Source organism: Prosthecobacter gellanilyticus (genome assembly GCF_007992435.1).
GTDB lineage: Bacteria > Verrucomicrobiota > Verrucomicrobiia > Verrucomicrobiales > Verrucomicrobiaceae > Prosthecobacter > Prosthecobacter gellanilyticus.
Genome location: NZ_BKAG01000003.1, coordinates 170,377 through 225,948, shown reverse-complemented (window position 1 = coordinate 225,948; position 55,572 = coordinate 170,377). Strand labels below are relative to the sequence as shown.

The following is a 55,572-nucleotide window of genomic DNA, read 5'->3' as shown; positions in this document are numbered from 1 at the left end:
GTCAGCGTCTGGGACGTGGTGATGATGGGCCGCTACGGCCACATGAACTTCCTCCGCATCGCCAGTGCTGAAGACAAGCGCATCGTGAATGAAAGCCTTGCCCGCGTGGGCATGACTGATTTCAGAGACCGCCAGATCGGCGAGCTTTCCGGCGGACAAAAGAAGCGCGTCTTCCTGGCCCGAGCCCTGGCCCAGAACGGCCAGATCATCCTGCTCGATGAACCCTTCACCGGCGTGGATGTGACCACGGAGGAAGCCATCATCGCCCTGCTGCGCTCCCTGCGTGATGAAGGCCGCATCATCCTCGTTTCCACACACAATCTCGGCAGCGTGCCGGAGTTCTGTGACCACGTGGTGCTCGTGAACCGCACCGTGCTGGCCGCAGGCCCGCTGGAGGAAGTCTTCACCGAGGACAATCTCAACCGTGCCTTCGGCGGTGTGCTGCGCCAGTTCCATTTCGAGCAGAGCACCATCCAGGATCACGATGGCAAGACCGTCAAACTCGTCACGGATGATGAGCGCCCGCTCGTCTTCGGCAAAGGTGGTCACCTCGAATACAAGGACCGTCAGGGCCGCGAAGATCTCGTCGAGAAGCGGCAGAAGGAGGCTGGGGAATGACCGACCTCCTCATCCCTTTCGAATACGCCTACATGGTGAAAGCCATCCTGGTGAGCGGCCTCATCGGCGGCGTCTGCGCCTTCCTCTCCTGCTTCATCACACTGAAAGGCTGGTCACTCATGGGAGATGCGCTTTCCCATGCCGTGGTGCCGGGTGTGTCACTGGCATGGCTGGTGGGACTGCCCTTCTCCGTCGGTGCTTTCATCGCGGGTGTCATGGCGGCGCTGACCATGGGCTGGTTGAAGAAGAAATCCGGCCTGCGTGAAGATGCCGTGATCGGCATTGTGTTCACCAGTTGGTTCGCGCTCGGGCTGCTGCTGCTCTCCCTCTATCCGAGCAATCTGAATCTCCGCACCATCATCTTCGGCAACATCCTCGCCATCAGTGATCCGGACATCCTGCAGGTGCTCATCATCTCCGGTGTGTCCATCCTGGTGCTGGTGATGAAGTGGCGTGACCTGCTCCTGTATTGCTTTGATGAGGTCCACGCGCGCAGCCTCGGTCTGAACACGGGCTTCCTGCATCTCCTGCTGCTCTCCCTGCTCGCCGCCACGGCCGTGGCTGCCCTGCAAACCGTCGGCGCCTGTCTCGTCGTGGCCATGCTCGTCACTCCCGGCGCCACCGCCTATCTGCTGACAGATCGCTTTGGCAAGATGCTCGTCATCGCCACCATCACCGGCGCGGCCTGCGGATTGATCGGCGCCTACATCAGCTACTACATCAATGGCAGCACGGGCGGCTGCATCGTGGTGCTGCAGACCTTCGTCTTCCTCGTCGCGCTTGTCTTTGCGCCAAAGCACGGCCTGCTCAACACGCGCCGTCAGCGCCGGCTCGCCGCTCTTCCCCAGACGTCATGAACTGGCTCGACCCCCTCCGCTATTCCTTCATGACTGAGGCGCTGATGGTCAGCGCCCTGGTGGGAACCGTGTGCGCGGTGTTCTCCTGCTACCTCGTGCTGAAAGGCTGGTCGCTCATGGGCGATGCCATCTCTCACGCGGTGCTGCCAGGCGTGGTCGTGGCCTATCTCGTCGGCATCCCGCTGCCTGTGGGGGCCTTCGCCGCAGGCCTGCTCTGCGCCACCGCCACCGGCTGGATCAAGGCCAGCACCCGCATCAAGGAGGACACCGTCATGGGCATCGTCTTCACCGGCATGTTCGCCTTTGGTCTCGTGCTTTTCACCAAGGTGGAAACGGATGCGCATCTCAGCCACATCCTCTTTGGAAACATCCTCGGCATCGAGCGTGATGACCTCATCCAGACCGTCATCGCAGCCGTCGTCACATTGGGCATCGTCCTCGCCATGCGGAAGGACCTGATGCTCTTCTGCTTCGATACCGCGCATGCCCGCGCCATCGGCCTGAACACGACCATGCTGCACTACGTGCTCCTGGCCCTGCTCAGCGGCACCATCGTCGCCTCCATGCAGGCCGTGGGCATCATCCTCGTCGTGGCCATGCTCGTCACCCCCGGCTGCACCGCCCGCCTGCTGACGGACCGTTTCGACCGCATGCTCATCCTCGCCACCGCCTCCTCCGTGATCGCGAGCTGCCTGGGCGTCTACGTCAGCTTTTTCGTCAATGGCGCCACTGGTGCCTGCATTGTCCTTGCCCAGGCCCTCCTCTTCGCCGCCGCCTTCCTCTGGCACCAGCGCAGGCGCAGCCGATTCTCGGTCTGAACATACAACCCCATTCCAATGGGGTTTCACCGCGATATCTCCCAGAATCCCCCCCTGCGAGCCAAGCTGATTCTGACATGAATCCGCCCTTGCCTCCGGCCCTTCTGCGGTCATAGCCTACGCCTCTCCCGGCTACCTGCCCATGCCCCCCGAACACGAAGCCTTGCTCATCATCACCCGCCGCCAGTTCCCTCAGTTGGAGGGCGTGGACTGCTGTGTGGAGGCCATTCTCAAAGGCGGCTCCGACCGCCACTATTACCGTTTCGAGTGGGCTGGTGAAAAGCACCCGCCGATGGTGCTCATGGTCTACACCCTGGCACGCCGGGACAATCCCAAGTTCGTCCCCGCCACCCGCCGCCTCGCCGCCCTTGGCGTGAATGTGCCGGCCATCTACGCTTTTGATGAGCAGCGCCTCTTCGTCTGGCTCCAGGATCTGGGGCGCGATGACCTGCATGCGCATCGTGATGATCCCTGGGACCAGCGCCGCCCGCTCTATGAAGCCACGCTGCGTGAAGCCGCCAAGATTCACGATGTCACGGCGGACAAGCTCAGCCTCGCTGACATCAACGGCATGGAGCCTGCCTTCAGTGAAGGCATGTACGAGTGGGAGCAGAACTACTTCATCGAGCATTTTGTGCGCGGTCACCTCAGCCGCGAGGTCGATGAAGACAGCGAGGCTACTGTTGCTCTCGCAAAGCTGCGCAAGCGTCTCTCCGAGCTGCCCCGCTGCCTTGTACATCGTGACTTCCAGAGTCAAAACGTCATCATGCGCAGTGGTGAAGCCTGGCTCGTGGACTACCAGGGTCTGCGTCCTGGACTTGCCGAGTATGACCTCGCTTCCCTTCTCTTTGATCCCTATGTGGTGCTCAGCCGCAGCGAGCGTCATGACCTGCTCAGCTTCTATGCTGAGCTGCGCGGCCTGAATCTTCCGGAACTGCGAGAAGTCTTCTTCCTCTGCGCCGCACAGCGTCTCATGCAGGCTCTCGGCGCTTATGCAAATCTGTATCGCAACCAGGGCAAGACGCACTTCGAGCAGCACATCCCCGCCGGTGTGCGTAATCTCACCACGGTCTGTGAAGAGGCCGAGGACCTCGCTCCGCTGCTGCCGCTTTTCACCTGAGCCTGATGATGCATGCCTTCCTGCCTGCTGAAGGTTGCGCGGACTACCTCGCGGACGAGCTGACACGCGCCGGTGCGCAGGTTTCACGGGATGGGCGTCACGCCTTCGTGCTCGCGGACATCCTGCCAGCACCACCGCTGCTCGCCTTCGCACGCCAGACCTTGCCTGAGGCTCATGAAGTCACCGCGGCCTCCATCAATGGTTGGGCAGATGCGTTGATCGAGGCCCTGCTGATCAACCTCGGCGATGATGATCCCTGGCATCTGCATCTCTGGCCGCAGTATGGCGAAGGCCGTGCCGGTTATCACCGTTGCGAGCTCATCCACACCGCCTTCACCGAGCGTCTGAAGAAGCGCCGTCGTGTGCGCTTGAAGCAGGAGCGCAGCTCTCTGGATGCCAGCACAGCCCTGCTGCAAGCCGCGCTCACCGCGCCTGATGCGGGCTTCGTCTCTCTCACGAAAGCAGACCAGCGCCACGAACTGCGTGCCATCGTCTCGGACTTCATCGCAGGCGAGATCCCTCATGCGGAGGATAAAGCCGCGCCTTCGCGTGCCTTTGCCAAGGTCATCGAGTCAGAACTTCGGTTAGGCCAGCGCATCGAGCGTGACCAGACCTGCGTGGATCTCGGCGCCGCTCCAGGAAGCTGGACCTATGTGGCCATCCAGCGCGGCGCTCATGCCATCGCCGTGGATCGCTCACCTTTGCGTGACGACCTCATGCGTCATCCGAAGCTGCACTTTCTTCAGGTTGATGCCTTCAAGTTCAAGCCTGAGCAGCCTGTCGACTGGCTCATTTGCGATATCATCGCCGCGCCTCAGCGCAGCATTGATCTGCTGCTCGAATGGTTGCGTGAGCGCCAGATGCGCCGTTTCATCGTCACCATCAAATTCAAGGGTGCGGATGAATACGCGCTGCTCGACCAGCTCAAGGGCGAGGTCCCGCCCCTCTGTTCCGACTTCCGCCTCACCCGCCTCTGCGCGAACAAAAACGAAGTCTGCGCTTTTGGTTCGGCATCTGCCTGAAAGGCGCAACGAAAGCGCGATTCTTCCATCAGCGATAGATTTTGCGCAGCGCGGGAGACAGCCTGTGCTGCTGCGGGTTTCGCAGATCCACGGTCACCGTGCCCGACCACTGATCATGCCAGCCGGAGTCACCGCTGCCTAAAAATGAAAAGGGCTCAAAGGGCACCAACCTCGACAGCGTGCGTCCCAGGATTGTCCCAAACCCAGGTTTCGAGCCGTCCGGCTTCACCACCTTGGTTCCGGTGATCCACTTGCCTGGAGTCCTGCCGAACAAAGTTTCAAAAAAGGGGTAGTAGATCAGCATCAGCACCGCGCTCAGGACCCAGTCAGTCAGTCGGTTGTCCTCAGCCAGCAGATCCACACCGGTGTTCCATCCCAGGCCTTCGAGGAAACCTATCACCGCGCCGACGCCCAACCCAAACACAATGACGCCCACGTGATCAATGAGGTAATTCAAGAACCGCTTTCCTTTGCCTGCCGGAGCAAAGAGCTCCATGTCCACCCGCGCCGCAACGGCCTCCCTCACCAAGGTCTTCGGTGGAGCATAGGGATTGGAATCTTCCGGCGGTGGAAGGCTGGTCTGGGACTCGTTTCCCATGGGCTTCAGCATGCCAGTCCTGTGGTCGACACCACAAGCTCAATCTTTCCGCTGCGGTCTCGTCACGATGATGCTCGTGCGCTCGGCATTCCCCAGATAGCCGAAACCAAAGTCCACCGGCTGCACGGGATACACTCCGCTCAGGTAGGCTCTCATCAGATCCGGCTGCTGCTGGGAGAAGATGCTGAGCGTGCCCCGGTAGTTCCCATAAAGGGAGATGCTCAGAGGCGCGCGGGCAAGCGCACGCCAGGGCACGCCGGAAGGATCCTGCACCAAACCGCTGGTGCGGTGGACGAGGTAGTCGCGGATCGTCGAGAAGCTGTCCTGATGCATGAGGTAGGAGGCGCTCTTCACCAAGGCTGGTGGATAACCATGCTTGGCCACAAAGGTCAGGAAGGGGCCGTTCGGCCGTGTGCCGCTATTGGAGAGATCCTGACGAAAGTAGAACAGCCTTTTCCAGCCGGTCAGGCCATTGTGGAAGCGGATCATCAGCCCGGGAGCGGAACCGCTGGAGGCACTGGACAGCACCACATTCCCGGTGCCGTCGATGCGCACAATGTCCACGCTGTCCACCGTGGCTCCCGTGCGGGCGAGAAAGGTCAGCAGCACCGGCAGCACCCCGCGAAAACGGCTCGCCTGCAGGTCACGGCGCATGTCTGTGGTGATGAAGTAACCCGTCTGCATGACACTGCTCAGCGCTGTGCGCAGGCTGTTCAGGCCGGAGGCGATCTCCCCTTGAGACAGGCTTTGCAGATCAGGCAGCGGCTCCGCCGGCTCAAGACCGCAGAGGATGTAGGTCTCCGCCTGCGGGAACAGCTCATGCGCGAACAAATAGTCTGGTCCGCTGAAGGGATAAAACAGCGCGCGATGCCCCTGAAGGTCCCCGATCTCGCGCGATGCCCAGGCCCGCACCCGCTGCCCGCGCGCGTAGTCGTGCCGGGACCACAGCGCCCCCATCTGCTGCTGATGGTAGGGCGATGCCGAATCATCCAAGCCCGCAAACATGCGCGCCACACCATTGATGGAGGAGGACTGCGAGGAGAGTCCCAGCTGCCAGGCACCTGCATAGAGACTGCCGCCATTCGTGGACTGCGCACGCAGCACCGTAGTGCCTCCAGCCCCCTGCGGCGCCATCTCGGGCGGCAATCGACAATTGGTTAGCCCGGCCGCCAGCATCAAAAGCGCGGTGATACGGAACCAGCAGAACGGGAGAGTCTTCATGGCGTGAACGAACACCCGCAGTACCGATGAAGCAGACGATGCGTCAACGGGTGCATTCCGGCCTAAATCACTTCATTCTCAAATTCGCCTATCACGAATGAAGCAGACAAGGCCCGGGAGATCTGGCATGAATGCATCATGCCAGGCCTCATTCCTCCCAGCCTTGTGGTGCTTTCCGGTGCCGGCCTTTCGGCGGAATCCGGCGTGGCCACCTTTCGTGGCGCGGATGGTTTGTGGGAAGGGCACCGCATCGAGGAGGTCGCCACCCCCGAAGCCTTCAAGCATCAGCCACAGCTGGTGCATCGCTTCTACAACCTGCGCCGTGCCGGCTTGAAAACGGTGCTTCCGAATGCGGCTCATGAAGCCCTGGTGAAGCTGGAGCGCGAATGGCCGGGCGCCTTTCTGCACGTCACTCAAAACGTGGATGACCTCAATGAGCGCGCCGGTGCCCAAAAACTCCTGCACATGCATGGCGAGCTGAAAAAGGTTCGGTGCCTCTGGTGCCGCGCCGTGCTTCCCTGGGAGGATAGTCTCGAGACCACCACCGCCTGCCCCGAATGCGCGAAGACAGGCAAACTCCGCCCTGACATCGTCTGGTTCACCGAGATGCCGTATTACATCGATGAGATCATGCGTGCTTTGCAGACGGTGAATGTCTTCCTTTGCATCGGCACCAGCGGTGTCGTGTATCCGGCCGCGGGTTTTGCCCGTCTCGCCGCCGACTACGGCTGCCAGCGCATGATTGAGGTGAATCTCGAGCCCACCAGCATCAGTGACAACTTCACCGAGCAGCGTCATGGCCCGGCCACGGTGGAGGTGCCAAAGCTCGTGGATGAACTGCTGGCCGAGCTTTCCTCAGGAAAAGTGTGAAACACCTTCCCGCTCGATGCGCATGACCAGGCAGCCATGAATGCACCCACCTGCCAGACTTGCGGCAAACCGCTGCCCGCCGAAGCCCCCGGAGGCATCTGCCCTTCCTGCCTGCTGCAAAACACCTTTCAAGATGCCTCGGCCACTCCTCCGGCGGCTCCGGAGCTCGAGCTTCAGCAACTGAGCGCAGCTTTTCCCCAGCTCGTGATTGAGGAGATGATCGGCCAGGGAGGCATGGGAAAGGTGTATCGCGCGCAGCAGCCTCATCTGAACCGCACCGTGGCTCTCAAAGTGCTGTCCGCCGAGCGCGCGGGAGATCCGGAATGGCTGGAGCGCTTCAGCCGCGAGGCACGCGCACTCGCGCGGCTCAGTCATCCGCACATCGTGCAGGTCTATGACTTCGGGGAAAAGCCCCAGCCCTATCTGCTCATGGAGCATGTGGAAGGCGTGAACCTTCGTCAGGCCATGCAGCAGGGCGGGCTTACTGCGCGTGAGGCACTGACCATCGTGCCCAAGCTTTGTGATGCGCTGCACTATGCTCATGAGCACGATGTGCTGCACCGCGATATCAAACCCGAAAACATCCTCATTGATACCGAGGGCCGCGTGAAGCTCGTCGACTTCGGTCTGGCCAAGCTGCGTGATGAAGGCGTGCTGCCCTTCAGCCTCACTCAGAGCGGCACCAAGCTCGGCACCCTGGCCTACATGGCGCCGGAGCAGGTCGAGAAGCCAGGAGACGTGGATCACCGCGCGGACATCTACAGCCTCGGCGTGGTGCTCTACGAGATGCTCACCGGCGAGCTGCCGCTCGGCCGCTTTCCCACACCAAGCGAGGCCAGCGGAGTGGATGCACGACTGGACGGCGTGGTCATGCGCACCCTGGAAAAGCACCGCGAGAAGCGCTTTCAAACAGCGCAGGAGATCAAGACCCATCTCGAGGCCGCCGAAAAGGGGCCGATGCCTAACAAACAACTTGCCTCCGTGCCCGTTCGCTGGGTCATCGCAGGTCTGGCGGCGCTCCTGTCGCTGGGTTTGGGCTTCGCGTGGTCCGTCCAGAAAAAATCGAGCAAGGCAAAGGCGGCTGAGGTGTCTGTCTTGACCCCGGCGGAAAAGCTGAAGGCAGCGACCCAGAAGAAGTATGCGGATGCCAAACCCATCCGCGACAAATGCTCCGCATGGATCGCCAGCGCCACCAAGGCTGATAGCAAGGCCGGCCAGGAAAAAGTGCTTCAAGAGATTCGCGAAGCGCTGCAGTCCAAGGATGAAGCCAACGTGCGCGCCGCCTGCTGGGCCTTGAGCGGCCTGCATCAGATTGATTTCGATCACGCACCTTTTCGCCCATTGCTGCGCGGGCTTCTGGAGTCCGAATCACCCGATGTCCGTCAGGCCGCCATCGATGCCCTGACCAGCTGCGGTCTCGAGGAGAGTGATCGCGCCCGGCTCGACAAGCTTGCCACGCTCTGCACGGATGAGGAGCTCAGCAGCCTCATGTTTGCCTACAAAGAGCTTTTCAAAAGTGACTTCACGGGAGCGAATGGCGCGCCTGCCCTGAAACTCATGGAACGCGGAATGGAGGCTGCCCAGCGGGACGGTGGCAGCATGTATGGCATCGACAGCCGTCGTGTCCTCGGCGCCATCTGGGGTTCCAAAGTCTCTCCTGAGATCGAGGCCCGGCTCGTCGAGTGGTCGCATCTGCATGAAGATGCCAATGGCGACATCTATGTGGGGAACTCATCCCTGGGTTACAACACCTTCTACCACGCGCTGAGCGTGGTGCAGAACAAGTCGCGCGGCGCGGTGAAGCGCCTGGTGCAACTGGCCTATCATCCAGATACCACGAATGTCGCAGGCCGCTGCTTCTGGGGCATGAACGGCACGGTGCCGGATCCTGAGGATCAGGCTTACCTCGCAGGCGAGGTGATCAAGCTTCTCGGCCTGCGCAGTGACGGCTACCTGTGGAAGGGCGGGCTGAACATCCTGCGTGGATATGCCACCAAGGATCACATCACCGCTTTGCAGGAACTGGCAAAGCGCGAGACCTTGTCCTCCGAGAACAAGGAAGCCCTCCAGCAGATTCTCCTCCGCCTTCAGCGCCCGTCATGAGTTCCGCCAGCAGTTTCAACACCCGCTGGAGCCTGGTGCAGGCCGCGAAGGGTGACACGCCCCAGGCCCGCGCCGCGCTCGCCGAGCTCTGCGAGATCTACTACCGGCCGATCGAAGCACAGATGCATCGCTGGTTGGGCAATGCCGAGGACGCTCGCGAGATTACCCAGGCCTTCTTTGCCCGCATCCTGCAAGGAAACCGCCTCTCGGGTGCAGCAGAGGGCTCGGGAAGATTTCGCAGCTATCTCTTCGCCGCTGCGCATCATTTCATGGCCAGCCATAAGCGCGCACAGAAGGCCGAGAAACGAGGCCAGGCTGTGACGGAGAGCGCGGAGGACAGACTGCTCGAACTCGTCGATGAAGAGCAACATCCTCCCGATATGGAGTTTGACCGTGCCTGGGCCTGCGCGCTGCTGAACAAAGGCCTGGAAACCCTTGAGGGCGAACTTCGGAACTCAGGCAAGAGCAAGGCCTGGGAAGTCCTGAAACCCTGGCTCGCAGGCACAGCCTCCCATGGCGATACGGCCCAAGCTGCCACAAGCCTCGGCGTCTCCGAAACCGCCATCCGTGTGCAGCTTTCCCGGCTACGGCAAAGGTTGCGAACCATTTTGGAACAGCAAATCGCCGATACCCTGGCCCCCGGAGCTGACTTCCAGGCCGAGGTGCGGCATTTGATGGCGATTTGGAACTAAAGAAGAGGTTTTGAATCTGAAGGGCCAACGGCCCGACACTCCTCAGCCCTGGGCAACGCCCAGGGTAGATAAAGCTGTCCTTTCATCAACGAACCAGAGCGCCGAAGGTGCGACACTCGACTCCCGAGGTTGATATGCCGCCTCCACCTGACTCATGCGGCATTGCTCACCATTCCCCACCAGGGCGTTGCCCTATCTGAGGTGTTACGCCTCTTTGAGGCTCCAAACATGATGGTTGAGACTTTGGTTCCAGAATGTCCTTGCCAAAACAAACTTTCAGAAGTATCTGAAAGTAAGATGAATGATGAAACTCCTCCTCCAAGCCCGAGCTGGGAGCTCTCGCGTGAGGAGTTCATCGCGCAGTGGGGCGCTCTTGGCAGCAATTGGGGCATCAACCGCACCATGGCGCAGATCCACGCGCTCCTCATGACCGCTCCTGAGCCGATGTATACGGACGAGATCATGGAGCGCCTCAGCATCAGCAGGGGCAATGCCAACACGAACATCCGCGAATTGGTCGGCTGGGGTCTTGTGCGGCTGGTGGTGAAGAAAGGTGAGCGCCGGGAGTACTTCGAAGCCGAGAAGGACGTCTGGAAGATGTTCATCACCATCGCCAAGGAGCGCAAACGCCGGGAGCTGGACCCTGCCCTGGCCGTGCTGCGTAAGTGCGCCGAGGAGACGAAGAGCGAGACTGGGATCGCTGGCCGGGACTTCCATCAGCAGATGAAGGAACTGCAGGAGTTCGTCGAGTTCGCCATGAAGGTTTCCGACACCGTCGCCAGCATGAAACACGCCTCCGCCCTCCAGTGGGCCATGAGATTGCTCAGCTAGTTCCCTTTTTTTGACCATGTATTTCATATTTTACTGAAAGTTCAGAACTTACGATTATGAAAACGGACACCCACCCTCGTCATGAACATCGGATGCAGGCCGTCGATCATCTGACCAGCCCTGTGGAGGGTGAGGTGGTGTGGAGTCCGGTGAAGTCGCTCTGGTTCACCACCCATCTCTTGATCGCCGTGGTCGGGGGCTGGTTGACCGTGGGAGTGGATGAACTGGTCGTGTTTGGAGCTCTGACGGTCTACACCCTCTGCGCCGGGCACACGGTGGGCCTGCATCGGCTGCTCATTCATCGCAGCCTTGTGGTGCCGCGCTGGCTGGAGTACGGGCTGGTGCATCTCGGCACGGTCGTGGGCATGGGCGGCCCGCTGGCCATGATCTACCAGCATGACATCCGTGACTGGGCACAGCGGCACCCGCGCAGTCATGACTTCTTCACCGACCAGGGCCCCCTCTGGCGGGACTGGCTCTGGCAGATGCATGCCCGCATGAACCTACGGTATCCACCACGCTTCACGGTGGAGCCCTGGGTGGTAAATGACCCGGTGTATGTGTGGATGCAGCGCACCTGGATGCTCCAGCAGCTCCCTTGGGCACTGGTGCTTTATTGGTTAGGTGGATGGAGCTGGATCGTCTGGGGCATCTCGGTGAGGATCGTCGCCTCGCTCACCGGTCACTGGTTCATCGGCTGGCTGGCACATCACAAGGGTCAGCGCGACTGGCATCTCGAAGGTCACGCGGTGCAGGGATACAATCTCCCTCATCTCGGCCTCCTGACCATGGGTGAGGGCTGGCATAACAACCACCACGCCTGGCCGGAGTCGGCACGCCTCGGTCTGCGCCACGAGCAGCATGATCCCGGCTGGTGGTTCATCCGCCTGCTTATGGCCTGCGGCCTCGCCCGAGAGGTGCAGACACCGGCCACCCTTCCGCAGGGGCGCGCTGAGCGCCATGCGCTGCCTCACACGCGCAAAGCCCGCGCCTCGGCCTGCTTCATGTTCTGAACACATTTCTTGTTAACCCAAACCCGCACACACACCCACGAAAGGAACCAACACCATGAATGAAACCGTCCTCACCTATGGCCTCTACCTGGCCCTCGCCGTCGGCATGACCATCTGGGTCGCCAGAACCCTGCATAAAAACGGCCGCATCTTCCTCGTCGAATGTTTCCACGGAAACACCGAGCTCGCCGATAGCGTGAACCACCTGCTCGTTGTCGGCTTCTACCTCATCAACATCGGCTTCGTCTCGCTCTACCTGAAAACCACGGACGATGTCCTCGGTGCCCGCGGCGTGTTTGAAGCCCTGAGTGGCAAGATGGGCATCGTGCTCCTGGTGCTCGGTGCCATGCACTTCTTCAACCTGCTTGTCTTCACCAAGATGCGCAAACGCGCCCACCTCGCCGCCATGCCTCCTCCCGTGCCGCCGATGCTGAAAGTCGAAGCCTGATTCCGCTTGTGAAGCCTGCGAGCACCCTCGCTCGCAGGCTCCTTGAATCAGGAATCCAGAATCGAAAATCAGAAATCAAAAAATGAACCCCATGCACACTCTCACTCTCTTCTACGATGCCCGCTGCGGTCTGTGCTCGCGGGTGCGGCAGTGGCTCAGCAGCCAGCCGAGTTATGTCAGGCTTCACTTCGTGCCGTATGATTCGCCGGAGGCTGAGAAGCGCCTGCCCGGCATCCGCCATCTGCGCGCTGACCAGGAGATCGTCGTCATGGCAGACTCGGGCGAGGTCTGGCAGGGCGCCGGAGCCTGGGTGATCTGCCTGTGGGCTTTGCGCGAGTATCGCGCCTGGTCGGCACGTCTGGCCGGACCAACGATGCAAAGCGCCGCGCGCAAGGTGGTGCACTGGATCTCGCAAAACCGCATCGGCCTCTCGCGTCTCATGCGCTTCACCAGCGATGCCGAGGTCACCGCCACGGCCGAACGCGAGATGCAGGAGCCCGTGTGCCAGATCCGGCCGCCCGCACTTCCGCGCCACGACCTTGATCTGATCGACTGACTGAAACGCACCATCCTTGGGGCGTATGGACAGCGGGGAAGGCTTGGTCAAATGTAAGCTTGTCACTGGATGCCCGGCGACTTAAAGGCCATCTCTCCTCCTCAACCCATGGCCGTTGTACCTCAAGAACCCGACGCACGCTGGATGCACCTCGCCCTCGACCAGGCGAAGCGCGGAGTCGGCTTGACCAGTCCAAACCCGCCGGTGGGTTCGGTCATCGTGAACCACGGGAAAATCATCGGCCAGGGCTACCATCACAAGGCAGGCTCGCCGCATGCGGAGATTGAAGCACTGCGGGATGCGCAGACCTACAATCCGAAGCTGCTGCCTGGCTCCACCATTTACGTGACTCTGGAGCCCTGCTGCACTCAGGGTCGCACCGGTCCCTGCACGGAAGCCATCAAGGCCGCCGGCATTAAAAGAGTCGTCTGGGGTGCGCTGGATCCGAATCCGCGCCATGCGGGCCGTGCGCAGGAGATCCTCACAAGCGCGGGCATCTCCGTCAGCACCGGCGTGCTGGATGCGGAGTGCCGTGAAATGATCCGCCCCTTCTCCAAATGGATCACCACCGGCCTGCCTTATGTCATCGCCAAGGTGGGCCAGAGCCTGGACGGCCGCATCACCCGTCCACCCGGTGAAGGCCAGTGGATCACCAGCGAGTCCGCACGCTCTCATGGCCGCAGGCTCCGCGCACGTGTGGATGCCATCATCGTCGGCGCCGGAACCATCCGCGCGGACAATCCACAACTGACTCTGCGCGACTCCAAGAGCACGCTCAAAGAGCAGCCTTACCGCGTCATCCTTTCCCGCAGCTGCAACATGCCGGAGACCTCCCATGTCTTCACGGACGAGCACAAAAACCGCACCTGGGTGCTGCGTGACCTCGCCTTTTTGGATGCTTTGAAAGAGCTCGGCCAGCGCGGCATCGTCAGCGTTTTGATCGAAGGTGGAGCGGATGTGCTCGGCCAGGCCTTCGCGGCGCAGGCGGTGGATGAGATCGTCTGGTACATCGCCCCGCGCATCAGCGGCAGCGCGGGTCTGAGCTCCATCGGCGGCGCGCCTCTGGCATCCTCCGTGGAGATCGCTGATGTCAAAGTCATGCCACTCGGAGACAATGTCTGCATCACCGGTCATCCCGTCTGGCCGAAACCCCAAACTCAGCCCGCCGCCGTCCAGCCATGAGCCGCCGAGCTGTGTTTTTTGATCGTGATGGCGTGGTGAACCTCTCGCCCGGCCCGGGCTATGTGCTGCGCTGGGAGGACTTTCATTTCTCGCCGGGCATCATCGAGGCGCTCGCGCTTTGCCGCACTCGTGGTTATGCCGTGGTGCTGGCCACCAGCCAGCAGGGCGTGGGAAAAAAGCTCATGACCCAGGCGGATCTGGACTTCATCCATGCCCGCATGCAGGCCCATCTGCGGGAGCATGGCGCGGAGTTTGATGGCATCTATGCCTGCACCTGCCTGAAGACAGATCCTGGCTGCCTTTGCCGCAAACCCAGCCCCGAAATGCTGGAGCGCGCCGCCGTGGAGCATGACCTGGATCTAAGCCGCAGCCTGATCGTGGGCGATGCCGACCGCGACATCGAGATGGGCACGAATGCCGGTGTTCCCCTGACCATACGCATCGAGAGCGAGAATCCGCATCTCGTCACCGCCACGCACACACTTCCGGACACCACCGGCCTCGCCACCCTGCTGGCGACCCTGCTTGATTGAACGATTCTCGCCATTGACGAATCTCAGGCTGTCCACGATTTAGTCTCCCGACATGACCCGCCGTCCAAATCCATGGCTCATCGGCCTTGCGCTCCTCGCGCTGGGTTGGGCGCAGGTGTTTGGCATCATGCGCGGTTATCTCTGTGATTGCAGCGGTGTGGCGCAGATCAGCGTCTTTGACCATTGCCACGGAGATCATGGCGAAGCCTGTCATCACGATGACACCCCGGCGCACTCCTGCAATGATGGCCATGATCATGGCGACCAGGTGCCCTGTGAGACGCACGATCACGAGCCGGTGAAGGAAGATGTGAAGGCCCAGGTGGCTGCCAATGCCGCCTCCACGGTGCTCACCACACCGCCGCTGCTGTTTGTGCTGCCAGACTTTGAGTTTCGTCAGTTCGTGGTCATCACCACGCTTTCGACGAATGAAGCAACTGCTCCTTTGCGCTCAGGCGTGCCACGATCGTGGCCGCAGATGCTGACGCATGCGGTTGCCCTGCGGATTTGACAATGGGCTGACAGATGCCGTCCACGAATGGCGGCATCCTCCCTGTTTTGCGCTGGCTTCATGCCTCCGCACACACGCATGCATTCATTCACCAGCGCATGCCTATGTCTCGAAATTTTGACCCCGTCATCCCATGTCTTTACGTCTTCTCTTTCTGCTCCTGGCCTCGGCCACGACCACCCAGGCGCTCACTCTGGATCTCTCCGCCGTCGCCGAGCGAGTGCGCCGCCAGCATCCCTCACTCAAAGCCGCGCGCTTTGTCGTGGAGGAGGCACGCGGCCGCCAGCAAGGTGCTGGCCGTCTCTCGAACCCTACCTTTGAAACCAGCTTTCAAAACGAAAGCCGCGTCAGTCCCCGCGCCACCGTCTTCTCTCTCGACCAAGCCTTTCCGGTCACAAGGCGCCTCTCATTGGAGAAGCGGCTCACTGCCCAGCTTGTGCAGGCCGCCGAACTCGAGGTGCACGACGTCGAGCGTCGCTACATCGCTGAAGCACGCACGCTGGCCGTGAAGCTGCTCGCCGTGGATCAGCATCTCATCCAGCATCGTCAGCAGATGGAGCTGGCGCAGAAGCTCTCCGCCTTTGCCAAAGATCGCGCCGCGAAAGGCGAGCTCTCCATCCTCGATTCCGCTCAGGCACAGGTGGATCAGCAGCGCCTGCTGCTGGAGACTCGAAAACTCGAAACCGAACGCATCAGCCTGCGTGGTTCCTTGAAGCCCATGCTTGGACTGGAAGCGAAGGACGACCTCAGCATCAGCGGCGATCTCAAAGCCACCCAACTGCCCGCCACGGGGGCCTGGCAGCAGCGTCCGGACTATCGCCTCGCCCTAACCAAAACTGAGGTTGCGCAGACCGAGGCTCGGCTCGCTCAAGCGAAGCGCTGGCAGGATGTGAGCGCCGGCTTCTTCGCCGCACGCGAGCAGCAAGACGTCACACCTCGACACACCGAGCGCACCGGCTTCGTCGGCTTCCGCATCTCCATCCCCCTTCCCCTTTGGAATCGCAACCAGGGCGAGATCGCCGAAAAGGCCGCGAGTGCCGAACGTGCCCGATTGGAGAAAGAAGCGCTCGCCGTGCAGATCACCAGCGAGGCCAGCACCGCACGCCAGGAGATGGAGGCGAATGCAGCCCTGCTGCGTGAAACACGCGACCAGTTCCTACCACTTGTTATCGAGCAAACCACCAAGCTCGAGAAAGCTTACGAGGCCGGTCAGACCGACCTCCTCACCGTGCTTCGCGCCCGCGATCAACGTCTCGAACTCGAGTCCGGTGCCCTCGATGCCGCCCGCGACTTCCACCTCGCCCGCATTCGCTATGAAGCAGCGACGGGAATGACGAATCACGAGGGAATGTCGAAGTCCAAATGACGGCCAGCCCTTCGAGCTTCGGCATTCATCATTCTTTCGTCATTCGGATTTACTCATTCGTCATTTTCAAATTCCGCTTAAACGCCCCATGTCTTACTACCTCATTAAACTCTTCCTCAGCGCCGGCGTCATCGTCGCCGTCACGGAGATCGCGAAGCGCAACAATGCCGCCGCGAGCATCATCCACTCCCTGCCGCTGACCTCGCTGCTGGCCTTCATCTGGATGTATTCAGAAACCAAGGACTCAGCGCTCATCGGCCGGCACGCCTTTGGAACCTTTTGGTTCGTCCTGCCCACGCTGCCCATGTTTTTGGTGATGCCCTGGCTCATCAAAAAGCTGGGCGGCTTCTGGCCAGCCTTCGGCGCGGGCATCGTGCTCACCATCGTCCTCTATTTCATCACCATGGCCCTGCTGAAGAAGGCAGGCGTCGCCCTCTGATCCACTGCCATGAAGTATCTCATCACACTCATGCTCGCCGCATGGACCTTGTCTCTGCCAGCCGCGGATCCCAAATCAAAAGAGAACCTCATCATCCTCGATGAAACGCGGGTGAAGAATCTCGGCATCCAGTTCGCTGAAGCCGAGGAAACCGACTTCGAGAACACGCTCTTCGCGCTCGGCCACATCGAGGTGCTGCCCGGCAAGCGCGCCGTGGTCAGCAGCCGCATTCCGGGCCGTGCCTTCTCAGTGCTCGCCCTGCCCCATCAAACCGTGGAAGAAGGTGAGGAACTGATGTGGGTAGAGAGCCGCCAGCCCGGTGATCCGCCGCCCACCGTCATGCTTTCCGCACCGATGTCGGGCTTGATCTCCAAGGTGGACATTGCCGTGGGCCAGCCCATCACCGCTGATCAAACGCTCATCGAGATCATTGATCTGGCGACGGTGGAAGCCGCGGCCAAGGTGCCGCAGCATCTCGCGGGCAAGCTGGTTATCGGCCAGACGGCACGCATCCGTGTGTCTTCCCTTCCTGATAAAGTTTTTGAGGCCAAGCTCGCGCACCTCGGCGCTTATGCGGATGAGCAAAATGGCACCATCGAGGCCGCTTTCCACATCGCCAATCCTGACAAGGTGCTGCGTCCGGGGATGCGCGCGGAGTTTAGCATCGCCACCAGCAGGCGGGAGGATGTGATGTCCATCCCGCGTGAGGCCATTCAGGGAGATGCAGGCGGGCGCTTCGTCTATGTGAAGGACTATGAACTGAAGAACGCTTTCGTGAAGACCGACGTGAAGACTGGCGAGATGAATGACAGCCGCGTGGAGATCACCAGCGGCCTGCTGCCGGGGGACGAGGTGGTGGTGCGAGGCGCCTACATGCTCGGCTTTGCCGGCAAAGGCAGCGTTTCCTTGAAGGAGGCGCTCGATGCCGCGCATGGGCATCCGCACAACGACGACGGCACCGAGATGAGCAAGGAGCATGGCTCAAAGAAGGCTGACGGGGATCATGAGCATGAGCACGAGGAAACGGGTTTTAACATGCTGACCATCTTCTTTGCCAGCACCAGCGGCCTGTTGCTCATCCTGCTGATCGTCAGCTTCACGTTCCGCAACCGCGTCACCGCCTGAGGCCATGCTGAACTCACTCATTCGCTTTTCACTGCGCAGCCGGCCTTTGGTACTGGCAGCCTGCATGCTGCTGGTGTTCACCGGCTGGCAGGTGCTGCTGCAGCTCCCGGTGGAGGTTCTGCCGGACATGACCAAACCCACGGTGACGATCCTTACCGAATGCCCCGGCCTCGCGCCGGAAGAGGTCGAGGTGCTCGTAACGCAGCCTATCGAGGCGACGTTGCAGGGCATTGCCGGACTGGATCGTCTTCGCTCGAACTCTGATGTCGGTCTCTCGCTTGTCTTCACCGAGTTCAACTGGGGAACGGAAATCTACCGGGCTCGCCAGATGGTACAGGAACGCCTTCAAGCGGCCGTGGGCAACCTGCCTGCGGGCATCCAGCCAGGCATGACGCCAGTGTCCTCGCTTATGGGGGAAATCCTTCTCGTCGGTGTGCGCAGCACGGATGGCAAGATCGCTCCGATGGATCTGCGAACGCTGGCTGACTGGACCATCCGCCGCCGTCTGCAAAGCATTGGCGGTGTGGCGGAGGTGCTCACGATCGGAGGCGGCGTGAAGCAGGTGCATGTCATGCCCGATCCGCAAAAAATGCTGGCCCATGGTGTGTCCTTTGAGGAATTGGAAAAGGCCGTCGGCCTCGCGGCCAATAACTCGACCAGCGGCTATCTCACCACGGGCACGCAGGAGATCATGGTGCGCAATCTGGGAATGACCACGAACTTCGCGGACATCGGCCGCACCGTGGTCAAAACCGTTGGTGACCGGCCAGTGCTTGTGAGTGATGTGGCACGTCTCGAAAGCGGCATCCAGCCCATGCGTGGAGATGCCAGCGTGAACGGCACGCGCGGTGTCATTCTCAGCGTGGACAAGGCACCGGGTTTTGACACGCTCAAACTCACCGGCCAGATTGAGACGGCGCTGGAGGAGTTGAAGCCGTCTCTGCCGCCTGGCGTGGAGATCGAGATCATGTTCCGTCAGGGCGACTTCATCGGCCATGCCATCCACAACCTCAAGGAAGCGATCCGTGACGGGGCCATCATGGTCACCATCGTCTTGTTTCTCTTCCTGCTGAACTTCCGCACCACGGCCATTACACTCACGGCCATGCCGCTGTCTTTCGCCATCACCATCCTCGTCTTCAAATGGTTCGGCGTGACGGTGAATTCCATGACGCTCGGCGGCCTCGCGGTCGCCATCGGCATGGTAGTGGATGATGCGATTGTGGATGTGGAGAACGTGTTTCGTCGTCTGAGTGAGAACGCTGCACTGCAGGTGCCAAAACCAAAGCTCGAGGTCATTGCCGCCGCCTCGGGCGAGGTGCGGAATTCCATCCTCTACGCCACCATCCTCATCATCCTGGTCTTTGTGCCGCTGCTGGCGCTGGAGGGCATTGAGGGCTGCCTTTTCCGGCCCATCGCCATTGCCACGATCACCAGCATGGCAGCCTCGTTTGTCGTATCGCTCACGGTGATCCCGGTGCTTTGTTCGCTGCTTTTAAATCCAAAAGCAGGTCATGCGCATAAGGACGGCTTTTTGGTTCGCGGCCTGAAGTGGACAGTCCGCCAGACTTTCCTGCGGCTCGCTTTTGCACAGCCGTTCCTTGTTCTCGCCGTCACCGGGACGCTGCTCATCGCCGCGTTCATGCTATATCCTCAGATGGGGAAAGAGTTTCTGCCCACTTTCAATGAGGGCAGCGCCACCATCTCACTGGCCAGCGCTCCGGGCACCTCGCTCGCACAATCCAATGATGTCGGGGATGTCGGTGTGCGCTTGCTGCAAACCATCGCCGAAGTTAAAAGCGTGGGCCGCCGTGCCGGGCGTGCGGAGAAGGACGACCATGTCATGCCCGTGAGTGTGAATGAGTTCGATGTGGAGTTCAAAGAAGGGGGACGCCCACGCGTTGAGGTCTTTAAGGAAATCCGCGAAAAGCTCAGCACCATCCCCGGTACGTTCCTCAATGTCGGGCAGCCCATCGGCCACCGGCTGTCCCACATGCTCAGCGGGGTGTCGGCCAAGATCGCGGTGAAAATCTTTGGGCCTGAGCTCCATGTCTTGCGTGAGAAGGGCGCGCAGATTCGCGATATCGCTAAGGCGATCCCGGGTCTCGCGGACGTGAACCTGGAGGCCCAGGTGCCCATCCCGCAGATCAAGATCGAGGTAAATCGTGAACGAGCGACGGCTTATGGGGTGCAACCAGGTGCCGTCAATGAGCAGCTCTCCACCCTGCTCGGGGGCAAAGTACTCGCCGAGCTTCGTGAAGGGCAGCGCACGGTCGATCTCCTGCTGCGCCTGCCGCCCGAGTACCGCGACTCACCAGAGAAAATGAGCGAGATGCTCATCGAGACGGGTTCGGGCCAGCGGGTGCCTCTGCGCCTCGTCGCCGATGTGCGCGAGAGCAAAGGGCCGAACGTCATCAACCGCGAAAACACCCAGCGCCGCATCGTCATTGGTGCCAACACCAGCGAGCGTGATCTCGGCGCGCTTGTGGCTCGGCTGCAAAAAGAAGTGACGGAGAATGTGAAGCTGCCAACGGGTTACTTCATCAGCTTCGAGGGCGAGTTCAAAGCCCAGCAAGAAGCAGCGAAACGCATTGGTCTCTATTCCATCCTTGTCTTCATCGTCATCGCCATGCTGCTATTTGGCTACTTTCGCAGTGCCTCACTCGCAGCCCAGGTACTCATCAACATCCCTCTGGCACTGATGGGCGGGCTGGCCCTCACTTGGTGGCTGATCAATAACATCAGCATCGCCACTCTAGTCGGTTTCATCGCCGTGGCTGGCGTCGCCGCCCGCAACAGCATCATGATGCTCAGCCATTACCTTCATCTCATGAAGCATGAAGGCGAAGGCTTTACCCGCGCGATGATTGAGCGTGGCACGCTGGAGCGGCTCGTGCCTGTTTTGATGACGGCGTTGAGCGCGGGCATTGCGCTTGTTCCGCTGGTCCTTGCCGCCGGTGAGCCAGGGAAGGAAATCCTTCACCCGGTCGCTGTCGTCATCGTCGGCGGTCTCGTCTCCTCCACCTTGCTTGATCTCGTCGTCACGCCTGCCGTGTTCTTCCTGTTTGGTCGAAAGGCCGCCGCCAAAGCTCTGCGACTCGATGCCGCTGCATCCCATTAATCATCTCCACCCAACAAACCCACCATGAAAGCATCCATCCTTGCCCTCAACTTCCTGCTCGTCGGTTTCGGCCTCGCGCATGAAGCTGTCACCATCGGACCCAACGGCGGTCGTGTCCTTTATGTGGACTCCACCACCACACCCAACATCGAAGTCATCGTCAACAAAGAAGGCCGCGCCGAGATCAGCCTGCTCGACAAAGACCGCCAGCCTATCAAGCTCGCCGAGCAAAGTCTCAGCATCACCGCCGGACCCCGCGCCGAGGCCAAAAAACTCACCATCGAGAAGCAGGGCACCAAGTTCCTCACCGACAAAGTGCCCGATGGCGCGCCCTACACCATGGTGCTCCAACTCAAAGAGGCGCCGGATGCCAAAGCCATCACTCTGCGCCTCAACTACGACATCACGCCTGCCGGATCTGGCAAGCCTATGTATCTCGATGACAGCGTGAACGCCTCCAGTGGTGACAACATCAAGGTTCCCGCCACCGCCGCAGGTATTTGGGCCGAATTGAATCAGCATCAGGGCGAGCTCACCGAAGGTGTCGCTGAAAAGAAGTATGAAGCCATCGATGAAGTCACCCGTGCCTACCCCAAGCTCGCCCATGGTCTTCCCGCCAGATCCGGTGACAAGCAAGCCGCCGCAGCTCCACTCGTCGAAACCTTGACCAAGCACCTTGAGACTGTTCGTGAAGCCAGCGCCACCCGCAATCTCGACCAAGCCAAGCCCGGCATGGAAGGCATTGCCGCCACCCTCACTGAACTGAAGAAACTATACCCCGCAGAAGTCGCCAACGCCAAGCTGGCTGAATAATCCCACCCATACCACATCCATGAAATCAAAACTCATCACCACACTCATTAGCCTCCTCGCTGCCGCTGCCTTCGCGCACAACGGCGTGGAGCGCGGACCGAACGGCGGCCGCATCCTTGAATTCAGCAACAATGAAACCATGCACGGGGAAGTCACTGCCAAGGACGGCGAGTTCCGCGTCGCGCTGCTCGACAAGGACATGAAGCCCGTGTCCATCAAGGGGCAGACGCTTTCCGCTATCAAAGGCGACCGCGACAATCCTGAGAAACTCAAGGTGGAGGTGAAGGAGAACCACTTTGTGGTCCCTATGCTGAAGGGAGACAGCTACGTCGTCATCCTCCAATACAAGGAGAACGACGAATCCAAAAAGATCACCGCCCGTCTGCCTTACAACAGCAACCTCTGCGATGGCTGCGACGAGCAAGAGTGGCTGTGCAAGTGCCCGCCTCCTGACAAGAAGAAGTAAGTCGTGGCAGCGCTTCGCGCAGTCAGGATCAGGCCCCGTTTCGGAAGCCCTTGAAACCAGTCTCATAAACAGAAAACCCGCCGGAGATGTTCTCCGGCGGGTTTTGATGGATGTGAGAGCTGACTCACCACGCGAGATTTATCTTACCGGCCAAAGCCGAAGAAGAAACCAGGGAAGCTGCCGCCGCGACTGCTGCCGTGATGGCTGTGGCCGTGGTCATGATGATCATGACCGTGACCGCGACTTGGCATGCAACGATGACTCACAGTGCGGTAACCATACTGCAGGCAGCCATGACGGTCACGACCGACAACGACACGCTCACGATAAACAGGGCCACTGCAGGAGCGGCAGTTGTGAGAGAAGCTGCGGCTCGAATAGCCGTGGCCATGGCCGTCATAAGCCTGCGTGGTGGAAGGGGTGAGAGCAGCCAGGCTGGTGACCGCGACGGCGAGGAGGGTGATGATCTTTTTCATGATGGGGGGCGTAGCTTGTTTTGATTCGTTGCCGCTGCATGAGCGGCGTGATCATTCAGACGGGAACCACTTCCGGGTATTCGAGTTTCCTGCATTTATTTTTCCATGAGCACTGAAGACCACAACGACTCCGAATCCGGCTCCTGCCATTCCTGTGAGCACGGGCATGACGACACACCACTGCCGCGCAATGCCCTTGTCATTGCCTCAGGCTCGTTGCTCACGCTTGGCATGTCGCTTCATTGGTTAGGCCTCAAACCGGACTTCATCGCAACAACATGCTTTGCGCTGTCGACTCTCGCAGGCGGATTGCTGGTGGCGCCTGCCGCATGGGGCGCTCTCAAGAGACGACGGCTCGACATGAATGTGCTCATGACCGTGGCGGTAGCGGGCGCATGGATCATCGGCGAGGGCAATGAAGGCGCGGCCGTGGTGTTTCTCTTCGCATTATCTGAGCTGCTCGAATCCTGGAGCGTCGGCAGAGCGAGACGTGCCATTGCCTCTCTGCTGAAGCTCACGCCTGAAACGGCGCTGCTGCGCGAGACCAGCGGTCAGATCAAGGAAGTGCCAGTGACTGAAATCGCAGTAGGTTCTGCCGTCAGCGTGCGCAGTGGTGAACGCATCCCGCTGGATGGCAAAGTGCTCGAAGGCAGCTCCAGTGTGAACCAGGCCCCCATCACTGGTGAGTCCGTGCCCGTGGAGAAGAAGGCGGGCGATGCCGTCTTCGCCGGAACCATCAATAGCGGTAGCTCGCTCATCGTGGAAGTGACCAGGGCCGCTTCAGACTCCACGCTCGCCCGCATCATCAAGCTGGTGGAGGAAGCCGAGGATCAGAAGGCGCCCACACAGCGTTTCGTGGATCGCTTTGCCAGCATCTACACGCCCGTGGTGTTCGTGGTCGCACTTTTGGTTGCCGTGCTGCCGCCTCTGCTCATGGGCGCCGCATGGCAGGCCTGGATCTACCGCGCGCTTGTGCTGCTCGTCATCGCCTGTCCATGCGCGCTGGTGATCGCCACGCCGGTTTCGATCGTCTCCGGCCTCACGGCACTGGCGCGGCGCGGCGTGCTCATCAAAGGCGGCGCGCACCTGGAGGAAATCGGCAGGCTGCGCGCGCTGGCGGTCGATAAAACCGGCACCATCACCGAAGGCCGTCCGAAGGTGACAGGCATCATCACTTTAGGTTCGGCGACGGAAGAAGAGGTCCTGCGCAAAGCCGCCGCCGTGGATGTCCACTCCGCCCATCCGCTGGCCCAGGCCGTGGTGGAGGCAGCGCAGGCGAAAGGCATCTCCTTTGGAGAGGCAAAAGACTACCAGTCTCTGACCGGTCGTGGAGCCAGTGCCGTCATTGAGGGTCATCCGCACTTCATCGGCAATCACAAGCTGGCTCATGAGCTCGGCGTTTGCACACCCGAGATCGAGGCGAAGCTCGCCGAGATCGAAAATTCCGGCCAGTCCCTCGCCATCCTCGGTCACACGCCGCATCAGGGATGCGCGGGAAAAGCGCTGGGCATTCTCAGCATTGGCGACACCATGCGCCCCGAGGTCCCCCAGGCGCTCAAACGACTGCATGAGGCAGGCCTGGAGAAAGTGGTGATGCTCAGCGGTGACAACCAGCGCACTGTGGATGCCATTTCCCGGCAGGCAGGGATCGACGAAGCCCACGGCGATCTCATGCCCGAACAAAAGATCGTACATCTCCGGCGGCTGCTTCAGGAGCATCAACATGTCGGCATGATCGGCGATGGTGTGAACGACGCCCCCGCGCTGGCACTCGCCAGCGTGGGTATCGCCATGGGGGGCATCGGCAGTGACACCGCCATCGAGACCTCGGACATGACGCTGATGCAGGATGACCTGACGAAAGTCGCCGAAGCCATCGAGGTCGGCCGTCGTGCGCTGCGCATCATCCGCTTCAATATTTCCTTCGCCCTGCTGGTGAAGGCACTCTTCCTGATCCTCGCCTTCACGGATCATGCCGGCTTGTGGCTCGCCATCCTGGCGGACACCGGGGCGACCCTCCTGGTGATCCTCAATTCACTCAGGCTGCTGCGCTAAGACGATGAACATGAAAAACCCGCCGGAGAAGCGTCTCCGGCGGGTCCTGGAGGGGTGTAGAGTTCACACCCAGTCTTTGTATTAGCGACCGAAGCTGAAGCGGAAGCCGGGAACGCTCACACGGCCATAACCTGGGTGATGATGCCCGGGGTGGTAACCGGGCTGGTAACCGCGGGGATAGCCATAGCCGTACGCCGGATAGCTGTAGCCGGGTCCAGAATAGGCATTGCATCGATGAGGGAGGACTTGCCAGGATTTGACGGCCTTGCCATGGCTGGTGCGATCAATCACGATATGACGGCGGTAGATCGCTCCTCCGCAATATTCGCAGTGTTTCCAGTATTGTGCGCCGCTATCGCGTGCCTGGCTGCTGACGGGAGCCATCACGGACAGACCAACGCCAAGGGCGAGCAGGAATGTGATGAACTTTTTCATAAAGGAGGGTGTTTGAGGGTTTTTCGATTCTTCAATGCCGCAGTGCGGCTTCTTGAATACTCTGACGCAGTCCCCAACCGGCTATTCATTCTTCCCCTGATCTCATGCCTGCCGCCACATCCAGAGCTGGCAAAATCTGGACACCCTGATGGCCCGATCGCCCTTCTTCCTGAAGGAATCACTAGATCCGGAGCCTTTGCCGGGTTTTTTGCAGTCCTCAGTCCCTCCTACCAAACCATGTCCTACCAAAAGAACGCCGAAGCCCAGGGTATCACCTTTGCCAAACAAACTCCTGGTTATCTCAATCTCTGCATCCGCTCGGGAAACCAGCTCATCACCTCTGGTCACGTCAGTGATCTGAAGGGCAAGCTGGGTGCCGGAGTGAGCGTGGACCAGGGTTACCAGGCCGCGCGAAACTGCGCCGAAAAGATCCTCAACTCCGTCTGGAACACCTACGGCACGCTGGATGGCCTCCGCGTGATCAAAGTGCTCGGCTGCGTGAACTCCACCCTGGAGTTCAGTGACCAGCACCTTGTCATCAACGGCTGCTCTGACCTCCTCCACACCATTTTTGGCAAGGATGGGGACGGCTACCACGCCCGCAGCGCCCTCGGTTTCGCCCAGCTGCCCACGGGAGCCGCTGTGGAAGTGGAGGCCATCTTCGAGATCGTCGCATAGCGTTTTTCTCGAAAACGAACCTTTTCAAAAGGTTCACGGGCGGGCTTTGGGTCCGTTTTCGCCCTTCGGGAAAGATGGGGGAGCCCTAACAGGTTGAGTCACAAAGTTCTATTAGCTTAACTAAAATGTGAACAACTCAATAATTTTCAGAAAAAGATGCTTGGCAATGGCACGCCGAGTGCTTAAATAAGCGAATACGGTGGGAGGTCTCCCGGACCAACCTCCATCCACATCAACAAAACTAAATCGACCATCAATACATGAAAAGCATGACCTCCGTCATCACGAAGTCGGCTCTCGTTCTCGCTGCTTGCGCTAGCATGAACGCGTTCGCTGGCCCTTCCGCCAAGGCTCCCGCCCCGGCTCCAGAACCCGAAAACAACGCTCTGTTCGACACCCTGGGTGCTACCCTGGAAGTCGGCTATGATACACGCTACTACTTCCGTGGCCTGTATTTCGCTGACAACACCGTCTGGACCGGCCTGAACATCAGCATCCCGCTGACTGAGCAGCTGTCCCTCGGCCTCGGCGCTCTCTACACCACCACGGTTGAGACCACCGTCCCTGACACCACCGGCCTTAACAACGGCGTGGGTGACTTCGACTACTCCGAGCTCGACCTGAGCGCATCCCTGACCTACGACGCTGGCTTCGCCAAGTTCGGTCTGGTGTACACTCACTATGAGTTCTTCGACACCTTCTCTGGTTCCGTGTTCGGCGCTTCCGCCGGCCAGGACGAAGGCGCTCTTACCGGCGCTGACGAAGTGGGTCTGACGATGGCAACCTCCGTGGGTCCAGTGAACCTCTACGGTGGCTACTTCTATGACTTCCGCATCGGTGGCCAGTATTTCGAAGTGGGTGCAGACCTGCCAATCGAAATCACGCCATGGCTGAGCATCGTTCCTGCCGTCAAGACAGGTTACGCTCTCAACTACTACACCGACGGTGTGAATCCTAACGCTCACCCAAGCGGCTTCAGCCACGTCATCCCTTCCGTCTCCGCTCCAATCAAGCTGACCAAGACGGCAACCCTCACCCCTTATGTTGCTTACAACATCTCCCTCGGCGCTCGTCATCAGCTGAACGCCCAGGACAGCGAGTTCTTCGGCGGCGTGAAGCTCGGCGTGACCTTCTAATTTGTCGGGGTCTGATCTGACTCCTTCATTCCAAACTCCCGACCAGTGTTCCTGGTCGGGAGTTTCTTTTTAGGCCCTTCCTTTCATTTGCGGGAAGGGCTTTTTGTTAGGGCCTCTCGCGAAACCTATTTCCGAAAATGGAAGCGCTGAAAGCGGAGGTGCTTTGCAGGATGCCCTACCCGGACATGCAGGCAGGGTAGTTCCATTCCTGGTTAGGCAACTTGGCGTTTCGCACCGGGAGGAGAGGGGCGCATCGACACTTCCCTCCTCTGGCCGGATTGGCGCGCCAACGGCGCCCACCATACCAGCCTGGGGCGTCAAGCCCCAGGTCTCATGCCCGCCACGGCACCAAGCGCTGAAAGCGCGCCCCATGAGTCAGCGGCTTGAACAAACTCCCCTCACAGCGCCACACCCGACTGGCGCTGATACACCAGCAACTGCCCCTTCTGCCCTGGACGACGAACCACTTCCTGCTCGCGCACCAGCTTCCACGCCGCGCCCGCGCCCTTCATGGCCTGCTCCAGCAGACGATCATGAGACCGGCGGAGGTTGTCAGCGACGGAGAGGTCCACCATGACCCAGGTGATTTTCCGGTCATCCAGCAGACGTAAAACGGCCTCCGGCGTGTCTGCCGCCGTTTTGTAGCCGCGGCCCATCCAGTCACTGGAGGCCAGTTGCTGCCCGCCGCGATACACATGCAGATGCGATGGCGCCCGGAGATCGCTTTGAAAAGCCCCCGCGGCCACCACGGCACCCTCGCCACGCGGATCAGAACTGATCAGCCAGTTTTCCTCAGGCTCACCCACCGTCGGAGGACCTGCCAGACGAGCCGCTTCCGCGAACCCGTGCACCTCCTTCTCCGGCAGTGCCGCCACCAGATAAAAACCCACCAGCAAAATGACCGTGCCCGCGATCAACTGGGAGCGATACGACAAAAATCGCATCACGTGCTGTGCACCATAGGCCGCGGCGAGCATGACCACCGGCATCAGCGTCAAAAGATAACGTGTGGTTAGGCCCACCGGCACCAGGACCAGGATGGCGCTCGTGCCGGCCATCAAGGCCCAGAGAGTGGCCGCCTCGGCCGTCACGGCCCGGTTGCGCACCGCGTTACGGATGCTGACCAGGATGCCAAAAATCCCCAGCACCGTGAGGCCCCAGCCAAACACCAGCGGCATCGAGTTCAGATAGTACGGGATCGCCTCCACCACATACTGCACCGGGGTCTTGTCCGTCATGCCTTCCTTCGAGATCTTTGTGGAGTAGAGCATCCACGGACCTGCGAGCAGTCCCACCGGCAGCGCGGCGCACCACCACGAGGGCGTCTTGATCAGCCGCCATTGCCCGGTCAGCAGCGTGGCCATCGGCGGCAGCACACAGAGCAGCATTCCCGAACCTTTGGTTAGGATCGCCGCTGCCGCGATGCAGCCCCACCACAGTGCTTTCTTGACCGTCGGTTCGCGCAGATAGCTCACCCAGGCAAACACCGCCCAGAGGCACAGTACCGCCAGCAGCACGTCTGACATGATGTGCTGCACCAGTTTGAGGGAGAGAGGCAGCGCGCAGCCCAGCATCGCCGCCACCGCCGCCAGCCAGGAGGGCAGAAACCGCCGCCCGAGCAGCCAGGTCTGCGCCACCAGCACAGCCATCAGGAAGGCCTGCAGCAGAAACAGCGCCTCGGGCGAATCACGGAGCATCAGCACCGGCCCGGCCACAAGGTAATAAAAGGGCGGGAAGTGCCCCAACGCCACACGCGGGTAGTGCTCATAGTAGTCCTTGGCGAACTTCATCGGCATCTGGCCCTGACCGAGCCCATCTACCACATAGTCCCGGATCATGAGAGCCGTCACCGCATGCGCGGCCTCATCTGGGTCACCGCCGAGGTCGGACTGCAGCACCCCTGTCTGGCTGCAAAAGACCCACAGCGCCGCGAAGGTGACGAGCAGGATCACCACAAACAGTGGCAGGTCAGAAGACCGGGAAACATCCCGGGGGAGCACGGGGTCAGGCATGGAGCCTGACACTTCAAGGGCGCTCCTGCCAAGTCAACGCTTGAAACCGCAGAGCAGCTCCTGAAGGCCAAAGAAAGATGGCGCGTGCGATGAAAGCGACTACTGACAGCCCTGATGGCGGAAGCATCGAAACCTGTCTACCTCTCCAGCCTGCAAGTCTTTCGCGGACTCGCCGCGCTGGGTGTGCTGGTGTATCATGCCTGCCTCTTCACAGAGCGGAAGACCCAGCAGGTGCTGCTCGGCGGTCTTTTCCATTTCGGCGAGCTCGGCGTGGACTTCTTCTTCGTGCTCAGCGGCTTCATCATCACCTTCATTCATGGGGCGGAGCTGGGCCAGCCGCAGTTCGCACCGCGTTATCTGTATCGCCGCTTCTTCCGGGTCTATCCCCTGCTCTTCATCCTCACTTCCGTGAAGCTCGGCTTGGAACTGGTCGCCTGGCAGCGTGGCGGCACACCTCCGGAGATCTCCCGCATCATCTCCTCCTACCTGCTGCTTCCCGCACCGGAGGGAATGATGCCCGTCATCACCGCTGCCTGGACCCTCATGCATGAGGCACTGTTTTATGCGCTGTTCCTGATCGCCTTGATTCTGGGATATCGCCGCGCTCTGCTGCTGCTCAGCCTCTGGATGGCGGCCATCTTCGCCACCCATCTCATGGGCGCCAAGCTCTACGATCTGCCACGCCTGATCTGTGATGCGCATAATGTAGAGTTCGTCTTTGGCATCGTGGTCTGCGCCTGTTTTCAGCGGCGGCATGAGTGGCGCTGGTCGCCCGTCTGGGTCAGCATTGTGGCGCTCGTTTTTCTGGGCCTCGGAGCCTGGGCCTATGATCATGTGAAGGGCATGGACCAGCCGCTGCAGGTGCGCCTGCTGCTGGGAGCCGCCTTTGCCCTCATTATCCTGGCTACCGGCGTGTGGGAACAGGGCCTGAAATCCCAGCCTTGGCCCAAATGGGCCTGCTGGCTCGGAGATGCCTCGTATTCCATCTACCTCGGGCACTCCATGGTCCTCCTGGCCCTCATCAATGCGGGCTCCAAACTGGCCCCGGACAGCCTCGCCATGCGCTACGTCGTGGCCGGAGGTGCCTGCTTGGCGGCCCTCGCTGCATGTGCCGTGCTTTGGGCACTGGTCGAGCGCCCGCTTTTGAGATGGTCCCGCCGCTGGCAGGCGTGAGGGCCATGGCCTGAAGAGGTGCGCGCCTACTCCCAAAGAGGCAGACGAAAACCTGACATTTCCAGCGAAGCCTCTTGCCAGAAATGTCAGCCTCTCCATCATCGTTCAGATTTTTCTGAACGATGCCCAAGGCCGCTCCCAGCCCAAGTTCTGATCTTCAGCCCGCCTCCTGGGAGCGGGAAGTGCGGCGTTTCATTGATGCGGGCGGAAACACCACCCACGCTTTTGGCCTCGGCAGGCTCATCGGGCGCATGTTTGCCCTGCTCTATTTGCAGCCAGGCCCCTTGAGCCTCGAGGAAATCGCCGCCCGCCTGGACATCAGCAAGGCCAGCGCCAGCACCACCATCCGCCAGCTTGAGGAGTGGCATGCGGTGTGTCATCGCCCGGTCGAAGGTGACCGCCGTGACTACTACGAGGCTCAGACCGATTTCCGCGTGATCGTGAAGCAGGGTTTGCTGCCTGGCATCCGTCAAAAACTCGGCTCGGCTGGCACTCAGATCGCCCGCACGCTGGATGCCGAAGTCTCCGGCTCAGGCCAGCACTCGGCCTCCCAGCATCCGGACGAGATCAAGATCATCCGCAAGCGCCTCAAAGTCGCGCGTGACCTCCACGCGAAGCTCGATGGCATCCTTTCCAGCCGTCTGCTGGACCACTTCCTCTGACGGCTATTCCCGCCACTCCCATGAGCGGCACCTCCAACTCCCCATCTCCTGATTCAGGTCCCGCCGCACCGGCCACGACCAAGGGCGGCAGCTTGCCCGAATCCGCCAACATCACCTGGACAAAGACCCGTGTGACCGATGCCATGCGCTGTGAGCGCCTCGGCCAGCGCGGTGCGGTCATCTGGATGACTGGCCTCTCCGGCTCCGGCAAATCCACCATGGCCGTGGGTCTCGATGCCCATCTCTATGAGGCAGGCAAACCCTCCTTCATCCTGGATGGTGACAACCTCCGCCACGGTCTCTGCTGTGATCTCGGCTTCAGTTCTGAAGACCGTCATGAAAACATCCGCCGCACTGGCGAGGTGGCCAAATTGATGGCCCAAAGCGGCATCATCGTCATCTGCTCGCTCATCTCGCCCTTTGATGAGGACCGCCGCAAAGTACGCGAGTCCTGCCTTCGCGATGCCGTGCCCTTTGCGGAGGTCTTCATCGCCGCGTCGCTGAACGTCTGCGAGCAGCGTGATCCCAAAGGCCTTTATGCCAAAGCCCGCAGCGGAGCCCTCAAGGGCTTCACCGGGATTGATTCACCTTATGAACCTCCGCAGGCCGCCGAGGTCATTTTGCAAACAGGCGTGAACAGCCCTGAGGCCTGCATTCAGCAGCTCGTGGCGCACGTGCTGGCGCTCACATCGCTGAAAGCCGCCTGATCCGAGAAACATGGAAAACGAAATCATCATCCGCGCCGGCCGCAGCGAGTCAGGCTACTGGCGTGACATCTGGCGCTACCGCGAGCTCTTCGGCTTCCTGGCCTGGCGAGACATCATCGTTCGTTATAAGCAGACCGTCGCCGGTTCCGCCTGGGCGCTCCTGCGTCCGCTGCTGACCACGCTGGTCTTCACCGTGCTCTTTGGCCGTATGGGCAAGTTCCCCTCGGATGGCGTGCCTTATCCCGTGCTCGTGCTCGCCGGCATGCTGCCCTGGCAGTTCTTCAGCAATGCCATCTCCGCGTCCACACACAGTCTGGTGAACAACAACAGCCTGATCTCCAAAGTCTACTTCCCGCGCCTGCTCATTCCAGCGAGCACCTTTGGCGTGGCGCTCGTGGACTTCGCCATCACGCTGGTGATCCTCGCGGGCATGATGGCCTGGTATCAAGTGATGCCGACGTGGCGTTTGCTCTGCTTGCCAATCTTTACCCTGCTCGCCGTCGCCGCGGCACTTGGGCCTGGTTTGCTCATCAGCGCTCTCATGGTCGAATACCGTGACTTCAAGCACATCGTGCCATTCCTGGTGCAGTTCGGCACCTATGTGAGTCCGGTCGGCTTCAGCACCAGTGCCGTTCCAGAGCAGTGGCGCCTGCTGTATGCCTGCAATCCCGTCGTCGGGGTGATCGAAGGCTTCCGCTGGTGCATCTACGGCGGCCTAACTGCAAATACGCAAACGACCTCAAGCCTGCCCATGGAGGGCTTCCTCATCTCCTGCGGCATTGTGATCTTCCTGCTCATCCTCGGCCTGTGGTACTTCCGCCGGACCGAAAAAACCTTTGCCGACCTCATCTGACAGACATGGCATCTGACACGGTCATCCACGTCGAACACCTCGCGAAGCGCTATCTGATCCAGCATCAGTCCGCCGGAGTTAAAAAAGGCACGGGCAAGATGCTCAGCGAGCGTGTGCAAGCCTCGGCCAAAGGTCTGCTTGGCGGCTTCTTTGGCCGCAACAAGGACATCGAAACCGGCAAGTCCACGACGGAAGAGTTCTGGGCGCTCAAGGACGTCTCCTTTGACGTGAAGCGCGGCGAGGTGCTTGGCATCGTTGGCCGCAATGGTGCGGGCAAAAGCACGCTGCTGAAGCTGCTCAGCCGCATCACCGACCCCACTCGTGGCGAGATCCGCATCAAGGGCCGCGTGGCCAGCCTTCTCGAGGTCGGCACGGGTTTCCATCCCGAGCTCACAGGGCGTGAAAACGTCTTCTTGAATGGTGCCATCCTTGGCATGAGCCGCGAACAGATCCGCTCGAAGTTTGATGAGATCGTGGCCTTTGCCGAGATCGAGAAGTTCCTCGACACGCCGGTGAAGTACTACAGCAGCGGCATGTATGTGCGCCTCGCTTTCGCGGTCGCCGCTCATCTCGAGCCGGACATCCTCATCGTGGATGAGGTGCTCGCCGTCGGTGACATGGCCTTCCAAAAGAAGTGCCTCGCCAGCATGGAGGCCACGACCAAGCAAGGCCGCACCGTGCTGCTCGTGAGTCATAACATGCCCACCGTGCTCAGCCTGTGCACACGTGCCGTGCTGCTCAGCGGCGGCGTGGTGGCAGCCGAGGGAGCGCCCGCTTCGGTGCTCGAGACCTATCAGAGCGCCTATCGTGCCGGCAGCTTGTCTTCAGACTCTTCGAAGGACTGCCGTTTGCTGCGCACCTGGATCGGCGAGGACCCAGCCACATCTCAAAGCGGCGTGCCCATGAGCACAGCCTTTGAGATTCAGTTCGAGTATGAAGTGCAGAACGCTCGCGGCCGCAATTTCGTCCCTTACATCCAGGTGGACACGGATGGCGGCCAGTGTGTCTTCCACGTGAACTCCGAGGATGTCAGTGATGCCGGAGACGGCCGCTGGCGTGCCTCCTGCACGGTGCCGGCCTGGCTGCTGAACGCTGGCGGACATCACGTCACCATCGTCGTCGTCGGCTTCAGTTCCAATAGCTACGACATCTGCCTGCATGAGCCGACCGCTCTTTCCTTCACAGTGATGGAGGACACCCCGCATCCAGGTCGCTACGCCTATGCCGGACACGTGCCCGGAGCCATCTGGCCGCGCCTCGACTGGAAGGTCAGCAAGCTCGACTGACCCGCACGCTCACACCCACCTTCATGATTCGTTCCATTGTCCGTCGTCTGCGTAAAAAGCTCCGGCCCTTGCTTCTGCGAGCCGCTGGAGAGGACATCGACTTCATCGCACGTCAGAAGCAGTGGGGCACCCCTTCGTTCGAGGGAGATGCGCTGCGCACCTACTGCAAGAACACCTCCTGGATGCAGGAACCACGTTTCCGTGAGGCCTATGAAGCCGGCTTTAACTCTGGCCACCGCTACTCTCATCTGCCGGATCTGCATCTGGAGTGGCGCATTCACATCATCCTCTGGGCCGCGCAGCAGGCGCTGAAGCATGAGGGTGATTTCGTCGAGTGCGGTGTGAACACCGGCATCTTTTCCCTCACGGTCTGCAAGTATCTCGACTTCAGCAAGCTGCCGCGAAACTTCTATCTCTTCGACACCTTCGCCGGCATCCCGGAATCCCAGATGTCCGACACGGAGCGCCCGAAGCGCCTGAAGGAAAACCGGGATTTCTACCAGGATTGCTTCGCCACCGCGCAGGCAAACTTCGCTCCCTGGCCTAACACCAAGCTTGTGCGCGGACTGGTGCCGGACACGCTTACCACGGTCGACATTCAAAAGGTGGCCTATCTGTCCATCGACATGAACATCGCCAAGCCTGAGCGGGATGCGCTGGAGCACTTCTGGCCAAAGCTTGTCAGCGGCGGCGTCATCGTGCTCGATGACTACGGCTGGCTGAACTACGCCGAGCAGAAAGCCACCATCGATGAGTTCGCCAAGGCCAACGACATCAACATCTGCATCCTTCCCACCGGCCAGGGCATCATCGTGAAGCCCTGATTCATTTTCCCAACCCATGAAAGTCGTCATCTTCTGCGGAGGCCTCGGCACCAGGTTGCGCGAGGAGACTGAGTTCCGTCCCAAGCCCATGGTGCCTGTCGGTGGCAGGCCCATCGTCTGGCACATCATGAAGTACTATGCCCAGTTCGGGCACAAGGAGTTCATCCTGTGCCTGGGTTACAAGGGGGAGGTCATCAAGGACTACTTCCGTAACTACCACTGGAACACCAGCAGCGTGACCTTGAAGCTCGGCTCCAAGCCGCAGATCAAGTACCACACCACGCATGACGAGGAGGACTGGACGGTCACCCTGCTGGACACCGGCCTCAACACCATGACCGGCGGTCGCTTGAAGAAGGCGCTCGAGTTCGTTGAGGACGACACCTTCCTGCTCACCTATGGCGACGGCCTAACGAACAGCGATATCAATGCCTCCATCGAGTTTCATCGTCAGCAGGGCAAGCTGTGCACCCTCACCGCTGTGCATCCCGCCGGCCGCTTTGGCGAACTGGGCATGGACGGCACCAGCGTCTGCTCCTTTGCAGAAAAGCCGGACTCGGAAAGCACCTTCATTAACGGCGGCTTCTTTGTGCTGAACAAGGCCGTGGCTCCTCTCCTGACGAGTGACGACTGCATCTTCGAGCGTGGACCTTTGGAGACTCTGGCCACACAACGCCAGCTCGCCGCCTGGCAGCATGAAGGCTTCTGGCAGTGCATGGACACCTACCGCGAGTATGAGATGCTCAACGCGATGTGGGACGAAGGCAAGGCACCCTGGAAAATCTGGTGACGCATGTTCGGAACTGACTACCAAGGGCGCAGGGTGCTGATCACCGGCCACACGGGCTTCAAAGGCTCGTGGCTCGCGCTTTGGCTGCATCAGCTCGGCGCCGAGGTCAGTGGACTCTCACTGCCCCCGGAACCAGGCAGCGTGCTCTTTGAAGCACTGAAGCTCGAAACAAAGGTCCGCCATCATATCGGCGATATTCGTGATGCCGCTCTCGTGGAGCGAGTGGTGGCAGAGACTCAGCCCGAGATCGTCTTCCATCTTGCCGCGCAGCCTCTGGTACGCCTGTCTTATCAGCAGCCCGTGGAAACCTGGGCCACGAATGTGATGGGCACCATTCATGTGCTGGAGGCCGTGCGAAAGCTCGGCAAGCCATGCACCATCGTCGCCATCACCACAGACAAGGTCTACGAGAACAACGACGCTGGCCGCGCCTTTGCGGAAACCGATCCGCTGGGTGGTCATGACCCTTACAGCTCCAGCAAGGCAGGCGCCGAGATCGCCATTCAATCATGGCGTCGCTCCTTCTTTGCGCAGGGCAGTCCAATCGCGCTCGCCAGCACTCGTGCAGGCAATGTCATCGGTGGTGGAGACTTCGCCGCGGACCGCATCGTGCCAGATGCCATCCGCGCCATGAGCAAGGGTGAGTCCGTGTGGGTGCGCAACCCTGGCAGCACACGGCCCTGGCAGCATGTGCTCGAACCTCTTTTTGGTTATCTCATCCTCGGCGCGCAGATGGATCGTGCCTTGCGTGAAGGTGATCAAGCACGCCGCGCTGTTTTAGAGTCTGGCTGGAACTTCGGTCCTGCACTGGAAAGCGTGCGGCCGGTGAGTGACCTCATCGATCTCGTCACGAAGCGCTGGCCTGAAGGCCGCTGGCATCACAGCGCGGACACAGAGGCCGTGCATGAGGCACGCCTGCTGGCTCTCGATCCCTCCAAGGCTGAGCGTGAGCTCGGCTGGAAACCACGCTGGAGCTTCGCGCAAGGCGTGCACACCACGGTGGACTGGTACCATGCCGTACATCAAGGCGCTGATCCTTCCGCTCTCAGCCTTCAGCAGATTCAAAGCTTCCTCCAATCATGAATTTCGAGCCGCTGCCACTCCCTGGAGCCTACCTTGTGACCCTCGCCAGAAAAGAGGATGACCGAGGCTTCTTTGCCCGTCTGCATTGCGAGCGTGAGTTCGCAGATCTCGGCATCCAGTTTCAGGTGAAGCAGGCGAACAACTCGTACAACCCGGAGCGCGGTACCCTGCGTGGCTTTCATTTCCAGCGCCCGCCTGTGCCTGAGGACAAGCTCGTGCGCTGCATCGGCGGCGCCTTGGTGGATGTGATCGTGGATCTCCGCGCAGGTTCGCCCACCTACGGCCAGCACTGCATGATCGAGCTGACACCGCAGAACCGGAAGATGATCTTCGTGCCCAAGGGCTTCGGGCATGGCTATCAGAGCCTCACGCCGGACACTGAGATCCTCTACCTCGTCTCCGAGTTTTACAGCAAGCAGTATGAGGACGGCCTGCGCTTCGACGACCCCCAGGTCGGCGTGCCCTGGCCGCTGGAGCCCACGAATGTCTCGGACCGTGACCGCGCCATGCCGCTGCTCGCCGATTTCCAACCCATCCAACTATGATCCCCGTCTTCAAACCCCACATCGACGCCGATACCATGAAGGCGGCCGTGGATGCTCTGCATCTCGGCTGGCTTGGCATGGGCAGTTACGTCAAAGCCTTCGAAGAGAAGCTCACAGAGGCCTTTGAGCTTGGACCAGACCGCAAGCTGGTCGCCGTGAATACCTGCACCTCCGCGCTGCACCTGGCCCTGCTCACGGCTGGTGTCGGTCCTGGTGATGAAGTCATCACGCCCGCGCTGAACAACATCGGCGATTTCCAGGCCATCGGCATGTGCGGCGCACGTCCGGTGTTTGTGGACATCAACGAGCACGATCTTTCCATCAATCCAGACCTCATCGAGCCGCTCATCGGTCCGAAGACGAAGGCCATCATCGTGCTGCACTACACGGGTGCCACCGCGCAAGTGCATCGCGTGCTCGAGATCGCGAAGAAGCATAACCTGCGCGTGGTCGAGGATGCTGCGCATGCCACCGGCACACGCGTGGAAGGCAAGCCCATCGGCAGTTACGGCGACCTTTCCTGCTTTAGCTTTGATGCCATCAAGACGCTCACCTGCATCGATGGTGGCGCGGTCGTGGTGCCAAGGGCTGAAGAGGCAAACGATCTCTATCCCGCTCGTCTTCTTGGCATGACCCAGCCGAACGAGCGCCTCTACGGCAACAGCCGCGCTTATCAGTTCGACGTGCTCAAGCAAGGCTTCCGCTATCACCTGGCGAACCTGCACGCCGCCATTGGTTTGACTCAATTGGCGAAGCTCGATGAGTTCAACGCCAACCGCCGCAAGTACTGCCGTCTCTACAATGAACTGCTCGCCGGTGTTCCCGGAGTGATCACACCGACAGATCGTTTTGATGGCGCGAGCATCTTCCACTACTGCCTGCGTGTTCTCGATGGCAAGCGTCCCGATTTGCAGGCCCACATGTGTGCCAATGGAGTGGACAGCGGCATTCACTGGATGCCGGGCAACCGCTTCACCTGGCTGCAGGACTGCCGTGGTGCGAATGACGTGCCTGTCACGGATCGCATTGGCGATGAGATCCTCACCCTGCCGCTCTGGTCCTACATGAATGACGAGGTCATTCACACCGTGGCGAATGCCATCCGCTCTTTCTACGGCCAGCCTGCTCTCTGATTTAACTTACCCATCCCTCTACTCACTCCCGAACCCGCCATGACCCCGCTTACCAATCTCACCATCGACGTCGAAAACGGCACCGTGACCTGGACCCACGAAGGCAAGACCGAGTCCCTGCCGATCAATCATCCGCGTTCCTTTGAAATGGCCTCCCATGCCTGGCTGCGCTGCGGCTGGGATGTGAAGCACGTCTATTCCTTCGCGTGGATGGGCCGCCCCATCATCCAGCTTCCTGAAGACATCGTGCGCATGCAGGAGCTGATCTACACGCTGAAGCCAGACGTGGTGCTTGAGTGCGGTGTGGCCCACGGCGGCTCGCTGGTGCTTTACGCCAGTGTGATGAAAGCCATGGGCCATGGCCGCGTGATCGGTGTGGATGTAGAGATCCGCCCGCACAACCGCAAGGCCATCGAGGAGCATGAGATGTTCCCGCTCATCACTCTCGTCGAAGGCAGCTCCATCGCCCAGGAGACGATCGACCATGTGCACTCCCTCATCAAGCCAGGTGAGAAGGTGCTGCTCATCCTCGACTCCAACCACTACAAGGAGCACGTGCTGAGCGAGATGCGCGCCTATCAGGATCTCGTGCCTGTGGGTTCCTACATCGTGGCCTGTGACGGCATCATGGAAGAAGTCTCCAATGGCCCGCGCACCCGTGAAGACTGGAGCTGGAACCACCCAAAGGCCGCCGCGAAGCAGTTCGCCGAGGAGAACCCGAATTTCGTGATCGAGTATCCTTCCTTCCCGTTCAACGAAGGCACCGTGGCGAAACCCGTCACTTATTTCGCCGAAGGTTACCTCCGCCGCGTTAGCTAATCTGACATTTCGTTATACCGCCGCCATGGTCCCCTGCCCTGCCACCGGTCTTCACGGCAGCGCTCCGCTCGTCGAGCGTGAGCGTGTCGTGGCCATGCACAACCGTCTCCACTCCACACGTGAGGAGGCGCGTGGCATCGAGTGGGGCCGCCTGGACCTGCGCCTGTGCCCGGAGTCCGGGCTGGCGTACAATGCGGAGTTTGATCCCGCGCTGGTCTCCTATGATGCCAGCTATGATAGCACCGTGCCCTCCGCGGCCAGCGAGGCTTATTGCCACGATCTCATCCGCTTTTTGAGCCAGCACTTTGAGCTGAAGCCCGGCGGCATCGTCATCGAGGCAGGCTGTGGCAAAGGTGAGTTCCTGAAGATGCTGACCAACGCTCTTCCAGGTGTTCGCGGCCTTGGCATGGACCCGAGTTGCCCCGCTGAAAGTGATGACGGCCAGGTGCATCTCATTCCGGACTACTTCCGCTCGGACCTCGTCCCACCGGGAGCCGCGCTCGTCGTGTGCCGTCATGTGATGGATCAGATGACCGACCCGCTGGCCTTCCTGCGCGAGGTCGCGCGTCTGGCGGAGCAGTCTCCCGGCTGCGGCGTCTTCATCGAGGTGCGTGAGCTGGATGCCATGCTGGCCACCGGCTCCTTCTGGGATATCTGCTACGAGAACCATTGCTACTTCACCGAGGGCAGCCTTGGGCATCTACTCAACATGGCCGGCTTTGAAGTGACCGCTTCCGGTCGCGGTCTGGGTGGCCAGTATCTTTGGTTAGGCGGCAGACTGGGTCCGAAGCCCACCCTCATGAGTCCGGAAGGCATCTCCGCGCTCACAACCCAGGTCGCTGAGTATGGTCAGCGTGAGAAGACCACGATCACCCAGGTGCGTGAAGGTTTGTCCAAACTCCGCGCCGAAGGCCGCAGCGTGCTCGTCTGGGGCGCAGCCACCAAGGGCGTGAACTACATCACCAATGTCGATCCTGATGCCACGCTGATCGACCTCGCCGCGGACATCAATCCACGCCGTCATGGCAGCTTCGTGGCAGGCAGCGGTCATGAGGTGATTCCACCCGAGCAGATTCCTGCCCGCGCCGGTCACGCGCCTGCCATTGTGATCATGAATCCAGCCTACACCTCCGAGATCGCGCAGAGCTGCCGCGAGCTCGGCCTGGAGCCTTTGTTTTTCGATGCCAGCCTGAATCCGCTGGCCGCTGCCTGATAGATACCGTCCATGAGCATCCCCCTGACCATCGTCATCCCCACACGCAACCGCGGGCACACCATCGGTGATACCCTGCGTACCTGCCTGCAGCAGCCGGATGATTTCCAAATCCTTGTCTGCGACAACGTCAGTGAAGACAACACGGAAGAGGTCGTGCGCGGTCTCGCCGACTCACGCGTGACCTACATCCGCACGCCCAATCTGCTGGGCATGGAGAGAAACTGGGAATATGCGCTGACGCATGTCAAAGATGGTTATGTCAGCATCGTGGGTTCGGATGACGGACTCATGCCCGGCGCTGTCAGCATGCTGCGCAAAGCCATTGCAGAAACCGGCGCGCGCGTGATCCGCACGCCACTGCTGCACTACTACTGGGACAACTATCCCGAGCCTGAGTACGAGAGCATGACGCTGAACCTGCCCGTGGGGCAGCAGCCCTGGTGGTGGGTGGACTCGCAGGAAGAGCTTAGGCTCTGCGCAGAGCGCATCAGCCATCATCAGCGCTTCTTTCGCCGTCTGCCGTCTCTCTACAATAGCTGCATCGACCTCTCACTCCTGCGCGAGGTGAAGGCCAAGCATGGCGACATCATCGTCTCAAAAATGCCGGACATGTTCACCGCCACGCTCTGCGCGGCACTGACCGAGCGCTATCTCTTCATGGGCGTGCCGACCACCATGAACGCCATGTCAGGCAGCAGCAATGCCGTGGCGCAGTTCCTGCGCGGTCATCTGACGAATGCCGATGGCCGCCATTTCTGGGCTGAAGTGGACTTCCCCTATGATCCACAGCTCGTGGAAGAGTCCGCGGATCCAAACATCGTCTTTTCTCTTCCCGTCCTCATCGCCGACCAGTACCTGAAGGTGAAGAAACTGGGCTATCCTGTGCCTGACATTCCTTTTGAGCGGGTGCTGCGTGCCACGGTGGAAGGTGCGCCACGCTGGAGACAGCGTGAGCAGTATGATGGCGCGCTGGCCATCGCTCGCGGTCTTGCCCGCATTCATGGCATGCAGAGCCTCTGCGAGGATCTCATTGCGAAGCATCCCTTCGTTCCGCGTGTGGGAGATCGCCACCCCACCTTCTTCAATGAAGAAGAGAAAGCCTATGAGTATCTCGACATGCGGCCCTTCCGCACCACGGGTGTGTTTTCCGCCAGTGTGGAGCTCGGCCGCATCTGCCAGCTTCACCAGCAGCAGGCCGAGGCGCAGGCCAAGCTTCCCGCGCTGCCAAAACAGGCGATGGATTTCGCGACCGTCGGTGAAGAAGGTCTTCTCACTTGGCTGGGTGTCACCACCGCAGGCTCCTACCTCTGCGGCAAAGGACTTGTGTGCACGAACCAGAATCAAAACCTGCTCCTGCATCGTCTGCTCAAAGCACCGAGCCTCGCCAGTGATGTGCAGTTTGTCTCAGGCTCTGACAAGATCGGCGCGCAGAAGGATCTCGAGTTCATCCTGGTTCCGCGTTCTGCTGAGCTGCTGGCCGCAGATCGTGTGCAAGCTGCTGCGACCAGCCTGAAATCGAACGGACGTCTGGTCGTGATCCACCTTGCAGACCAGTTGCCGGATTGCGGTACTGCCTTCACCCATGACGTGACCCTGCCTCTGAAGCTGGATGCCACCGAAGGCGTGGCCCTGGCTCTCGCACGCTGGTGGAAGCGCCTTCCTGAAGGGCGCAAGAAAACACTCCTGCACCTCAGCTTGAAGCCGCTGGCCGGTTATCTGGCCACGCGCATGGGCGGCGAAACCTCCCGCCGCCAGCACAGTGGCTGGTGCGTGAGTGTGTTCACCCGCAGCGCCTACTGACACATCATTGATTAGACTCTCATGATCCGTTCCCTTCTCCGCCGCCTGATCCAGGGCGCGCCTGCCGAGCAGGCACCTGCGGCGCTCACCACTCTCGTTGGCATGACCACGAATGAGGAGCGCCTGTACTACGCTGAAGCCATCCAGAAGATTCGCTCCCTGCCAGGAGCAGTGGTGGATCTCGGCTGCTGGATGGGCTCCACCACGCTCTCGCTCGTCCATGGTCTGGAAGAGGCCGGATGCAAAGATGAGATCGTCTATGGCTTCGACCGCTTCATCTGGGATGACTGGATGGATGAATACCTGCCAGTGGTCGCCTGCGAATACGCACATGGTGAAAGCTTCCTGCCTGAAGTGCGCCGCCGCGTGAAGGCACATGGGCATCGTGTGCGTCTCGTGCCTGCGGATCTCACCACGTATGCGTGGAAGGACGGCCCGATCAAACTGCTGCTGGTGGATGCGATGAAGACCTGGGTGCTGGGCTCCAGCATCACGCGCTCCTTCTTTCCATCCCTTGTCCCCGGCGCGCTGGTCGTGCATCAGGACTACAAGTGCTATGACACACCCTGGATCGCGCTCATCCAGTATCGTCTGCGGGATCTCTTCAATTTCACGCACGGTGTGCGTCGTGGCTGCACCGTGGCCTTTGAACTGAAGGAAAAGCTCTCTCCTGAGCGCGTCAATGCCGCCGCTGACTTCACCGCTGTGACCGCTGAGGAAATCGAAGCTGCGGTGAACTGGTCCGCGGAGCTGCTCGGCGAACCCGGTCGCGGCTGGATGGCCGGCTGCCACATCATGTACCATCTCTTTGTCAAAGATGCCGCCGGTGCTCGCCGCATCGCGGATGGTTATCTCAACTCCGGCATCAAGCGCCATGGCGGCTTCGCAGAAGCGCTGCGTTTCCTGGAAACCGCCGAGAGCAAGGGCGAGTTCCCGCCCTCCTGATTCACTCGTCATCATGTCACGATCCCTCTCCCAGGAAGAATCCTCCGCGCTGCTGCGCCAGCAGGCGCTGGATGATCGTCTGAGCCCGCAGCCCGGAGCCAAGCTCTACCTGCATCTCTCCGACCTGCGCGTGGTGCTGGACAAGGTGCGCACGGACGAGCCGCTGCGCATCCTGGATTATGGCTGCGGTGGCAGCCCCTACCGCAGTCTTTTCCCAAAGGCCGAGTATCTGCGCGCGGATCTCGGTGGCATGAGTGATCTGGATTTCATCATTGATCCCGGCAAGCCGCTCGCCGCGCCCGATGCCAGCTTTGATCTCATCTTCTCCACCCAGGTGCTGGAGCATGTGGAAGACCCGATGTTTTATCTGAGTGAGTGCCGCCGCATGCTGAAGCCAGGAGGCGTGCTGGCCCTCTCCACGCATGGCACCTTCCCGGATCACGGCGCGCCCTGGGACTTCCAGCGCTGGACACCGCATGGACTGGAAAGAGATGTCCGCAACGCCGGTTTCGAGATCGACACCACCTGGCGCCTTACTTCCGGCCCGCGCGCCATGCTGCAGCTCTGGGAGCTGACCATGGAGAAGCTCGCTTGTGACAATAGTTTGTTCGGCATCATCTTCAAGGCGCTGCGCTGGTTCACCCGCCGCAAACGCCCCGCTTTTCATGCCTGGGCAGACAGGCAGCTCGCCGATTACCGCGTGGCTGGCGGCGCTGATGCGCCCGCCCATCGCCTCTATCTCGGCCTGATGGTCCTGGCGCGTGTCCCGCGCTGATCGATCACACTTCCGCGTGAGCGAAGTTTCACCATCTTCACGCGAAACCCATCTCGACGGGCTTCGCGGACTGGCGGCCTCTGTGGTGGTGCTCTGCCATTTTGTCTCCGCCTTTCTGCCCCATGCCGCGTTTGGTGATCTCTCCAAGGCCCACTACTCCTGGGAGCCCTGGCTGCTCAAAACTCCCCTCGGCATCCTGATCGCGGGTCACTTCGCGGTCTGCTTGTTTTTCCTCATGAGCGGTTACGTCCTCGCGGCTCCCATGCTGGCGCGAAGAGCTCCGCTGGCGGATGTGGTGGCGGCCATTGTGAAACGTCCGTTCCGTCTCGGGGGTGTGGTCCTCGGCACCACGCTTGTCTCCTGGGTGATCTGGAGCTTTGCTGGCTATCGCAATGTGGAAGCGGCGGCCTTGTCGGGCAGCGGCTGGTTTGATTACTTCTGGTCAGACGGCGTGCCCTCCCTGTCGAAGCTGATGCAGGACATGCTGCTCTCTCCCTTTGGCACTGCCAGCAAGCTCAATCAGCCCATGTGGACCATCGACCGCGAGCTCTGGGGCTCCTGGCTGGTCTTCGCGCTTCTGCTGCTGCGCCCGGCTCCGCTCCGCTGGTTCTTTATTGCCGCCTTCACACTCTGGTATGCGCGCAATCTGACGCAGTGCTTTCTCATCGGTTTGATCCTCGCGGAGATTCATCAGCTGCTCGCAGTCCGCGGCCGCCACCCGGTGATGCCGAACTGGCTTGCTGTGGTGCTCGGTGTGGTCGCCGCGGTCTGCGGATCCTTCCCCAAGTATCTGGATGAGGCCGGCCTCTCCCAAACCATGTTTGCTCAAATGCCAAGACTGCCCTGGCTGGGTGGGAGCTGGTCCATGCTGGGCGCTCTCTGCCTGATGCTGGTGGTGCTCTGGCATCCGCTGCCACGCCACTTTTTGAACCGTGCCTGGGTGCAGTTTCTCGGTCGTGTTTCCTATGCCCTGTATGGCGTGCATTTCCTCATCCTGGGTTCGCTGGCCGCATGGACCTACACACTCGCGGCGCCAGCCCTGGGTCGCGGCACGAGCACCTTGCTGACCTTGGTTTCTCTCCTCGCAGGCACCTTCGTCGGAGCCCTGATCATCGACCGCTGTGTGGATCGTCCAGCCATCGTGCTGGCGCAGTACATCGGCCGCCGGACCAAGGCGCTCTGCTCCCGGTTCTTCTGATTCGTCACCGCATCTTCACCCCGCTCATCTCCCATGTCCCAGTCTCCCGATGATTCCAACGCCATCCCCGTGTGGGGCATGGCCGCCATTGAGCACAAGCGCGCCAGCATTCTCGAGAATGTCGAAAAGTACGCGGAGAACCGTGACTATCACATCAACCTCAACTCCTACTTCTACAGCGTGGTGGGCCGCGAGCTGAAGACCCTCGTCGGCGATGCAGGACGCCTGCTTTTCATCCGCTGCCAGACCGGCAAGCTGATCGAGTATGTGCAGGCCTCTTCCGTGACCGGAGTGGATGTGAGCCCGAAGATCATCGAGCTGGCGAAGAAACAGCATCCTGAGGCGGCCTTCCATGTCATGGATCCTGAAAAGGAGCTGCCTGAAGGGCCCTTTGACACGGTGCTCATCCAGGACACGACGGACATGGTGGACATCCAGGCCATGCTGGAGCGCGTGCGCGCCGTGTCCCTGCCGCACACACGCATCATCATCTACACCTACAACCACTTCTGGGAGCCGCTGGTCAGCCTGGCGGAGAAGGCCAACCTCAAGACACCGAAGGTGGAGCCTAACTGGTTGTCTGTTCGCGACTACGAGGGACTGCTGAACCTTTCCGGACTTGAGATGCTGAAGGTCACGCGCCGTGTGCTGATGCCCTTTGGAGTTCCGCTGCTGTCCACGCTGATCAACAAGTTCATCGCCTGGATGCCAGGGCTGGAGCGGATGAACCTCTGTCACTTCATCATCGCCCGCCCCGCGCCACAGCCGAGGCCGGCCTCCGACTTCAAGATCTCCGTCATCATCCCGTGCAAGGATGAGAAGGGCAATGTGCGCAGCGCGGTGGAGCGCATGCCCGAGCTGGGGCGTGAGACCGAGATCATCTTCTGCGATGACAAATCCACGGACGGCACGCCGGATGAGGTGCGCCTGATGCAGAAAGAGTTTCCACATAAGAACATCCGCCTCGTCGATGGTCCGGCGATCTCTAAGTCCCGCAACGTGTGGGCAGGCTTCGCGGCCGCGACGGGGGACATCCAGCTCATCCTGGATGCCGACCTCACGGTGATGCCTGAGGAACTGCCGCGCTTCATTGAGGCCATCGTCTCCGGCAAGGGCGAGTTCATCAATGGCTCCCGTCTGGTGTACCCCATGCAGGGCCAGGCGATGAAATTTACGAACATGCTGGGCAACAAGGGCTTCGCCACGCTCTTCTCCTACCTGCTCGGCTCTCCGGTGCGTGACACGCTCTGCGGCACCAAGGTGCTGTGGCGTCGTGACTGGGAGAAGGTCAGCAAGATGATCGACACCTGGGGCGCGGAGGACCGCTGGGGTGACTATGAGCTGCTCTTCGGCGCGGCACGTCTGAACCTGCGCATCGTGGACATGCCGGTGCACTACCAGGAGCGCGTGTATGGCACCACCAAGATGACACGCGTCTTTAAAAACGGTCTCATCATGCTCCGCTTCTGCTGGGCGGCCTTCCTGAAGCTGAAACTGCCTCAGATGTGAGCACCGCTGCTGATCCACGACCTGACATGACTGCGTCTGAATCCATCCGTCCCTGGCAGGTACTGCTGCTCACCGCGCTGTGCCTGTTCATCGTCACGCCGTTTGTGGCCTTGTGCTTCTACGCGCATCCGTCAGCCGATGACTGGTACATGGCCGTGGGCGGACGCGATCTCGGATTCTGGGGCGCGAACTGGAAATGGTACACGGAGATCTCCGGCCGCATCATCCAGCAGGCCAGCACCACGCTGCATCCCTTCCTGATCGGCAGCCTGGCCTACCAGGTCTGGTGCCTGGTGCTGCTCGCGTCCCTGGCTGGCGCGGGCGTGTATTTTAGCAATCGTTGGTTACGCGGCCAGCAGGTCGCCGTGCGCTGGCTCGCGGCAGCGCTGGGCTTCTGCCTGTTCCTGTGGGGCATGCGCAGTCCCGCGCAGGGTCTGTATTGGGTGAATGGCGGCAACACGTACGTGCTGGGCTTCATCCTGCAGTTGATCTTCGGTGCCTGGCTGGCAAGGGCCTGGCAGGAGCCGGAGCACCGGCCCTCCGCGCTCATCAGCATGGCCGTGCTGCTCATGACCATGCTGGCCTCCTGGTGCACGGAGCTGGCTATGGCCCTGCAATTGGTGACCCTGCTGCTGCTGGCGGTAGCGCAATGGATCGAGCACCGCCGGGTGCATCGCCTCTTCGTCGTGGCGATTGCAGGCACGTTGCTGGCCTCACTGGTCATCTTCTTCTCACCAGGTCTCCCGGTGCGCATGGGCACCTATCACAATGACGTGCACGGTCATCTCATCCCATGCCTGCTGCTTTCCGCGAAGCTGGCGGTGAAGCAGGGAGTGATCTGGCTGACCTCCGCACCTTTCTTCCTGCTGGCGCTGCTCCTCATCGGCGTGTGGCAGGCACCCGCATGGGAGCGCACGCAGGCCTGGACACGGACGGTGCTGGTACTGCTCATCATGATCGGCACCACCTGGGGCGGCTTCTTCATCGGCGCCTGGGGCATGGGCTACTCCATTCCCCCGCGCGCGATCAATCTGCTGGCCGCTTTCTTCGTCGTGGAGTGGCTGGCGCTCGTCTTCTGTGTCGCGGCTCTGGTGCGTGCCTGTGGATGGGCCCGGCCTGCGCTGACACCCGTGACCTTCGCCCTGGTGGTCCTGGCCCTCGGAGCGAGCCTGAAGTCGCCTAACAATGTGCAGTCCGCGTGGCGTGACCTGCTGAAAGGAGATGCACGAAAATTCTCTGCTGAGAACGAGCGGCGTTATGCCCTGCTTCGTGAGTCCACCACCGAGGAGGCCACGGTGCCACCGCTGCGCGTGAAGCCAGTGTCACTTTTCTTCAATGATCTGAAGCCTGATCCGACCGACTGGCGGAATGTGGGCATGGCAGACTTCTTCCACAAGAAGGCCATTCATCTCAGCGAATGAGCCCCACCGTCTCCTGGATCATTCCCATCCTCAACGGGATGCCTTTCCTGCCGGAGGCGCTGGCCTCTCTGGAAGCGCAGACCTGCCGTGATTTTGAGGTGCTGGTCTGGGACAATGGATCCACGGACGGCACGGTGGAAGTGCTGAAGCAGTGGATCCCCAACCGCCTGCCTGGGCGTGTGTTCACCGGCGAACCGCTGTCTTTGGGGAACTCGCTGCGCGCGCTCGCGGCAGCGGCCACCTCTCCCGTCATCGCACGCATGGACGCGGATGACATCTGCGAGCCACACCGCCTGGCCGTGCAGTTAAAATACCTGCAGGAGCATCCGGAGTACGCTCTCGTCGCTTCGGACCGGAACTGCATCGACCACACCGGCAGCCCGGTGGCGGCACGCACCACCTATCCGCACAAGCCTGCGGACATCCTGCATGCCACGCTGCGCGCGCCGCGCATCGTGCATCCCACCGTAATCATGCGGCGGGATGCCCTCATGCAGGTGGGCAACTATCGGGATCTCTCCACGCCCGAGTGCGCCTACTGGTCGGAAGACTATGACCTGTGGCTGCGCTTCCTCAGCCATCATCAGGCCATCACGCTGGAGGAACCGCTGCTGCGCTATCGCTACAACGCGACCAGCCTAACAGCGAATGAAACAAGGCTCAACCGAGCCTCCACAGCCCGACGTGAGGCCTGGAGGACGAATGCCGCTCTCTTTGCCGGCATCACGGATGAATCAGAAGCCATGCGCCTGTGGGAGAAGCAATTGCCTTCCGCGTTGCCGATGCTCAACCGCATCTCCAAGCATTTCGAGAAGCGTGACGGCATCTCCACGGCGCGCCGCTGGCGCATGGAGTCCTTCCGCAAGGCCGCGGCAGGTTTCACCCGCCGTTCGGACATCATCACGCGTGTCTGGCTGAAGCTCGCCTCCCGTCTTCCTTCCGCATGAGCACGACGCCGACGGTCTCCATCGTCATGCCCGCCTACAACGCGGAGAAGACGTTGAATGCCTCGATTGATTCGGCGCTCGCCCAGACGATGACGGATTGGCAGCTGCTGCTCGTCGTGGACAGCAAGTCCAGGGACAGCACCCGCTCCTTGGCCGAGGAGGCTGCGGCGAAAGAGCCGCGCATCCGACTGATCGTGGACCTTCCACAGGGTGGTTGTGTCTACAATCGCAACGAGGCCATCGCCCGTGCCACGGGTGAGTTCCTGGCCTTCCTGGACAGTGATGATCTGTGGATGCCGGACAAGCTGGAGAAGCAGGTCCGGCACATGCGCGAGACGGGATGCAACATTAGTTATACCGGTTACCGGCAGATGGATTGGGAAGGCCAGCCCACGGGCCAGATCATCCAGCCGCCAGCGCGCCTGACTCATGCGCTGCTGCTGCATGATAACCTGCTCGGCTGTCTCACCGCCATGCTGCGCCGCTCCAAGCATGGGGACATCCGTTTCGTGGAGCATCTGCATGAGGACTACATTCTCTGGCTGAAACTGCTGCGGCATGAGGATGCTCTCGGCCTGCCGGAGCCGCTGGCGGTCTATCGCATGGCGGCGCACAGCCGCTCCGGCAACAAAAAGCGTGCCGCAACGGCCCGCTGGCGCATCCTGCGCAACTACGAGAAGCTCTCGCTGCCTCGTGCCGCCTACTACTTTGCCAGCTACGCCTGGCGCGCTTCACGGAAGCGATTCTAACTAACTTTCATGGCTCTCAATTCGATCAGCGCCGAACTTCTTTTGCACTGTCGCAAGCTGCAACCGAACGCTTCCGACTTCCTCATGCTGGGCCGGCAATGGCTGCGCATCTCACCTGCCGAGGCCGCGCGTCTCGGGCAGGAGCATCGCTTGAAGCTGGATGATCTGGCCGATGCGAAGATGACCGACACGACCTACGCTGAGCCGTTTTTTGAGCGCATGGGTTTTCAAAAGGTCGCGGCGCTCGATGTCACCCGCTATCAAGGCGCAGGCGTGGTGCATGACATGAACACGCCGCTTCCGGCGGAGCATCATGGCAAGTGGGACTGGGTCTTCGATGGCGGCTCGCTGGAGCACATCTTTGATTTTCCAACGGCCATCCGCAATTGCTCCGCGTTGCTGAAGCCCGGTGGTCTCTTCATCACGCAGTGCCCGGTGAACAATTGGATGGGCCACGGCTTCTACCAGTTCAGCCCGGAGCTGTTTTACCGCACCTTTGCCAAAGATCATGGCTTCCGTGTGCGCTTTGCAGCGCTCGTCTCGCTGACCAATCCGCCTGTCTACCATGCCTTGCAGGATCCAGCGGATACCGGCAAGCGGCTGCAGTTCAATCCCACAGAAAGGCTCAGCCTGCTCTTCGTGGCTGAGAAGAGCGCAGGCGCGCAGATCGGCGAGGTGCAGCAGAGTGACTACTCGGTGCGCTGGGATCAAGGTCGGGAAGATGAGCAGCCCGCAAAGACGGAGAAGCCTGCGGGCAAGTCTTCCAGCATCGCCGCGCTGATCCCGACGCCGTTTCGTCGTCGGCTCAGCGAGTGGCGGATCAAGCAGCGGCGTCAGCGTGAGAACACACGCGGCATGACCCGCTGTGCCACGATGAGTGAGGCCTGGGATGTGGCGACCAAGAACTGAGTCTCATGGCGCGCATCCTCTTTCTGAGCAGCCATCACGGCATCGGCGCGGCAGAGAATCTCTGGCTGGAAACCGCAGCACATCTGGCACGCGCCGGACATGAGGTGCGTGCTGCAGTTTGCTGGCTGAAGTGGGAGCCTGCACGCGTGCAGGAACTGGTGAGCCTCGGTGTGCCAGTGATGCGCATCGCGCAAAGCTGGAGGTTCAACCGATGGCTGCGCCCGCTCTTGAAAGGCGGCAAGGCGGAGACGGGCATGGCTCAGCAGCTTGCTGGTGGCTCATGGAAGCCGGATCAGGTCCTCGTCTCGCAGGGCAATGACCACTCCTGCCTGCCCTGGCTGAAAGCGCTGCAAGAGGCGGGCATCAGCACTTCCGTGGTGACGCATGGCATCATTTCGAGCGACTGGCCGAAGGATGGTCTCGCTGAGCGTCTCGCACCTGTCTTCACGAATGCTGCACGGACCTTCTGGGTGTCAGAGCGCAATCAAACAGATTTCGAAGACCAGATCGGCACGGTGCTGAACAACGCACTTGTGGTTAGGAATCCGGTCAAGGTGAACCGCGAGGCACCTTTCACCTGGCCTGCGAGTGACTCACCGCTGCGCATGGCCTGCGTGGCGAGGATGCAGACACGTCCCAAAGGGCATGATCTCTTGATTCAGGCGTTCGCGGATCCGGTTTGGGGCCAGCGTGATCTGCATCTCTCGTTCTTTGGTGATGGTGAGAATCGTCACGGCATGGAACGACTCGCGAAGAAGCTCGGCATCTCCTCACGGGTACACTTCAAAGGGCACGTGAACTCGGTGGAGGACATCTGGCTTGATCATCACCTCATCGCGCAGCCTTCACGAAACGAGGGCATGCCGCTCTCACTGGTGGAAGCACTGTTCTGCGGACGTCCGGCTCTGGCCACCGACATCGCGGGACATGCAGAGCTGATCACCGAGGGTGAGAATGGCTTCCTCGCCGAGGCACCGACGGCAAGGCATATCGGCGAGGCTCTGGAGCGCGCCTGGAACCAGCGCGGGCAGTGGCAGAGCATGGGCCGCATGGCGTATGATCGCATCCGCCGTGATGTCCCGGAGAATCCCATCGCTGAGTTCGCGCAACAGCTTCTGGCATTGACCTGACGTCATGCTTTTCAATTCCGGCATCTTCCTCTTCGCCTTCCTTCCGCTGGCGATGCTGGGCTTTGGCCTCGCCTTCCGCTGGCGTGGACTGGAAGCTGCGTGGACATGGCTGGCCGCGGCTTCCGTGGTTTTTTACGGCTGGTGGAATCCTACCCATGTGCCGCTGCTGCTGGGCTCAGTGACGCTGAACTATCTGCTGGCACGCCGGCTCTCACATCAAGGTGCGCAAAGCTCCAACTGGCTGCTGGTCGCGGGTGTCATCATCAACCTCGGATTGTTAGGCTGGTTCAAGTACTGGCACTTCTTCGCCAGCAATGTGGCGGCGCTGTTTGGCCAGGAGTGGCATGGCCAGCCGCTGGAGCTGCCACTTGGCATCTCCTTCTTCACCTTCCATCAACTGACCTACCTGCTGCACTGCCGCGCTGGCAAAGACCAGGGCACGAGCTTCCGGCATTATCTGTTATACGTGACCTTCTTCCCGCAGCTCATCGCGGGGCCGATCGTGCGTCCACATGAGATGCTGCCGCAGCTCAAGCGGCCACGTGAGCGCGTGTTTCCATGGTCGGATCTCTCCGTGGGTTTCACGCTGCTGAGCCTGGGTCTGTTCAAGAAGATGGTCGTGGCGGACTCCGTGGCCGTGTGGGTTTCGCCCGTGTTCGATCACGTGCATGACGTTTCGCATGTGGCCATGCTGGATGCCTGGGTGGCGGTGCTGGCTTACACGTTGCAGCTCTACTTTGACTTCTCCGGCTACTCGGACATGGCACTCGGCCTTGCGCGAATGTTTGGCGTGGATCTGCCGGCGAACTTCTTCTCGCCCTACAAGGCCCAAAGCATCGTGGACTTCTGGCGACGCTGGCACATCACGCTGTCGTCATTCCTGCGTGACTATCTCTACATTCCGCTCGGCGGCAGCCGCAAAGGACCGCTGCGCCGCAGTGTGAACCTGGTGCTGGTCATGTTCATCGGCGGTCTCTGGCATGGCGCAGGCTGGACCTTCGCGCTGTGGGGACTGTGGCATGGTGTTTGCCTGTTGATCAATCATGCCTCCACACAGGCAGGGCTGATGCAGCGTCTGCCACGTCTGCCTGGAACGGTCTTGTCCTGGTCGCTGACCTTCCTGGCGGTGATCATGGGATGGACGCTCTTCCGCTCGCCGAACATTGCCACGGCCGGGTCACTGATTCAAAGTTTGTTCGGCTTGAACGGCATGCAGGTGCCGCCCGGCTGGCTGGAGAAGCTGCCCTTCTTGTCGAAGATCGGGGTCACCGCGCATGCGGACTGGCAGATCTTTGGCGGTCCCGTGCAAATGGCAGTGCTGGCAGGTCTGCTGGTTGCGGCAGTGGCATTGCCAAACACGCTGCAGATCACGCGCGCCTTCTTCACACCGCCTAACCAGGCAGGCCTGCCGGAAGAGTCCACCCGCTGGCAGTGGATGCCCTCGCCACGCTGGGCGGTGGTCATCGCCGCGGCATTGACGCTGTCTTTGCTGCATCTCGGCCGCATCAGCGAGTTCCTATACTTCCAGTTCTGATCTGACCTGACATGGAGGCGGCATTCCACCGGAGATTCATCCTGCAGCTCGCGCTCGGGTTGATCGCACTGCTTGGGCTGGCCGTGCTGCTGAACCGTGCCGCGAATCCCTACTGCCTCTTTGCCACGGACTGGCTGCCGGCGAAATCGAAGCCGGAGACGTTCACCCATCTTCGGCTGGTGAAGGCCATGCAGGTCCGTCATGTGAAGCCGCAGGCCGTCATTCTGGGAAGCTCGCGTGCTGAAACGGGGCTCAGTCCGGAGCATGCAGGCTGGAAGGCCAGGCCTGCCTACAACCTCGGCCTTTCTGATGCCCGGCTTTACGAGATCAAAAGCTACTTCGAGTTCGCCTGCTCCCAAGCGCAGGTGAAGCAGGCCATGCTGCTGCTGGACTTCACGGCCTTTCTTCCTGGCGGACGGAACTCACCAGACTTCAGCGAGGAGCGTTTACAAGGATTCTCCGCGGAAGACTACCTGCTCGGGCTCTGCTCCTGGGATGCAACGTCAGGCAGCCTGAACACACTTTTAGGTAGGCAGGGCGAGAAAAGCTATCTGGCGAATGGATCGCGTGACGTCTCCGTGGAGAATGCGCGTGTCAAAGCCAAGGGAGGCGCGCTGAGGGCCTTCCTGGCCTATGAGAAGCGCTTCATGACCGCCGGCACGGCTCCGACGCACCTGGATGAGGAAGCCCAGCAGGTTTTTCGCGACATCCTTGCCGTGGCGAGAAGGCACTCCGTGGATCTGCGACTGGCCGTGGCTCCTGTGCATGCACGCTATCTAGAGATGCTGGACCGCTGCGGCCAGGCTGCGCTCTTTGAGGAGTGGAAGAAGTGGATCACTGCGGAGGTCGAGAAAGAGGCCGTGGATTCCAAGCAGTCTGCCTTTCCCCTGCTCGACTTCAGCGGCTACAATGAGTTCACCACCGAGCCTGTGCCTGAGAAGGGACTGGCGACTTACTACCTGGAGTCCAGCCACTTCACCCAAGCGCTGGGTGACAAGCTGCTGGACCGGCTTTTCAGCGATGAGGCGCCTGCTACGCCAGGAGCTTTTGGTTTCCGCATGAGCAGCGCACAGATGGAGGCGCATCTCACGGCCATCCGTGAAGCACGCGAACGTTACCACCGTGAGCGGGCCGAGGAACTGGCCTCTCTACCGCAGCCTCAATGACGATGACCCAGCCGATGATAAAGCTGCGCGTATCGAGCCAGCGTGAGACGAAGGTCCATGCGGTCCCGGATCCAATCACGAGCATGCTTGCCCATGATCTCTCCGTGCTTCGGATCAGCCAGAGCAGTCCGCAGACCAGCGGTGAGATCTGCCTCCGTGCGCGGCACCAGATGAAACTCGCATCCAGGCTCGCCGAACTCGCCTTCGGGCAGGCCTTTGAAACGTGTGATCACCGAAGGCAGCCCACAGGCCATGGCCTCGAGCACCACATTGCCCATGCCTTCCTGCTCGGAAGGAAAGACAAACACATCCGCGGCACGCAGCCACTTTTCCACCGTCGGAGTTTCCGGCACGAACTGCACGCTGCCACGCACGTCGGCGGATTCAGCGAGAGCGCGCACACCATTTTGATACTCCGTGAGAGCGGCGATGCGATCCTGCGTCATGAAGGTGGGACGCTCAAAGCCGCCCACCAGGGCAAGTCTCGCGTCCGGATGATGAGCGAGAGTTTCCGGCCAGGAACGCAGCAAGAGGTCCACACCTTTTCGCGGCACGATGCTGCCGACAAAGACAACCAGTTTTGCTTCCAGAGAAATGCCGAGCTCGGTGCGAAGCGCGGCCTTCTCACTGGCATCCGCCGCCGGACGGAAGCGCGTGGTGTCGACTCCATTGGGAATGATTTCGATGCGGTTCTTGCGAATGCCGCGCTGCTCAAACCACTGCGCCATGACACCGGTGCTGGCCACCAGTGTGTGAAAGTGCGCGTAGTCCTGGCGCATGCGCCAGCGCTGCAGGATGCGACGCCACAGGGGCGCGGGAACATCGTCATCTCCGACCATGGTGCCGACATACAAGCAGCCGACACCATGAGCGCGTGCACGTTTCAACCACGGACGGGCGAGACCATGCGCGAGCGAGGTCTGCAGCACCTGGCCATGCGCCGGAAGACGAGCCAGAGTCTCGTAAGCCTTTTGGAAAAGCACCGCGTCCCGCTGCCACGCACCGCCATTCACCGTGATGCGGCGGACATGCAGCCCTGCATGCAGAGTCTCTTCCTCGAGATGCTCCTCACCTTCCCGCAGCGTGTAGGTTTGAAAAGTCAGGCCCTCCTTGGCGAGCGGGATGCTGTAGCGGCGAAAGCGCTCCGCAGCACCCGCCAGGATGGGATGAAAGTGACGAAACACCAGGGACACATTTGTCGTGGCCTTGTGCTTGCTGATACTCGCTTCTCCTTGGCTTCCCATGGTTCTAGCCGAGCATAGCGCCCTTCTCTTTTAAAGCGA

The 55,572-nt window shown here is 60.8% G+C and carries 54 protein-coding genes (1 of these 54 only partly in view); 48 read left to right on the top strand and 6 right to left on the bottom strand.

Annotated elements, in window-relative coordinates; genetic code table 11:
- From BGE01nite_RS03920 to BGE01nite_RS03900, 5 genes are all read left to right on the top strand, one after another.
- Positions 1–618 carry the 3' portion of a manganese/iron ABC transporter ATP-binding protein gene (locus BGE01nite_RS03920; RefSeq protein WP_146848961.1) on the top strand. Its footprint begins 279 nt before the window's first position, so 618 of the gene's 897 nt are visible here — the last part of the coding sequence; its start codon lies beyond the left edge, outside the window; it ends in the stop codon at positions 616–618.
- Positions 615–1,475, top strand: coding sequence for a metal ABC transporter permease (locus BGE01nite_RS03915; RefSeq protein ID WP_146848960.1), 861 nt, complete (start codon positions 615–617; stop codon positions 1,473–1,475). The genes BGE01nite_RS03920 and BGE01nite_RS03915 overlap by 4 nt, the downstream gene beginning before the upstream one ends.
- Complete coding sequence (locus tag BGE01nite_RS03910; protein ID WP_146848959.1) at positions 1,472–2,293, top strand: metal ABC transporter permease; 822 nt, start codon at positions 1,472–1,474, stop codon at positions 2,291–2,293. The genes BGE01nite_RS03915 and BGE01nite_RS03910 overlap by 4 nt, the downstream gene beginning before the upstream one ends.
- A gap of 142 nt (positions 2,294–2,435) precedes the next feature.
- On the top strand, positions 2,436–3,413 hold the full coding sequence (locus tag BGE01nite_RS03905; protein WP_146848958.1) for an aminoglycoside phosphotransferase family protein: 978 nt from the start codon (positions 2,436–2,438) through the stop codon (positions 3,411–3,413).
- A 5-nt stretch (positions 3,414–3,418) separates the two neighbouring features.
- The gene (locus tag BGE01nite_RS03900) at positions 3,419–4,435 is read left to right on the top strand and encodes an SAM-dependent methyltransferase (protein WP_146848957.1); all 1,017 of its coding nucleotides are present in this window, start codon (positions 3,419–3,421) and stop codon (positions 4,433–4,435) included.
- Positions 4,436–4,463: 28 nt separating this feature from the next.
- On the opposite strand, the gene BGE01nite_RS03895 is transcribed toward BGE01nite_RS03900, so the two are convergent.
- Both BGE01nite_RS03895 and BGE01nite_RS03890 read right to left on the bottom strand, forming a co-directional pair.
- Positions 4,464–5,045: an RDD family protein gene (locus tag BGE01nite_RS03895; RefSeq protein ID WP_146848956.1), complete on the bottom strand. Its 582-nt coding sequence runs from the start codon at positions 5,043–5,045 to the stop codon at positions 4,464–4,466.
- A 27-nt stretch (positions 5,046–5,072) separates the two neighbouring features.
- Positions 5,073–6,254 (bottom strand): hypothetical protein, encoded by a 1,182-nt coding sequence (locus BGE01nite_RS03890; protein WP_146848955.1) that lies wholly within the window; start codon positions 6,252–6,254, stop codon positions 5,073–5,075.
- Between the two features lie 138 nt (positions 6,255–6,392).
- Between BGE01nite_RS03890 and BGE01nite_RS03885 the strand changes: the two genes are divergently transcribed.
- The 16 genes from BGE01nite_RS03885 (at position 6,393) to BGE01nite_RS03810 (ending at position 22,323) form a co-directional block, all read left to right on the top strand.
- Positions 6,393–7,124, top strand: coding sequence for an NAD-dependent deacylase (locus BGE01nite_RS03885; RefSeq protein WP_146848954.1), 732 nt, complete (start codon positions 6,393–6,395; stop codon positions 7,122–7,124).
- Positions 7,125–7,160: 36 nt separating this feature from the next.
- Positions 7,161–9,227 carry a serine/threonine-protein kinase gene (locus tag BGE01nite_RS03880; protein ID WP_146848953.1) on the top strand — a complete coding sequence of 689 codons (2,067 nt, stop codon included), beginning with the start codon at positions 7,161–7,163 and terminating at the stop codon, positions 9,225–9,227.
- Entirely contained in the window at positions 9,224–9,919 is a 696-nt protein-coding gene (locus tag BGE01nite_RS03875; RefSeq protein WP_146848952.1) for an RNA polymerase sigma factor, read from the top strand. Before BGE01nite_RS03880 ends, BGE01nite_RS03875 begins: the two co-directional genes overlap by 4 nt.
- A gap of 297 nt (positions 9,920–10,216) precedes the next feature.
- A complete protein-coding gene (locus tag BGE01nite_RS03870; RefSeq protein WP_146848951.1) occupies positions 10,217–10,750 on the top strand; it encodes a GbsR/MarR family transcriptional regulator in 534 nt (177 codons plus the stop codon).
- A gap of 56 nt (positions 10,751–10,806) precedes the next feature.
- Entirely contained in the window at positions 10,807–11,763 is a 957-nt protein-coding gene (locus BGE01nite_RS03865; RefSeq protein ID WP_146848950.1) for an acyl-CoA desaturase, read from the top strand.
- A 55-nt stretch (positions 11,764–11,818) separates the two neighbouring features.
- Complete coding sequence (locus BGE01nite_RS03860) at positions 11,819–12,211, top strand: hypothetical protein (protein WP_146848949.1); 393 nt, start codon at positions 11,819–11,821, stop codon at positions 12,209–12,211.
- Between the two features lie 91 nt (positions 12,212–12,302).
- Positions 12,303–12,767: a thiol-disulfide oxidoreductase DCC family protein gene (locus BGE01nite_RS03855; RefSeq protein ID WP_170266572.1), complete on the top strand. Its 465-nt coding sequence runs from the start codon at positions 12,303–12,305 to the stop codon at positions 12,765–12,767.
- A gap of 108 nt (positions 12,768–12,875) precedes the next feature.
- Positions 12,876–13,949, top strand: coding sequence for a bifunctional diaminohydroxyphosphoribosylaminopyrimidine deaminase/5-amino-6-(5-phosphoribosylamino)uracil reductase RibD (gene ribD, locus BGE01nite_RS03850; protein WP_146848947.1), 1,074 nt, complete (start codon positions 12,876–12,878; stop codon positions 13,947–13,949).
- The gene (locus BGE01nite_RS03845; protein WP_146848946.1) at positions 13,946–14,482 is read left to right on the top strand and encodes a D-glycero-alpha-D-manno-heptose-1,7-bisphosphate 7-phosphatase; all 537 of its coding nucleotides are present in this window, start codon (positions 13,946–13,948) and stop codon (positions 14,480–14,482) included. Before ribD ends, BGE01nite_RS03845 begins: the two co-directional genes overlap by 4 nt.
- A gap of 52 nt (positions 14,483–14,534) precedes the next feature.
- Entirely contained in the window at positions 14,535–14,993 is a 459-nt protein-coding gene (locus BGE01nite_RS03840; protein ID WP_146848945.1) for a hypothetical protein, read from the top strand.
- Between the two features lie 133 nt (positions 14,994–15,126).
- The gene (locus tag BGE01nite_RS03835; protein ID WP_146848944.1) at positions 15,127–16,359 is read left to right on the top strand and encodes a TolC family protein; all 1,233 of its coding nucleotides are present in this window, start codon (positions 15,127–15,129) and stop codon (positions 16,357–16,359) included.
- Positions 16,360–16,447: 88 nt separating this feature from the next.
- On the top strand, positions 16,448–16,798 hold the full coding sequence (locus tag BGE01nite_RS03830; protein ID WP_146848943.1) for a DUF3147 family protein: 351 nt from the start codon (positions 16,448–16,450) through the stop codon (positions 16,796–16,798).
- A 9-nt stretch (positions 16,799–16,807) separates the two neighbouring features.
- Positions 16,808–17,923, top strand: a complete 1,116-nt coding sequence (locus tag BGE01nite_RS03825) for an efflux RND transporter periplasmic adaptor subunit (RefSeq protein WP_146848942.1) — start codon at positions 16,808–16,810, stop codon at positions 17,921–17,923.
- Between the two features lie 4 nt (positions 17,924–17,927).
- Positions 17,928–21,044, top strand: coding sequence for an efflux RND transporter permease subunit (locus BGE01nite_RS03820; RefSeq protein ID WP_146848941.1), 3,117 nt, complete (start codon positions 17,928–17,930; stop codon positions 21,042–21,044).
- 24 nt (positions 21,045–21,068) lie between these two features.
- The gene (locus BGE01nite_RS03815; protein WP_146848940.1) at positions 21,069–21,857 is read left to right on the top strand and encodes a hypothetical protein; all 789 of its coding nucleotides are present in this window, start codon (positions 21,069–21,071) and stop codon (positions 21,855–21,857) included.
- 19 nt (positions 21,858–21,876) lie between these two features.
- A complete protein-coding gene (locus tag BGE01nite_RS03810) occupies positions 21,877–22,323 on the top strand; it encodes a hypothetical protein (RefSeq protein ID WP_146848939.1) in 447 nt (148 codons plus the stop codon).
- Positions 22,324–22,466: 143 nt separating this feature from the next.
- On the opposite strand, the gene BGE01nite_RS03805 is transcribed toward BGE01nite_RS03810, so the two are convergent.
- Positions 22,467–22,799, bottom strand: a complete 333-nt coding sequence (locus BGE01nite_RS03805; protein WP_146848938.1) for a hypothetical protein — start codon at positions 22,797–22,799, stop codon at positions 22,467–22,469.
- A 105-nt stretch (positions 22,800–22,904) separates the two neighbouring features.
- Here BGE01nite_RS03805 and BGE01nite_RS03800 point away from each other — a divergent pair, with 105 nt between their 5' ends.
- Positions 22,905–24,854, top strand: a complete 1,950-nt coding sequence (locus tag BGE01nite_RS03800; protein ID WP_146848937.1) for a heavy metal translocating P-type ATPase — start codon at positions 22,905–22,907, stop codon at positions 24,852–24,854.
- Positions 24,855–24,935: 81 nt separating this feature from the next.
- Here BGE01nite_RS03800 and BGE01nite_RS03795 read toward each other — a convergent pair whose 3' ends face one another.
- On the bottom strand, positions 24,936–25,289 hold the full coding sequence (locus BGE01nite_RS03795; protein WP_146848936.1) for a hypothetical protein: 354 nt from the start codon (positions 25,287–25,289) through the stop codon (positions 24,936–24,938).
- 237 nt (positions 25,290–25,526) lie between these two features.
- Here BGE01nite_RS03795 and BGE01nite_RS03790 point away from each other — a divergent pair, with 237 nt between their 5' ends.
- Positions 25,527–25,967 (top strand): RidA family protein, encoded by a 441-nt coding sequence (locus BGE01nite_RS03790; RefSeq protein WP_146848935.1) that lies wholly within the window; start codon positions 25,527–25,529, stop codon positions 25,965–25,967.
- 269 nt (positions 25,968–26,236) lie between these two features.
- Complete coding sequence (locus BGE01nite_RS03785; RefSeq protein WP_218032887.1) at positions 26,237–27,103, top strand: hypothetical protein; 867 nt, start codon at positions 26,237–26,239, stop codon at positions 27,101–27,103.
- Between the two features lie 398 nt (positions 27,104–27,501).
- Here BGE01nite_RS03785 and BGE01nite_RS03780 read toward each other — a convergent pair whose 3' ends face one another.
- Positions 27,502–29,115 (bottom strand): glycosyltransferase family 39 protein, encoded by a 1,614-nt coding sequence (locus BGE01nite_RS03780; protein ID WP_146848933.1) that lies wholly within the window; start codon positions 29,113–29,115, stop codon positions 27,502–27,504.
- A gap of 114 nt (positions 29,116–29,229) precedes the next feature.
- Between BGE01nite_RS03780 and BGE01nite_RS03775 the strand changes: the two genes are divergently transcribed.
- The 24 genes from BGE01nite_RS03775 to BGE01nite_RS03665 all read left to right on the top strand — a co-directional run bounded on the left by BGE01nite_RS03775 (position 29,230) and on the right by BGE01nite_RS03665 (position 54,289).
- Positions 29,230–30,288: an acyltransferase family protein gene (locus tag BGE01nite_RS03775; RefSeq protein ID WP_146848932.1), complete on the top strand. Its 1,059-nt coding sequence runs from the start codon at positions 29,230–29,232 to the stop codon at positions 30,286–30,288.
- A 122-nt stretch (positions 30,289–30,410) separates the two neighbouring features.
- On the top strand, positions 30,411–30,950 hold the full coding sequence (locus BGE01nite_RS03770) for a GbsR/MarR family transcriptional regulator (protein WP_146848931.1): 540 nt from the start codon (positions 30,411–30,413) through the stop codon (positions 30,948–30,950).
- A gap of 20 nt (positions 30,951–30,970) precedes the next feature.
- Positions 30,971–31,657 (top strand): adenylyl-sulfate kinase, encoded by a 687-nt coding sequence (gene cysC / locus BGE01nite_RS03765; protein WP_146848930.1) that lies wholly within the window; start codon positions 30,971–30,973, stop codon positions 31,655–31,657.
- A 10-nt stretch (positions 31,658–31,667) separates the two neighbouring features.
- Positions 31,668–32,510, top strand: a complete 843-nt coding sequence (locus BGE01nite_RS03760) for an ABC transporter permease (protein ID WP_146848929.1) — start codon at positions 31,668–31,670, stop codon at positions 32,508–32,510.
- 5 nt (positions 32,511–32,515) lie between these two features.
- Positions 32,516–33,796, top strand: a complete 1,281-nt coding sequence (locus BGE01nite_RS03755; protein WP_146848928.1) for an ABC transporter ATP-binding protein — start codon at positions 32,516–32,518, stop codon at positions 33,794–33,796.
- A 23-nt stretch (positions 33,797–33,819) separates the two neighbouring features.
- Positions 33,820–34,620: a TylF/MycF/NovP-related O-methyltransferase gene (locus BGE01nite_RS03750; protein WP_146848927.1), complete on the top strand. Its 801-nt coding sequence runs from the start codon at positions 33,820–33,822 to the stop codon at positions 34,618–34,620.
- A 16-nt stretch (positions 34,621–34,636) separates the two neighbouring features.
- Entirely contained in the window at positions 34,637–35,410 is a 774-nt protein-coding gene (rfbF, locus tag BGE01nite_RS03745) for a glucose-1-phosphate cytidylyltransferase (protein WP_146848926.1), read from the top strand.
- A 3-nt stretch (positions 35,411–35,413) separates the two neighbouring features.
- Positions 35,414–36,493 (top strand): CDP-glucose 4,6-dehydratase, encoded by a 1,080-nt coding sequence (gene rfbG / locus BGE01nite_RS03740; protein WP_146848925.1) that lies wholly within the window; start codon positions 35,414–35,416, stop codon positions 36,491–36,493.
- The gene (locus BGE01nite_RS03735; RefSeq protein ID WP_146848924.1) at positions 36,490–37,038 is read left to right on the top strand and encodes a dTDP-4-dehydrorhamnose 3,5-epimerase family protein; all 549 of its coding nucleotides are present in this window, start codon (positions 36,490–36,492) and stop codon (positions 37,036–37,038) included. The genes rfbG and BGE01nite_RS03735 overlap by 4 nt, the downstream gene beginning before the upstream one ends.
- Complete coding sequence (locus tag BGE01nite_RS03730; protein WP_146848923.1) at positions 37,035–38,171, top strand: DegT/DnrJ/EryC1/StrS family aminotransferase; 1,137 nt, start codon at positions 37,035–37,037, stop codon at positions 38,169–38,171. The genes BGE01nite_RS03735 and BGE01nite_RS03730 overlap by 4 nt, the downstream gene beginning before the upstream one ends.
- 39 nt (positions 38,172–38,210) lie before the next feature.
- Positions 38,211–38,990, top strand: coding sequence for a cephalosporin hydroxylase family protein (locus BGE01nite_RS03725; RefSeq protein WP_146848922.1), 780 nt, complete (start codon positions 38,211–38,213; stop codon positions 38,988–38,990).
- Positions 38,991–39,015: 25 nt separating this feature from the next.
- Positions 39,016–40,203 (top strand): class I SAM-dependent methyltransferase, encoded by a 1,188-nt coding sequence (locus BGE01nite_RS03720; protein ID WP_146848921.1) that lies wholly within the window; start codon positions 39,016–39,018, stop codon positions 40,201–40,203.
- 12 nt (positions 40,204–40,215) lie between these two features.
- Positions 40,216–42,006, top strand: coding sequence for a glycosyltransferase (locus BGE01nite_RS03715; protein WP_146848920.1), 1,791 nt, complete (start codon positions 40,216–40,218; stop codon positions 42,004–42,006).
- Between the two features lie 21 nt (positions 42,007–42,027).
- On the top strand, positions 42,028–42,951 hold the full coding sequence (locus tag BGE01nite_RS28875) for a hypothetical protein (RefSeq protein WP_170266571.1): 924 nt from the start codon (positions 42,028–42,030) through the stop codon (positions 42,949–42,951).
- 13 nt (positions 42,952–42,964) lie between these two features.
- A complete protein-coding gene (locus BGE01nite_RS03710) occupies positions 42,965–43,726 on the top strand; it encodes a class I SAM-dependent methyltransferase (RefSeq protein ID WP_170266570.1) in 762 nt (253 codons plus the stop codon).
- Positions 43,713–44,924 (top strand): acyltransferase family protein, encoded by a 1,212-nt coding sequence (locus BGE01nite_RS03705; RefSeq protein WP_146848918.1) that lies wholly within the window; start codon positions 43,713–43,715, stop codon positions 44,922–44,924. The genes BGE01nite_RS03710 and BGE01nite_RS03705 overlap by 14 nt, the downstream gene beginning before the upstream one ends.
- Before the next feature lie 33 nt (positions 44,925–44,957).
- Positions 44,958–46,433 (top strand): glycosyltransferase, encoded by a 1,476-nt coding sequence (locus BGE01nite_RS03700; protein ID WP_146848917.1) that lies wholly within the window; start codon positions 44,958–44,960, stop codon positions 46,431–46,433.
- Between the two features lie 26 nt (positions 46,434–46,459).
- Positions 46,460–47,854, top strand: coding sequence for a DUF6056 family protein (locus BGE01nite_RS03695; protein ID WP_146848916.1), 1,395 nt, complete (start codon positions 46,460–46,462; stop codon positions 47,852–47,854).
- A complete protein-coding gene (locus BGE01nite_RS03690) occupies positions 47,851–48,801 on the top strand; it encodes a glycosyltransferase (RefSeq protein ID WP_146848915.1) in 951 nt (316 codons plus the stop codon). The genes BGE01nite_RS03695 and BGE01nite_RS03690 overlap by 4 nt, the downstream gene beginning before the upstream one ends.
- Entirely contained in the window at positions 48,798–49,550 is a 753-nt protein-coding gene (locus tag BGE01nite_RS03685) for a glycosyltransferase family 2 protein (protein WP_146848914.1), read from the top strand. Before BGE01nite_RS03690 ends, BGE01nite_RS03685 begins: the two co-directional genes overlap by 4 nt.
- 9 nt (positions 49,551–49,559) lie before the next feature.
- Positions 49,560–50,459 carry a class I SAM-dependent methyltransferase gene (locus tag BGE01nite_RS03680; RefSeq protein WP_146848913.1) on the top strand — a complete coding sequence of 300 codons (900 nt, stop codon included), beginning with the start codon at positions 49,560–49,562 and terminating at the stop codon, positions 50,457–50,459.
- A gap of 5 nt (positions 50,460–50,464) precedes the next feature.
- Positions 50,465–51,589 (top strand): glycosyltransferase family 4 protein, encoded by a 1,125-nt coding sequence (locus BGE01nite_RS03675; RefSeq protein ID WP_146848912.1) that lies wholly within the window; start codon positions 50,465–50,467, stop codon positions 51,587–51,589.
- Positions 51,590–51,593: 4 nt separating this feature from the next.
- On the top strand, positions 51,594–53,123 hold the full coding sequence (locus BGE01nite_RS03670) for an MBOAT family O-acyltransferase (RefSeq protein WP_146848911.1): 1,530 nt from the start codon (positions 51,594–51,596) through the stop codon (positions 53,121–53,123).
- Between the two features lie 11 nt (positions 53,124–53,134).
- On the top strand, positions 53,135–54,289 hold the full coding sequence (locus tag BGE01nite_RS03665; protein ID WP_146848910.1) for a hypothetical protein: 1,155 nt from the start codon (positions 53,135–53,137) through the stop codon (positions 54,287–54,289).
- Here the strand turns inward: BGE01nite_RS03665 and BGE01nite_RS03660 are convergent.
- Positions 54,283–55,533, bottom strand: a complete 1,251-nt coding sequence (locus BGE01nite_RS03660; RefSeq protein WP_146848909.1) for a glycosyltransferase family 4 protein — start codon at positions 55,531–55,533, stop codon at positions 54,283–54,285. The genes BGE01nite_RS03665 and BGE01nite_RS03660 overlap by 7 nt on opposite strands.
- Positions 55,534–55,572 lie beyond the last annotated feature (39 nt).

What these genes read in the sequence shown, in the direction of transcription:
- BGE01nite_RS03915 (WP_146848960.1), top strand. Translation starts at nt 615, where the DNA reads ATGACCGACCTCCTCATCCCTTTCGAATACGCCTACATGGTGAAAGCC.
- BGE01nite_RS03910 (WP_146848959.1), top strand. Translation starts at nt 1,472, where the DNA reads ATGAACTGGCTCGACCCCCTCCGCTATTCCTTCATGACTGAGGCGCTG.
- BGE01nite_RS03905 (WP_146848958.1), top strand. Translation starts at nt 2,436, where the DNA reads ATGCCCCCCGAACACGAAGCCTTGCTCATCATCACCCGCCGCCAGTTC.
- BGE01nite_RS03900 (WP_146848957.1), top strand. Translation starts at nt 3,419, where the DNA reads ATGATGCATGCCTTCCTGCCTGCTGAAGGTTGCGCGGACTACCTCGCG.
- BGE01nite_RS03895 (WP_146848956.1), bottom strand. Translation starts at nt 5,045, where the DNA reads ATGCTGAAGCCCATGGGAAACGAGTCCCAGACCAGCCTTCCACCGCCG.
- BGE01nite_RS03890 (WP_146848955.1), bottom strand. Translation starts at nt 6,254, where the DNA reads ATGAAGACTCTCCCGTTCTGCTGGTTCCGTATCACCGCGCTTTTGATG.
- BGE01nite_RS03885 (WP_146848954.1), top strand. Translation starts at nt 6,393, where the DNA reads ATGCCAGGCCTCATTCCTCCCAGCCTTGTGGTGCTTTCCGGTGCCGGC.
- BGE01nite_RS03880 (WP_146848953.1), top strand. Translation starts at nt 7,161, where the DNA reads ATGAATGCACCCACCTGCCAGACTTGCGGCAAACCGCTGCCCGCCGAA.
- BGE01nite_RS03875 (WP_146848952.1), top strand. Translation starts at nt 9,224, where the DNA reads ATGAGTTCCGCCAGCAGTTTCAACACCCGCTGGAGCCTGGTGCAGGCC.
- BGE01nite_RS03870 (WP_146848951.1), top strand. Translation starts at nt 10,217, where the DNA reads ATGAATGATGAAACTCCTCCTCCAAGCCCGAGCTGGGAGCTCTCGCGT.
- BGE01nite_RS03865 (WP_146848950.1), top strand. Translation starts at nt 10,807, where the DNA reads ATGAAAACGGACACCCACCCTCGTCATGAACATCGGATGCAGGCCGTC.
- BGE01nite_RS03860 (WP_146848949.1), top strand. Translation starts at nt 11,819, where the DNA reads ATGAATGAAACCGTCCTCACCTATGGCCTCTACCTGGCCCTCGCCGTC.
- BGE01nite_RS03855 (WP_170266572.1), top strand. Translation starts at nt 12,303, where the DNA reads ATGCACACTCTCACTCTCTTCTACGATGCCCGCTGCGGTCTGTGCTCG.
- ribD (WP_146848947.1), top strand. Translation starts at nt 12,876, where the DNA reads ATGGCCGTTGTACCTCAAGAACCCGACGCACGCTGGATGCACCTCGCC.
- BGE01nite_RS03845 (WP_146848946.1), top strand. Translation starts at nt 13,946, where the DNA reads ATGAGCCGCCGAGCTGTGTTTTTTGATCGTGATGGCGTGGTGAACCTC.
- BGE01nite_RS03840 (WP_146848945.1), top strand. Translation starts at nt 14,535, where the DNA reads ATGACCCGCCGTCCAAATCCATGGCTCATCGGCCTTGCGCTCCTCGCG.
- BGE01nite_RS03835 (WP_146848944.1), top strand. Translation starts at nt 15,127, where the DNA reads ATGTCTTTACGTCTTCTCTTTCTGCTCCTGGCCTCGGCCACGACCACC.
- BGE01nite_RS03830 (WP_146848943.1), top strand. Translation starts at nt 16,448, where the DNA reads ATGTCTTACTACCTCATTAAACTCTTCCTCAGCGCCGGCGTCATCGTC.
- BGE01nite_RS03825 (WP_146848942.1), top strand. Translation starts at nt 16,808, where the DNA reads ATGAAGTATCTCATCACACTCATGCTCGCCGCATGGACCTTGTCTCTG.
- BGE01nite_RS03820 (WP_146848941.1), top strand. Translation starts at nt 17,928, where the DNA reads ATGCTGAACTCACTCATTCGCTTTTCACTGCGCAGCCGGCCTTTGGTA.
- BGE01nite_RS03815 (WP_146848940.1), top strand. Translation starts at nt 21,069, where the DNA reads ATGAAAGCATCCATCCTTGCCCTCAACTTCCTGCTCGTCGGTTTCGGC.
- BGE01nite_RS03810 (WP_146848939.1), top strand. Translation starts at nt 21,877, where the DNA reads ATGAAATCAAAACTCATCACCACACTCATTAGCCTCCTCGCTGCCGCT.
- BGE01nite_RS03805 (WP_146848938.1), bottom strand. Translation starts at nt 22,799, where the DNA reads ATGAAAAAGATCATCACCCTCCTCGCCGTCGCGGTCACCAGCCTGGCT.
- BGE01nite_RS03800 (WP_146848937.1), top strand. Translation starts at nt 22,905, where the DNA reads ATGAGCACTGAAGACCACAACGACTCCGAATCCGGCTCCTGCCATTCC.
- BGE01nite_RS03795 (WP_146848936.1), bottom strand. Translation starts at nt 25,289, where the DNA reads ATGAAAAAGTTCATCACATTCCTGCTCGCCCTTGGCGTTGGTCTGTCC.
- BGE01nite_RS03790 (WP_146848935.1), top strand. Translation starts at nt 25,527, where the DNA reads ATGTCCTACCAAAAGAACGCCGAAGCCCAGGGTATCACCTTTGCCAAA.
- BGE01nite_RS03785 (WP_218032887.1), top strand. Translation starts at nt 26,237, where the DNA reads ATGACCTCCGTCATCACGAAGTCGGCTCTCGTTCTCGCTGCTTGCGCT.
- BGE01nite_RS03780 (WP_146848933.1), bottom strand. Translation starts at nt 29,115, where the DNA reads ATGCCTGACCCCGTGCTCCCCCGGGATGTTTCCCGGTCTTCTGACCTG.
- BGE01nite_RS03775 (WP_146848932.1), top strand. Translation starts at nt 29,230, where the DNA reads ATGGCGGAAGCATCGAAACCTGTCTACCTCTCCAGCCTGCAAGTCTTT.
- BGE01nite_RS03770 (WP_146848931.1), top strand. Translation starts at nt 30,411, where the DNA reads ATGCCCAAGGCCGCTCCCAGCCCAAGTTCTGATCTTCAGCCCGCCTCC.
- cysC (WP_146848930.1), top strand. Translation starts at nt 30,971, where the DNA reads ATGAGCGGCACCTCCAACTCCCCATCTCCTGATTCAGGTCCCGCCGCA.
- BGE01nite_RS03760 (WP_146848929.1), top strand. Translation starts at nt 31,668, where the DNA reads ATGGAAAACGAAATCATCATCCGCGCCGGCCGCAGCGAGTCAGGCTAC.
- BGE01nite_RS03755 (WP_146848928.1), top strand. Translation starts at nt 32,516, where the DNA reads ATGGCATCTGACACGGTCATCCACGTCGAACACCTCGCGAAGCGCTAT.
- BGE01nite_RS03750 (WP_146848927.1), top strand. Translation starts at nt 33,820, where the DNA reads ATGATTCGTTCCATTGTCCGTCGTCTGCGTAAAAAGCTCCGGCCCTTG.
- rfbF (WP_146848926.1), top strand. Translation starts at nt 34,637, where the DNA reads ATGAAAGTCGTCATCTTCTGCGGAGGCCTCGGCACCAGGTTGCGCGAG.
- rfbG (WP_146848925.1), top strand. Translation starts at nt 35,414, where the DNA reads ATGTTCGGAACTGACTACCAAGGGCGCAGGGTGCTGATCACCGGCCAC.
- BGE01nite_RS03735 (WP_146848924.1), top strand. Translation starts at nt 36,490, where the DNA reads ATGAATTTCGAGCCGCTGCCACTCCCTGGAGCCTACCTTGTGACCCTC.
- BGE01nite_RS03730 (WP_146848923.1), top strand. Translation starts at nt 37,035, where the DNA reads ATGATCCCCGTCTTCAAACCCCACATCGACGCCGATACCATGAAGGCG.
- BGE01nite_RS03725 (WP_146848922.1), top strand. Translation starts at nt 38,211, where the DNA reads ATGACCCCGCTTACCAATCTCACCATCGACGTCGAAAACGGCACCGTG.
- BGE01nite_RS03720 (WP_146848921.1), top strand. Translation starts at nt 39,016, where the DNA reads ATGGTCCCCTGCCCTGCCACCGGTCTTCACGGCAGCGCTCCGCTCGTC.
- BGE01nite_RS03715 (WP_146848920.1), top strand. Translation starts at nt 40,216, where the DNA reads ATGAGCATCCCCCTGACCATCGTCATCCCCACACGCAACCGCGGGCAC.
- BGE01nite_RS28875 (WP_170266571.1), top strand. Translation starts at nt 42,028, where the DNA reads ATGATCCGTTCCCTTCTCCGCCGCCTGATCCAGGGCGCGCCTGCCGAG.
- BGE01nite_RS03710 (WP_170266570.1), top strand. Translation starts at nt 42,965, where the DNA reads ATGTCACGATCCCTCTCCCAGGAAGAATCCTCCGCGCTGCTGCGCCAG.
- BGE01nite_RS03700 (WP_146848917.1), top strand. Translation starts at nt 44,958, where the DNA reads ATGTCCCAGTCTCCCGATGATTCCAACGCCATCCCCGTGTGGGGCATG.
- BGE01nite_RS03695 (WP_146848916.1), top strand. Translation starts at nt 46,460, where the DNA reads ATGACTGCGTCTGAATCCATCCGTCCCTGGCAGGTACTGCTGCTCACC.
- BGE01nite_RS03690 (WP_146848915.1), top strand. Translation starts at nt 47,851, where the DNA reads ATGAGCCCCACCGTCTCCTGGATCATTCCCATCCTCAACGGGATGCCT.
- BGE01nite_RS03685 (WP_146848914.1), top strand. Translation starts at nt 48,798, where the DNA reads ATGAGCACGACGCCGACGGTCTCCATCGTCATGCCCGCCTACAACGCG.
- BGE01nite_RS03680 (WP_146848913.1), top strand. Translation starts at nt 49,560, where the DNA reads ATGGCTCTCAATTCGATCAGCGCCGAACTTCTTTTGCACTGTCGCAAG.
- BGE01nite_RS03675 (WP_146848912.1), top strand. Translation starts at nt 50,465, where the DNA reads ATGGCGCGCATCCTCTTTCTGAGCAGCCATCACGGCATCGGCGCGGCA.
- BGE01nite_RS03670 (WP_146848911.1), top strand. Translation starts at nt 51,594, where the DNA reads ATGCTTTTCAATTCCGGCATCTTCCTCTTCGCCTTCCTTCCGCTGGCG.
- BGE01nite_RS03665 (WP_146848910.1), top strand. Translation starts at nt 53,135, where the DNA reads ATGGAGGCGGCATTCCACCGGAGATTCATCCTGCAGCTCGCGCTCGGG.
- BGE01nite_RS03660 (WP_146848909.1), bottom strand. Translation starts at nt 55,533, where the DNA reads ATGGGAAGCCAAGGAGAAGCGAGTATCAGCAAGCACAAGGCCACGACA.